This is a genomic window from Pseudomonas sp. StFLB209, from assembly GCF_000829415.1.
Lineage (GTDB): Bacteria > Pseudomonadota > Gammaproteobacteria > Pseudomonadales > Pseudomonadaceae > Aquipseudomonas.
Map to the genome: position 1 here is coordinate 1,870,456 of NZ_AP014637.1, position 57,231 is coordinate 1,927,686.

Below are 57,231 nucleotides of genomic sequence, written 5' to 3' on the forward strand. Positions count from 1 at the left end.
TATCCACAGAAATGGCGGTGCATAACATAAGCATTAAAAACAAGGTTTTATAAACTTTCTTTCTTTTTATTTTTTTAATCTCATGTCTCGTCAGCACAGCTGGTCATTTTTTGGTCACCGGGTTTCATAGAAGGGCGGGAAGTCTCTATACTTGTCAGTTCCCTATTTCTCATCACAACAGGCACGAGGTGCGTGGTGGATTTCCCTTCCCGTTTTGAAGTGATCGTCATCGGTGGCGGTCATGCCGGTACCGAAGCGGCACTGGCTGCGGCACGCATGGGCGTCAAGACCCTCCTGTTGACGCACAACGTCGACACCCTTGGTCATATGAGCTGTAACCCCGCCATTGGCGGTATAGGTAAAAGCCATCTGGTTAAGGAAATCGATGCACTCGGCGGTGCGATGGCAACGGCCACCGACCTGGCCGGTATTCAGTTTCGTGTGCTTAACAGCCGCAAAGGCCCGGCCGTACGTGCCACAAGGGCTCAGGCTGACCGCGCCTTGTACAAGGCAGTGATCCGCGAAACCCTCGAAAATCAGCCCAATCTGTGGGTATTCCAGCAATCGGCGGATGACCTGATTGTTGAACAGGATCAGGTGCGCGGCGTTGTCACTCAGATGGGGCTGCGGTTCATGGCCGACTCTGTCGTGTTGACCACCGGGACCTTCCTGAGCGGCCTGATCCACATTGGCATGCAGAATTATTCCGGCGGCCGGGCAGGTGATCCGCCGTCGATTGCCCTGGCTCACCGCCTGCGTGAATTGCCGTTGCGCGTTGGTCGCCTGAAAACCGGTACGCCGCCACGAATCGATGGCCGTTCGGTCGATTTCTCGGTAATGAGCGAGCAACCGGGCGATACGCCGATCCCGGTGATGTCGTTTCTTGGCAACAAGGAGCAGCATCCACGTCAGGTCAGTTGCTGGATTACCCACACCAACGCCCGGACCCACGAGATCATTGCCGCCAACCTGGATCGCTCGCCGATGTATTCGGGCATGATCGAAGGGATCGGTCCGCGCTACTGCCCATCGATCGAAGACAAGATTCACCGGTTCGCCGACAAGGACAGCCATCAGGTGTTCATCGAGCCCGAAGGACTGACCACCCATGAGCTGTATCCGAACGGTATTTCCACTTCGCTGCCGTTCGATGTGCAGTTGCAGGTGGTGCGCTCGATTCGTGGCATGGAAAACGCACACATCGTGCGTCCTGGCTATGCCATCGAATACGACTACTTCGATCCGCGCGACCTGAAATACAGCCTGGAAACCAAAGTCATCGGCGGGTTGTTCTTCGCCGGGCAGATCAACGGCACCACCGGTTACGAAGAGGCCGGTGCGCAAGGGCTGCTTGCCGGAACCAACGCCGCATTGCGCGCCCAGGGCAAACCAAGCTGGTGCCCGCGCCGCGATGAAGCGTACATCGGTGTACTGGTCGATGACCTGATTACCCTAGGAACCCAGGAACCGTACCGGATGTTCACCTCCCGGGCCGAGTACCGCCTGATTCTGCGCGAAGACAACGCCGATCTGCGCCTGACCGAAAAAGGCCGTGAACTGGGCCTGATCGACGACAGCCGCTGGGCCGCCTTCTGCGCCAAGCGCGAAAGCATCGAACGCGAAGAGCAACGGCTGAAAACCACCTGGGTTCGTCCGGGCACCGAGCAAGGGGATGCCATTGCTGAACGATTCGGCACACCGTTGTCTCACGAATACAATCTGCTCAGCCTGCTGACCCGTCCGGAAATCGACTACGCCAGCCTGGTAGAACTGACCGGCGCCGGTTGTAACGATCCACAGGCTGCCGAACAGGTCGAGATCCAGACCAAGTACGCCGGTTATATCGAGCGTCAGCAGGAAGAAATCGCTCGTCTGCGGGCCAGCGAAGATACCCGTCTGCCGCACGACATTGACTATTCGAACATTTCCGGGCTGTCCAAAGAGATTCAATCCAAGCTGGGGATAACTCGTCCCGAGACGCTTGGGCAGGCATCGCGTATTCCCGGCGTCACACCGGCGGCGATTTCGCTGTTGATGATTCACCTGAAAAAACGCGGTGCAGGCCGCGAGTTGGAGCAAAGCGCTTGAGTGCCATGGTGACACCGCAACATGCCGAGGAATTATCCACAGGCGCCCGGCAATTGGGCATTGAGCTCAGTGAAACCCAGCACAGCCAGCTGCTGGCGTACCTGGCCCTGTTGATCAAATGGAACAAGGCCTACAATCTCACCGCGGTGCGCAACCCGGACGAGATGGTTTCCCGGCATCTACTCGACAGCCTCAGCGTACTGCCCTTTGTTGACTCAACGTCGATCAACGCCGAACGCTGGCTGGATGTGGGCAGCGGTGGTGGCATGCCCGGCATCCCGCTGGCGATCATGTTTCCCGATACCCGCGTTGCGCTGCTGGACAGCAATGGCAAGAAAAGCCGCTTCCAGACCCAGGTAAAACTTGAATTGAAACTGGATAACCTTGAGGTTATCCACAGCCGTGCCGAAAGCTATCAGCCTGCCGAGCCGTTCACCGGTATCATTTCCCGGGCGTTCAGCAGTCTTGAAGATTTCACCGGCTGGACCCGTCACATGGGTGACACGGATACACGCTGGCTGGCAATGAAAGGGCTGCATCCGACCGATGAGCTGGTAGCATTGCCAGCAGATTTTCGCCTCGATAGCGCACAGGCCCTGGCCGTTCCAGGTTGCCAAGGCCAACGCCATCTGCTGATACTGCGCCGCACGGCATGATTGGGAACACAAGCAAGAATGGCTAAGGTATTCGCGATTGCGAACCAGAAAGGTGGTGTGGGTAAAACCACCACCTGCATCAACCTCGCAGCGTCGCTGGTCGCCACCAAGCGTCGGGTGCTGTTGATCGACCTCGATCCACAGGGCAACGCCACCATGGGTAGCGGTGTGGATAAACACAACCTGGAAAACTCGGTGTACGACCTGCTGATCGGTGAATGCGATCTGTCGGCGGCCATGCAGTTCTCCGAACACGGTGGTTATCAACTGCTGCCGGCCAACCGTGACCTGACGGCGGCCGAAGTGGTACTGCTGGAAATGCAGATGAAGGAGAGCCGTCTGCGCAATGCGCTGGCGCCGATCCGTGAAAGCTACGATTACATTCTCATCGACTGCCCGCCGTCGCTGTCGATGCTGACCCTCAATGCCCTGGTTGCAGCCGACGGGGTAATTATCCCCATGCAGTGCGAATACTTCGCGCTCGAAGGGTTGAGTGACCTTGTGGATAACATCAAGCGTATTGGTGAGCTGCTCAATCCGCAGCTGAAGATCGAGGGGTTGTTGCGCACCATGTATGACCCGCGCCTGAGCCTGAGCAACGATGTTTCCGCACAGCTCAAGGAACACTTTGGCGATCAGCTCTACGACACGGTGATTCCACGCAACATCCGCCTGGCCGAGGCACCGAGTTTCGGCATGCCGGTGCTCACCTACGACAAGTCATCGCGTGGTGCCCTGGCTTACCTGGCCCTGGCCGGTGAACTGGTCCGTCGTCAACGTCGCAGTGCAAAAGCTGCCAAACCAGCCTGAGGAAACCATGGCCGTCAAGAAAAGAGGTCTCGGACGCGGGCTGGATGCACTGTTGAGCAGCCCGAGCGTGCCCAGTGTCACTGTGCTGGAGCAACAGGCCAGCAAACTCGACCAGAACGAGCTGCAACATGTGCCGCTGGACAAGATCCAGCGTGGCAAATACCAGCCACGTCGCGACATGGACCCGCAGGCGCTCGAAGAGCTGGCGCAGTCGATCCGCAACCAAGGGGTCATGCAACCGATCGTGATTCGTCCGATCGGTAACGATCGTTTCGAGATCATTGCCGGTGAGCGCCGCTGGCGTGCCAGCCAGCAGGCCGGGGTCGAAACCATTCCGGCCATGGTCCGTGACGTCCCTGACGAAGCGGCCATTGCCATGGCGCTGATCGAGAACATCCAGCGCGAAGACCTCAACCCGGTCGAAGAAGCCATTGCCCTGCAGCGGCTGCAGCAGGAATTCCAGCTCACTCAGCAGCAAGTGGCCGATGCGGTCGGCAAGTCGCGGGTCAGTGTGGCCAATCTGTTACGCCTGATTACCTTGCCTGAGGTGATCAAGACCATGCTCTCGCATGGTGATCTGGAAATGGGGCATGCCCGTGCATTGCTCGGTTTGCCTGATGATCGTCAGGTTGAAGGGGCGCGACACGTTGTCGCACGCGGGCTCACTGTGCGCCAGACCGAAGCACTGGTCAGGCAGTGGCTGAGTGATAAACCTGAACCTGTCGAGCCCCCCAAGGCCGACCCCGACATCAGCCGGCTGGAGCAGCGCTTGGCAGAGCGGCTGGGCTCTGCGGTGCAGATTCGCCACGGGCAGAAGGGCAAGGGGCAACTGGTGATCCGCTACAACTCCCTCGATGAGCTGCAAGGCGTTCTTGCTCACATCCGCTGAAACAATTGACCTGTAACGTGTAGTCGGAAATCGACTCCTTGGAGTTGAACGGGGGCTGAACCGCCCCTATACTCTGCGCGCATTTTGTCGGCACAAATTATGCCAAGTTAACGATGATGGCGACCGCCGACCGAGGAGCTGTAGCGATGGAATCACGCAAGCCAGACCGCCTGCCGTTCCACCGCCTTGCGGTTTTCCCGGTACTGATGGCGCAATTGATCGTCGTTGTACTGGCTGCCTTGGCGCTGTGGCAGTGGAATGGAGTCGTAGCCGGGTATTCGGGGCTTTGTGGGGGCCTGATAGCTTGGCTGCCCAATATGTATTTCGCTCACAAGGCGTTCCGGTTTACCGGAGCCCGAGCCGCCAAAGCCATCGTCCGGTCGTTCTACGCCGGCGAGGCGGGCAAACTGATTTTGACCGCAGTGCTGTTTGCACTGACGTTCGCAGGTGTGAAGCCTTTGGCGCCGCTGGCTGTATTCGGCGTGTTCATGTTGATCCAGGTGGTCAACTGGTTCGCTCCCCTGTTGATGAGAACAAGACTTTCCAGACCTTAGGGCGTTTGAGGCAACCATGGCAGCAGAAACCGCTTCGGGCTATATCCAGCACCACTTGCAGAACTTGACCTTCGGTCAGCTCGCTGATGGCAGCTGGGGCTTTGCCCACACCGCAGCAGAAGCAAAGGAAATGGGCTTTTGGGCCTTCCACGTCGATACCCTCGGGTTTTCGGTGCTTCTGGGCATCCTTTTCGTACTGATCTTCCGTATGGCAGCCAAGAAGGCCACTTCCGGCCAGCCTGGTGCACTGCAGAACTTTGTTGAAGTGCTGGTCGAGTTCGTCGACGGCAGCGTAAGAGACAGCTTCCACGGTCGTAGCGCCGTGATCGCGCCTCTGGCACTGACCATCTTCGCCTGGGTGTTCCTGATGAACGCCGTCGACCTGGTACCGGTAGACTGGATCCCGGTTCTGGCCGCCAAAATTGCCGGTGACGAGCACCTGTTCTTCCGTGCCGTACCTACAACCGACCCGAACGCGACCCTGGGCATGGCCCTGTCGGTGTTCGCGCTGATCATTTTCTACAGCATCAAGATCAAGGGCTTCGGCGGCTTCATCGGCGAGTTGACCCTGCACCCGTTCAGCAGCAAGAACGTTTTCGTTCAGGCGCTGCTGATTCCGGTCAACTTCCTGCTCGAGTTCGTGACCCTGATCGCCAAGCCAATCTCGCTGGCACTGCGTCTGTTCGGCAACATGTACGCCGGCGAGCTGGTCTTCATCCTCATTGCCGTGATGTTCGGCGCCGGCCTGCTGTGGCTGAGCGGTCTGGGTGTCGTTCTGCAATGGGCATGGGCGGTGTTCCACATCCTGATCATCACCCTGCAAGCGTTCATCTTCATGATGCTGACCATCGTCTATCTGTCGATGGCTCACGAAGATAACCATTAAGATCGCCTCGCGGCGTATCTGATGACCCTCGCGTCGGCTGTAATGGCCAGGATGCGAGGGTGCCCGCAAGGGCTGATGTAAATAACGATTCTGTTTCACGCTTCAATCTAAAAACTAACCAATACGACGTAAAAGTCGGGAGGAAAGATGGAAACTGTAGTTGGTCTTACCGCTATCGCTGTTGCTCTGCTGATCGGCCTGGGCGCTCTGGGTACTGCTATCGGCTTCGGCCTGCTGGGCGGCAAATTCCTGGAAGGCGCTGCTCGCCAGCCAGAAATGGTGCCAATGCTGCAAGTTAAAATGTTCATCGTTGCCGGTCTGCTCGACGCCGTGACCATGATCGGTGTTGGTATCGCTCTGTTCTTCACCTTCGCGAACCCCTTCGTTGGTCAACTCGCTGGCTAATCACTCGACTTGTCGAGTTGATGGGTGGGATGGAAAACGTAACAGCGAGGTGTTGGCGTGAACATTAATGCAACCTTGATTGGCCAGAGCATTGCGTTCGCGATCTTTGTACTGTTTTGCATGAAGTATGTGTGGCCTCCGGTCATCACTGCCTTGCGCGAACGTCAGAAGAAGATTGCGGATGGCTTGGACGCTGCCTCTCGAGCTGCTCGCGACCTGGAGCTGGCCCAAGAAAAAGCGGGTCAACAACTGCGCGAAGCCAAGGCTCAGGCAGCTGAGATCATTGAGCAGGCCAAGAAACGCGGTAACCAGATCGTCGACGAAGCCCGTGAACAGGCTCGCGTTGAAGCTGACCGCGTGAAGGCTCAGGCTCAGGCCGAGATCGAGCAAGAACTGAACAGTGTCAAAGACGCCCTGCGTGCCCAACTGGGTAGCCTGGCTGTCAATGGCGCCGAGAAGATCCTGGGCTCCACAATCGATCAAAACGCGCACGCAGAGCTGGTCAATAAACTGGCTGCTGAAATTTAAGCGAGGGCGATCATGGCAGAACTGACCACGTTGGCCCGACCTTACGCAAAGGCGGCCTTCGAGCACGCTCAGGCCCACCAGCAACTGGCCAATTGGTCAGCCATGCTCGGCCTGGCAGCTGCGGTGTCACAAGATGACACCATGCAGCGCCTGCTCAAGGCCCCGCGACTGACGAGCGCACAAAAGGCCGCCACTTTTATTGAAGTGTGCGGCGACAAGGTTGATGAAAAGGCACAGAACTTCATTAACGTCATTGCCGAGAACGACCGTCTCCCGCTGTTGCCGGAGATTGCCGCCCTGTTCGAGCTGTACAAGGCTGAACAGGAAAAATCGGTAGACGCTGAAGTCACCAGTGCTTTTGCATTGAACCAAGAACAGCAAGACAAACTCGCCACGGTTCTCAGTGCTCGGCTTGGCCGGGAAGTGCGACTGCACGTTGCGGAGGATGCCAGCCTGATTGGTGGCGTCGTAATCCGCGCCGGTGACCTGGTAATCGATGGCTCGGTTCGCGGCAAAATCGCGAAACTGGCCGAAGCACTGAAATCTTGAGTTTGAAGGGGCAGCAGAGCAATGCAGCAACTCAATCCTTCCGAAATTAGCGAAATCATCAAGGGCCGCATCGAAAAGCTCGATGTGTCCTCCCAAGCCCGTAACGAAGGCACTGTCGTCAGTGTGTCTGACGGTATCGTGCGGATTCACGGTCTGGCCGACGTCATGTACGGCGAAATGATCGAGTTCCCGGGCGGCGTCTACGGTATGGCACTGAACCTGGAGCAAGACTCCGTAGGTGCTGTAGTTCTGGGCGCGTACACCACTCTGGCTGAAGGCATGAGTGCCAAGTGCACCGGTCGCATCCTGGAAGTTCCGGTTGGTAAGGAACTGCTGGGTCGCGTTGTCGACGCACTGGGTAACCCGATCGACGGCAAAGGTCCGCTGAACAACACCGAGACCGACGCGGTCGAGAAAGTTGCTCCAGGCGTGATCTGGCGTAAGTCGGTAGACCAGCCTGTACAGACTGGCTACAAGTCGGTTGACGCCATGATCCCGGTCGGCCGTGGCCAGCGTGAGCTGATCATCGGTGACCGTCAGATCGGTAAAACCGCGATGGCGATCGACGCCATCATCAACCAGAAAGACAGCGGCATCTTCTGCGTCTACGTAGCGGTTGGTCAGAAGCAATCGACCATCGCCAACGTGGTTCGCAAGCTGGAAGAAAACGGCGCACTGGCCAACACCATCATCGTCGCCGCTGGCGCTTCGGAATCGGCTGCACTGCAGTTCCTGGCTCCGTACGCTGGTTGCACCATGGGTGAGTTCTTCCGCGACCGCGGTGAAGACGCCCTGATCGTCTACGATGACCTGTCCAAGCAAGCCGTTGCTTACCGTCAGATCTCCCTGCTGCTGCGCCGTCCACCAGGACGTGAAGCGTACCCAGGTGACGTGTTCTATCTCCACTCCCGTCTGCTGGAGCGTGCATCGCGCGTTTCCGAAGAGTACGTAGAGAAGTTCACCAACGGTGCAGTGACTGGCAAAACCGGTTCCCTGACCGCTCTGCCGATCATCGAAACCCAGGCTGGCGACGTTTCCGCGTTCGTTCCGACCAACGTGATTTCCATCACCGACGGTCAGATCTTCCTGGAATCGGCCATGTTCAACTCGGGCATCCGCCCGGCAGTGAACGCCGGTGTTTCGGTATCCCGCGTTGGTGGTGCCGCTCAGACCAAGATCATCAAGAAGCTCTCCGGTGGTATCCGTACCGCTCTGGCTCAGTACCGTGAACTGGCAGCATTCGCCCAGTTCGCTTCTGACCTGGACGAAGCCACCCGTAAGCAGCTTGAGCATGGTCAGCGCGTTACCGAGCTGATGAAGCAGAAGCAATACGCTCCAATGTCGATCGCTGACATGGCGCTGTCGCTGTACGCCGCTGAGCGTGGCTTCCTGACCGACGTGGAAATCGCCAAGATCGGCAGCTTCGAACAAGCTCTGATCGCCTACTTCCACCGCGATCACGCCGACCTGTTGGCGAAGATCAACGTGAAGGGTGATTTCAACGACGAAATCGACGCTGGCATCAAGTCCGGTATCGAGAAGTTCAAGGCCACCCAGACCTGGTAAGCCGCGGCGGGGGCTTCACGCCCCCGCTTGCTAACCTGATAGGTGATACATGGCAGGCGCAAAAGAGATTCGCAGTAAGATTGCGAGCATTAAAAGCACGCAAAAAATTACCAGCGCCATGGAAAAAGTGGCGGTCAGCAAAATGCGCAAGGCTCAACTGCGCATGGCTGCTAGCCGTCCTTATGCGGAGCGTATCCGCCAGGTGATTGGTCATCTGGCCAACGCCAACCCGGAATATCGTCACCCGTTCATGGTCGAGCGCCCTGTCAAGCGTGCCGGCTATGTCGTTGTGAGCAGTGACCGTGGTTTGTGCGGTGGCTTGAACACCAACCTGTTCAAGGCTCTGGTCAAGGACATGAACGCCACTCGCGGGCAGGGCGTCGAAATCGACCTGTGCGTGATCGGCAGCAAGGGTGCGGCATTCTTCCGCAGCTTCGGCGGCAACGTCGTTGCAGCGGTCAGCCACCTGGGCGAAGAGCCATCGATCAATGATCTGATCGGCAGCGTCAAGGTCATGCTGGATGCCTACCTGGACGGTCGTATCGATCGCCTGTCCGTGGTGTCGAACAAGTTCATCAACACCATGACGCAACAGCCGACGGTCGAGCAACTGGTACCGTTGGTGGCAACCCCGGATCAAGGACTCAAGCACCACTGGGACTACCTCTACGAACCCGACGCCAAAGAGCTGCTGGACGGCTTGATGGTCCGTTACGTGGAGTCGCAGGTCTACCAGGCGGTGGTCGAGAACAATGCGGCTGAACAAGCTGCCCGGATGATCGCCATGAAAAACGCCACAGACAACGCCGGTGACCTGATCAGCGACCTCCAGCTGATCTACAACAAGGCACGTCAGGCTGCGATCACCCAGGAGATCTCGGAAATCGTCGGCGGCGCTGCCGCGGTTTAACGGTTCAAATATTCAGAGGATCCAGCTATGAGTAGCGGACGTATCGTTCAAATCATCGGCGCCGTCATCGACGTGGAATTCCCACGTGACGTCGTACCGAGTGTTTACAACGCGCTGCAGGTTCAAGGCGCAGAAACCACCCTGGAAGTTCAGCAGCAGCTGGGCGACGGCGTGGTTCGTACCATTGCAATGGGTTCGACCGAAGGTCTGAAGCGCGGTCTGAGCGTTACCGACACTGGCGCAGCGATTGCTGTTCCGGTCGGCAAGGCGACTCTGGGCCGTATCATGGACGTTCTGGGCAACCCGATCGACGAAGCTGGCCCGATCGGTGAAGAAGAGCGCTGGGGTATCCACCGCGCCGCTCCTTCGTTCGCTGAACAGGCAGGCGGCAACGACCTGCTGGAAACAGGCATCAAGGTTATCGACCTGGTTTGCCCGTTCGCCAAGGGTGGTAAGGTTGGTCTGTTCGGTGGTGCCGGTGTCGGCAAGACCGTAAACATGATGGAACTGATCCGTAACATCGCCATCGAGCACAGCGGTTATTCCGTGTTCGCCGGTGTGGGTGAGCGTACTCGTGAGGGTAACGACTTCTACCACGAGATGAAGGACTCCAACGTTCTCGACAAAGTAGCACTGGTCTACGGTCAGATGAACGAGCCACCAGGAAACCGTCTGCGCGTTGCGCTGACCGGCCTGACCATGGCCGAGAAGTTCCGTGACGAAGGTAACGACGTTCTGCTGTTCGTCGACAACATCTATCGTTACACCCTGGCCGGTACCGAAGTATCCGCACTGCTGGGCCGTATGCCTTCGGCAGTAGGTTACCAGCCGACTCTGGCTGAAGAGATGGGCGTGCTGCAGGAGCGTATTACCTCCACCAAGCAAGGCTCGATCACTTCGATCCAGGCGGTATACGTACCTGCGGACGACCTGACTGACCCGTCGCCAGCCACCACCTTCGCCCACTTGGACGCCACCGTCGTACTGTCGCGTGACATCGCCTCCCTGGGTATCTACCCAGCGGTCGATCCACTGGACTCGACTTCGCGCCAGCTGGACCCGAACGTGATCGGCAACGAGCACTACGAGACCGCTCGCGGCGTTCAGTACGTGCTGCAGCGCTACAAAGAGCTCAAAGACATCATTGCGATTCTGGGCATGGACGAACTGTCCGAGACCGACAAGCAACTGGTATCGCGTGCTCGTAAGATCCAGCGCTTCCTGTCCCAGCCGTTCTTCGTAGCTGAAGTCTTCACCGGTTCTCCAGGCAAATACGTTTCCCTGAAAGACACCATTGCTGGCTTCAAAGGCATCCTCAACGGTGACTACGACAGCCTGCCAGAACAAGCGTTCTACATGGTTGGCAGCATCGAAGAAGCGGTCGAGAAAGCCAAGAAACTGTAATCCCGGCGCCCCGCAAGGGGCGCTAATCAGGTTGAGGCAAGCACATGGCTATTACAGTCCATTGCGATATCGTCAGCGCGGAAGGAGAGATTTTCTCCGGTCTGGTCGAGCTGGTAGTTGCGCACGGCAACCTGGGTGATCTTGGTATCGCCCCAGGCCACGCCCCGCTGATTACCAATCTCAAGCCGGGTCCGATCACGCTGACCAAGCAGGGCGGCGACCGTGAGGTGTTCTACATCTCCGGTGGTTTCCTCGAAGTGCAGCCGAACATGGTCAAGGTGCTTGCCGATACTGTGCAACGTGCTGGTGACCTGGATGAGGCTTCTGCTCAGGACGCCGTCAAGGCGGCCGAGAAGGCGCTGAACGAGAAAGGCGCGGACTTCGACTACAGTGCCGCTTCTGCTCGTCTGGCCGAGGCCGCAGCCCAGCTGCGTACCGTCCAGCAGATCCGCAAGAAGTTCGGTGGTTGATACCGCTGTGCTTCACGTGTGATTGAAAAAAAAGGGTAGCCTCGGCTACCCTTTTTGTTTTTCTGCGGCCTGGTTCCGCTCAATGGGTAGTCTTCATGTCTCTCGATATCGTCATTCTCGCCGCAGGCCAGGGCACCCGCATGCGCTCGGCGCTGCCCAAGGTGCTGCATCCGGTAGCTGGCAACTCCATGCTTGGTCACGTTATCCACAGCGCGCGACAGTTATCCCCGCAGGGTATTCATGTAGTGATTGGCCACGGCGCCGATGCGGTACGTCAGCACCTGGCCGCCGATGATCTGAATTTCGTCCTGCAAGACAAACAACTGGGCACCGGCCACGCCGTGGCCCAGGCACTGCCGGCGCTGAGCGCCGAAACCGTGTTGATCCTCTACGGTGACGTACCGCTGATCGAAGTCGAAACCCTGCAACGTCTGCTCAAGCAGGTCACCCCGGCGCAACTGGGTCTGCTGACCGTCAACCTCGATGACCCGACCGGCTATGGCCGCATCGTGCGTAACGAACAGGGCCAGGTCAGCGCCATCGTCGAACACAAAGATGCCTCTGAAGCGCAGAAAGCGATCAAGGAAGGCAACACCGGCATTCTCGCTGTACCGGGCAAGCGCCTGGCCGACTGGCTGGGCCGACTGTCCAACAACAATGCGCAGGGCGAGTACTACCTGACCGACGTGATCGCCATGGCGGTCAACGATGGCCTGGTGGTTGCCACCGAACAACCGGTTGACCCGATGGAAGTGCAGGGCGCCAATGACCGCAAGCAGCTCTCGGAACTGGAGCGTCACTACCAGCTGCGCGCTGCCCGTCGTCTGATGGCTGCCGGCGTGACCCTGCGCGACCCGGCGCGCTTTGATGTGCGTGGTGAGGTCAGTGTCGGCCGCGATGTACTGATCGACATCAACGTGATTCTCGAAGGCAGCGTAGTCATTGAAGACGATGTGGTCATCGGCCCGAACTGCGTCATCAAGGACAGCACCCTGCGCAAGGGGGTGATCGTCAAAGCCAACAGCCACATTGAAGGTGCAGTATTGGGTGAGGGCAGCGATGCCGGTCCGTTCGCCCGCCTGCGTCCGGGCAGTGTGCTGGATGCCCGCGCCCATGTGGGTAACTTTGTCGAGCTGAAGAACGCCAAGCTGGGCGAGGGCGCCAAGGCCGGTCACCTGACCTATCTGGGCGACGCCGAGATCGGCGCGCGCACCAATATCGGTGCCGGGACCATCACCTGCAACTACGATGGCGCCAACAAGCACAAGACGGTACTGGGCGAAGACGTGTTCATCGGCTCGAACAACTCGCTGGTCGCCCCTGTGGATATCTCGTCGGGCGCCACCACCGCCGCCGGTTCGACCATCACCCAGAACGTGCCCGCCGAACAACTGGCTGTGGCGCGGGCGCGTCAGCGCAATATCGATGGCTGGAAACGCCCGGTCAAAGCCAGCAAAAAGTAAGTTATTCACAGCCCTTGGTTCGTGCAGCTTCGCGGTTATTGCCGCGAAGTTATGCACAGCGTCAGGTATGGCGGCCGTCAAAAAAGTTATTCACACCCTTGACGGCAGACTTTCGATGAGTTTTGATTGCGTCACTTAAATTTCGAATCGAAACTTAACCAAAAATGTCGAAACGTAACACGCCGCAACGCCGCCATCAGATCCTCGCTTTGCTCAATGAGCAGGGCGAGGTCACTGTGGATGATCTGGCCAAGCGCTTCGAAACCTCAGAAGTTACGATTCGAAAGGATCTGACAGCGCTGGAGAGCAATGGCCTGCTGCTGCGCCGTTACGGTGGCGCGGTGACCCTGCCGCAGGAATTGATCACCGATCAAAGCCAGCCGGTATCACGTTATAAACAAGCCATCGCCCGTGCAGCGGCTGAGTGCATTCGTGAGCATGCGCGGATCGTGGTCGACAGCGGCAGCACCACCGCTGCGTTGATCGGCGAACTGGGGGCCAAGCCTGGCCTGGTGGTGATGACCAACTCCCTTAACGTCGCCCGTGCCCTGACCGAACTGGAGCAGGAACCGGTGGTACTGATGACCGGCGGCACCTGGGACCCGCATTCGGAGTCATTCCAGGGGCAGGTCGCCGAGCAGGTCCTGCGCTCTTACGACTTTGACCAGTTGTTCATCGGCGCCGATGGCATCGATTTGCAGCGCGGCACCACAACCTTCAACGAATTGCTGGGTCTGAGCCGGGTCATGGCCGAGGTCGCCCGCGAAGTCGTGGTCATGGCCGAGGCCGACAAGGTTGGCCGCAAAATTCCCAATCTGGAACTGCCCTGGAGCGGTATCCATACCCTTATTACCGATGAACGCCTGCCCCTTGAGGCACGCGAACAGATACAGGCTCGTGGCATCACTGTCATTTGCGCCGCTGTCAGCTAGGAGATCAACCATGTGCGGAATCGTTGGCGCCGTTGCCGAACGTAATATCACGGCCATCCTCGTCGAAGGCCTCAAGCGTCTGGAGTACCGTGGCTATGACAGCGCGGGCGTGGCTGTTTTCAGCAACGACGGCCAGCTTGAGCGCCGCCGCCGGGTCGGTAAGGTCAGCGAACTGGAACAGGCCCTGTCCGCCGAACCGCTGGCTGGCCGTCTGGGCATTGCCCACACCCGCTGGGCGACCCATGGCGCGCCGACCGAACACAACGCCCACCCGCACTTTTCCGCACATGACCTCGCAGTTGTCCACAACGGCATCATCGAGAACCACGAAGCCCTGCGCGAGCAGCTTCAGGGCCTGGGCTATGTGTTCTGCTCCGACACCGACACTGAAACCATCGTCCACTTGCTGCACCACACCCTCAAAAGCATTCCGGAACTGTCCGATGCGCTCAAGGCGGTAATCAAGCAACTGCACGGTGCCTATGGCCTGGCGGTGATCAGCGCCAGCCAGCCGGACCGTATCCTGGCTGCGCGCAGCGGCAGCCCGCTGGTGATCGGTCTGGGTCTGGGCGAGAACTTCCTGGCCTCCGACCAATTGGCACTGCGCCAGGTCACCGACCGCTTCGTCTACCTGGAAGAAGGCGATATCGCTGAGATTCGCCGCGACAGCGTGCAGATCTGGTCGGTAGACGGCCAGCCGGTGACCCGTGAAGTGGTGCAGTACCACGAGGGCGCAGAAGCCGCTGACAAAGGTGAGTATCGCCACTTCATGCTCAAGGAAATCCACGAGCAGCCCAAGGTCGTACAGCGCACCCTGGAAGGCCGTCTGGGTCAGCAACAGGTGCTGGTCCACGCGTTCGGCCCACAGGCTGCCGAGTTGTTCGCCAAGGTGCGTAACGTGCAAATCGTTGCGTGTGGCACCAGCTACCACGCCGGCATGGTCGCCCGTTACTGGCTTGAAGGTCTGGCGGGTATTCCATGCCAGGTCGAAGTCGCCAGCGAATTCCGCTACCGCAAGGTGGTGGTGCAGCCTGACACCTTGTTCGTGACCATCTCCCAGTCCGGCGAAACCGCCGACACCCTGGCGGCCCTGCGCAACGCCAAGGAATTGGGCTTTCTGGCCAGCCTGGCGATCTGTAACGTCGGCACCAGCTCGCTGGTACGCGAATCAGACCTGACCCTGCTGACCCAGGCCGGCCCGGAAATCGGCGTGGCCTCCACCAAAGCCTTCACCACCCAACTGGTTGCGCTGCTGCTGCTGACCCTGTCGCTGGGTCAAGTCAAAGGCAGCCTGCAAGCCGGTGTCGAAGCCGAACTGGTCGAAGAACTGCGCCGCCTGCCGGTGCGCCTGGGCGAAGCCCTGGCCATGGACAGCATTGTGGATAAAGTCGCCGAACTGTTCGCCGAGAAGCACCACACCCTGTTCCTCGGCCGGGGCGCGCAATTCCCGGTGGCGATGGAAGGTGCGCTCAAACTCAAGGAAATCTCCTACATCCACGCTGAGGCCTACCCGGCCGGTGAACTCAAACACGGCCCGCTGGCACTGGTCGACGCCGACATGCCGGTGGTCACCGTGGCGCCGAACAACGAACTGCTGGAAAAGCTCAAATCCAACCTGCAGGAAGTCCGCGCCCGTGGTGGTGAGCTGATTGTGTTTGCCGACGAGAAGGCTGGCTTGAAGAGCGGCGAAGGCATCCACGTGATCGGCATGCCGCACATCAGCGACACCCTGGCGCCGATCCTCTACACCTTGCCGCTGCAACTGCTGTCGTATTACGTGGCGGTGTTGAAGGGCACCGATGTGGATCAGCCGCGTAACTTGGCGAAGTCGGTGACTGTGGAATAGGTTATCCACAGGTTGCGGGCTATTTGTTTTTGATTAATAAAGGTTGTCACAAAACAATAAAGGTTGTCACAACGTAATAAAGGGGTCGTTTGCGGGAGGGGGCGGAATCCTACGCTAAGGCTTTGGCCAGCGATATTCTCCGGTGAGATTGATGTGTTCCCATCCGAGCGGCGAAACATGGGCCAAGAGATCGGGCGATAGCAGCTTTCCATCGCGTTTCTGGTTTGCAACGACCTCGCCGAGCTTCATGGTGTTCCAGAAGATGATGATGGCGGCGAGCAGATTCATGCCGGCGATGCGGTAATGCTGGCCTTCGGCGGAACGGTCGCGGATTTCACCGCGGCGGTGGAAGCTGATTGCCCGCTTCAGCGCATGATGAGCTTCGCCTTTGTTGAGCCCGATCTGGGCACGCCGTTGGAGTTCGGCATCCAGAATCCAGTCGATCATGAACAGGGTGCGCTCGACGCGACCGACTTCCCGCAGGGCTGTCGCGAGCTCGTTCTGCCGCGGATAGGAGGCGAGTTTCCGCAGAATCTGGCTTGGCGCGACGGTCCCGGCAGCAATGGTGGTGGCGATGCGCAGGATGTCGGGCCAATTGCGCTCGATCATGGCTTGGTTGACCTTTCCGCCGATCAACGCTCGCAGGTGCGCCGGGGCGGCCGACGGATTGAACGCGTAGAGCCGTTTGGATGGCAGGTCGCGGATGCGCGGAGCGAACCGGTAGCCGAGAATGGCACATGCGGCAAAGACGTGATCGGTGAAGCCGCCCGTGTCGGTGAACTGCTCGCGGATATGGCGTCCAGCATCGTTCATCAGCAGGCCATCGAGGATGTAAGGCGCTTCGCTTGCCGTTGCAGGAATTACCTGGGTTGCGAACGGCGCATATTGGTCGGAGACGTGGCTATAAGCTTTCAGGCCCGGGGTATTGCCATATTTCGCGTTGACCAGGTTCATGGCCTCACCTTGCTCTGTAGCGACGAAGAACTGTCCGTCGCTCGAAGCCGACGTGCCCATGCCCCAGAACCGGGCCATGGGTAACGCTGCCTGTGCCTCGACCACCATGGCCAGCGCCCGGTCATAGGCTTCGCCCTCGACATGCCACCGTCCAATGCGGATCAATTCCCAGAAGGTGTGGGTGTTTGTCGCATCCGCCATTTTGCGCAAGCCGAGGTTGATCCCTTCCGCCAAGATAACGTTCATTAGCCCGATCCGGTCAGCGCAGGGTGCTCCTGTGCGCAGATGGGTGAACGCTTCGGTGAAGCCGGTCGCCGCATCCACCTCCAGCAGGAGATCGGTGATGCGCGTGGGCGGGATCTGCTTGTAGAGATCGAGCACCAGATCTTCGGCGCCTGTCGGCGCGGCGGCTTCGAGTTTCTCGATATGCAGAACGCCGTTCTCAATCGACCCGCCCGGGATCGTGCCTGCGCGAGCGGCACGGCCAAGCTCGCGCAACCGCATGTCGAGGCGAGCTTGCCGGTCTGCCAGCCATTCCTCCGGCCGCAATGGCACAGCGAGACGACCGCCTTCCGCGATGGCTTGTGCCGGAACGAGTGCGTGTTTCAGATCGCCATAGCGCCGGGACCTAGTAAGCCAGACATCTCCGGAGCGGAACGCATCGCGCAGATGGAACAGCACCGCGATCTCCCATAGGCGAGCGTCGCCAGCCCTCTGGGCCCGAAGGTGGCGATGCCATTTCGAGCTGGGCCGCAAGAAGCTGGTCATCGCGGCATCGTTCAAACCGGTACGAAGGGCCGTCACAGCTTCCAGAAGCGGCAGTGCAACGGGCGCAGCTCGCAGATCGAGCAGGCGCAACATGCGTGGAGCGTATCGGCGGAAGCGGTGATAACCGTCGAGCACATGATTGAGCGGATCGTCGGCCATGGTGGCGGTCAGCCTGGTTGCCATTGCAACAAGGGTTTTTAAGCCGTCCCACCCTGACCCACTCGCGATGACATCGCCCAGCGGCTGGCCATCATCCTGTGCATCGACCAGGGCGCCCCCGATCTCGGCGAAGGATTTCAGGGTGTCACGCACCACCCCCGCTTCGTCTGCGACCTTTGCATGGCAAATACGCTCCGAAGCACGGTAGAGACGGCCGACGATCCGGTCGTGGGTTTCGACCACTGCGTCGGCCAACATCGCCTGCCATTCCGAGACGCAAACAGCCAAGATCGCAAGCCGCCTGTCCTCCGGGAGATCGCGCATGCCGTCGGCATAATACCGTTCACCCTGCCTGCGCAGACGAGTCACCCGATGGGCAGGAACGCCGGCAAGCAGATCCTCGGGGAGATCGACGCGTTGCAGATATTCGAGCCGGTCGAGCAGCCGGTTGGCCGACGAAGAGTTCGAGCCAGGCTCGAACTGGCGCAGCCACACAAAACGGGTCACCCGATCATCAGCCGTCTCCTCGAGCAATGCCAGCAACTGTTCTCGGATCGGCATAGGCAGCCGACTGGCGATCCTCGTCTCGATGCGTCGCTCGGCATCGACGAGAGCCGCGGCACAAAGCCGCTCGATCGTGGATGTCGCGGGAAGGACAGTGCGGGTGCGTCGGCACTCGGCTACGAAGCGACGGGCGATATCCTCGTTCGACACCGCCATCTCCGCTTCTCGGAACAACCATTCCTTCAGCTCGCTCGCACCACGCCCGGAGAAGGTGCGGAAGCCGTAGAGCCCCCGTAACTCGGCAAGATGCTCGTGCCGTGTTTCCTCGCGGGCAGCATAGTCTACGAGATCGTCGGCACCCAGGCCAAGCTGCGCTCCGATAAATTCGATGACCTCTGCAGGGATCAGTTCGCCTGGAGCCAGCACCCGGCCGGGATAGTGCAGGACACACAATTGCAGGGCGAAGCCGAACCTGTTGTGAACGCGCCGACGCAGCCTGATATGCCCAAGGTCTTCATCACTCAGCGTATAGTGCTTGAGCAAATCCGTCTGTGAAGTCGGCAAGCGCAACAGCGCGTCTTTCTGCCGATCGGTTAGAGTGACGCGACGCGGCATACATGTTCCTTTTTCAAAATCTGATAGCGTTCAAGACGCTTTATTTATGAAGCTGGTTGAGATACATTTCCAGAGGTCAATGCAATCGTGGCCGAAGCGCCGCCTCAAACCAACGTTTGTGATACATGCTGATCGGATATGCCCGCGTCTCCAAAGCCGATGGCTCGCAGTCTCTCGACCTGCAGCACGACGCCTTGCGCGCCGCAGGTGTCGAACGGGACAATATCTATGATGATCTTGCTTCCGGCGGTCGTGATGATCGCCCTGGCTTGACTGCCTGCCTCAAGTCATTGCGTGACGGCGATGTGCTGGTGGTCTGGAAGCTCGATCGCCTCGGACGATCGCTTGCCCATCTGGTCAACACGGTGAAGGAGCTGTCAGACCGCAAGATCGGCCTGCGGGTTCTGACTGGAAAGGGCGCTCAGATCGACACCACGACTGCGTCCGGTCGCATGGTGTTCGGAATCTTCGCCACCTTGGCCGAGTTCGAGCGGGATCTGATCCGAGAGCGCACCATGGCGGGTCTCGCCTCCGCGAGAGCGCGCGGTCGCAAGGGCGGACGAAAATTCGCGCTCACCAAAGCTCAGGTGCGTCTCGCGCAAGCCGCCATGGCCCAGCGCGATACTTCAGTTTCCGATCTCTGCAAGGAACTCGGCATCGAGCGCGTCACTCTCTACCGATATGTCGGTCCCAAAGGCGAGCTCAGAGACCATGGAAAGCATGTTCTCGGACTTACGTAGCAACTCGTTTCTTTTCGCAGGTTGAGCCACCTCCGCGCTTCATCAGAAAACTGAAGGAACCTCCATTGAATCGAACTAATATTTTTTTTGGTGAATCGCATTCTGACTGGTTGCCTGTCAGAGGCGGAGAATCTGGTGATTTTGTTTTTCGACGTGGTGACGGGCATGCCTTCGCGAAAATCGCACCTGCTTCCCGCCGCGGTGAGCTCGCTGGAGAGCGTGACCGCCTCATTTGGCTCAAAGGTCGAGGTGTGGCTTGCCCCGAGGTGATCAACTGGCAGGAGGAACAGGAGGGTGCATGCTTGGTGATAACGGCAATTCCGGGAGTACCGGCGGCTGATCTGTCTGGAGCGGATTTGCTCAAAGCGTGGCCGTCAATGGGGCAGCAACTTGGCGCTGTTCACAGCCTATCGGTTGATCAATGTCCGTTTGAGCGCAGGCTGTCGCGAATGTTCGGACGCGCCGTTGATGTGGTGTCCCGCAATGCCGTCAATCCCGACTTCTTACCGGACGAGGACAAGAGTACGCCGCAGCTCGATCTTTTGGCTCGTGTCGAACGAGAGCTACCGGTGCGGCTCGACCAAGAGCGCACCGATATGGTTGTTTGCCATGGTGATCCCTGCATGCCGAACTTCATGGTGGACCCTAAAACTCTTCGATGCACGGGTCTGATCGACCTTGGGCGGCTCGGAACAGCAGATCGCTATGCCGATTTGGCACTCATGATTGCTAACGCCGAAGAGAACTGGGCAGCGCCAGATGAAGCAGAGCGCGCCTTCGCTGTCCTATTCAATGTATTGGGGATCGAAGCCCCCGACCGCGAACGCCTTGCCTTCTATCTGCGATTGGACCCTCTGACTTGGGGTTGATGTTCATGCCGCCTGTTTTTCCTGCTCATTGGCACGTTTCGCAACCTGTTCTCATTGCGGACACCTTTTCCAGCCTCGTTTGGAAAGTTTCATTGCCAGACGGGACTCCTGCAATCGTCAAGGGATTGAAACCTATAGAAGACATTGCTGATGAACTGCGCGGGGCCGACTATCTGGTATGGCGCAATGGGAGGGGAGCAGTCCGGTTGCTCGGTCGTGAGAACAATCTGATGTTGCTCGAATATGCCGGGGAGCGAATGCTCTCTCACATCGTTGCCGAGCACGGCGACTACCAGGCGACCGAAATTGCAGCGGAACTAATGGCGAAGCTGTATGCCGCATCTGAGGAACCCCTGCCTTCTGCCCTTCTCCCGATCCGGGATCGCTTTGCAGCTTTGTTTCAGCGGGCGCGCGATGATCAAAACGCAGGTTGTCAAACTGACTACGTCCACGCGGCGATTATAGCCGATCAAATGATGAGCAATGCCTCGGAACTGCGTGGGCTACATGGCGATCTGCATCATGAAAACATCATGTTCTCCAGTCGCGGCTGGCTGGTGATAGATCCCGTCGGTCTGGTCGGTGAAGTGGGCTTTGGCGCCGCCAATATGTTCTACGATCCGGCTGACAGAGACGACCTTTGTCTCGATCCCAGACGCATTGCACAGATGGCGGACGCATTCTCTCGTGCGCTGGACGTCGATCCGCGTCGCCTGCTCGACCAGGCGTACGCTTATGGGTGCCTTTCCGCAGCTTGGAACGCGGATGGAGAAGAGGAGCAACGCGATCTAGCTATCGCGGCCGCGATCAAGCAGGTGCGACAGACGTCATACTAGATATCAAGCGACTTCTCCTATCCCCTCGGAACACATCAATCTTACCGGAGAATATCGTTGGCCAAAGCCTTAGCGTAGGATTTCGCCCTCTCCCGCAAACGACCCCATAAAGGTTGTCACAAGGCTGGCCCCGACCGCACATCAGGCCGGAGCCAGTCCTTGGAGATTTGGGTGACAATCCTCTATGCACCGCTGTGACTGTTGTCCTGGCTGAGCCCGCTCGCTGGCGTGTCCTCTTTACACGACACACCAGCCTCGTTCCGTTCGAGTGGGTCGCCCAATCATGAGCGACTTGAACATGGCATCTGCGCCCGTAGCTCCGGTCAAGGCTGCCCACCGCCAGCTGATGACCCAATCAAAAATAGATAAAAAAATTAAATCAGGCCGTGGAAGTGGAGTGAGAGATTCCTATAAACCATGGATCAAGGTGTGGGAAATCAAATCAAAGGGTGTCTCCCATATGATTGCGGGAGTTAAGATTTTCCGCACTCATCACCTGCTGTCCAATGCGGAGCGAGATTACCTCACTGTACTTGAGCACGACGCCTCGATCATTGATATCCGAGAGCAGTACCCCCTGCTTACACAGGCTGAGACTCAAGCAATTGCCTCAAGCATAAATTGTCGTCACCCTGTATATCCTGGTACGCAGATTCCTGTCGTTATGACGACGGACTTTCTCATCACCTTCTTGGATCCCTCTGGTGAAACGAGGTTAGCTGCTCGCTCAGTAAAATATAGAAAGGAATTTGAGCAGGCTGATCTTCATGTGCGGAATCGAATAGCTGAAAAGCTCGCTATTGAGGAAAAATACTGGTCAATGAGGGGCGTGGACTGGAAGCTGGTCCTGCACGAAAACCTCTCGAAGATTAGATTAGCGAACCTCAGAGTTCTCAGGACTTATGCCAATATCCATCCCTCGTTGCCGACTGAGAAAAATATAGGGAACTTACTTGAATACATCGCGGGGTCAAAGACGGATCAAATACCCTTAAAAGCTCTTTTGGAAAAGGCGTCACGTGATATCTATATTGACTATATGAGCGTGAAGCGGCTCTTCCATCACCTGCTATGGATCGGCCGTTTAGAGTCTGATCTTACCTCGAAAATAATAAGCTTGTCGCAGCCGTTGCACGTATGGCCGAGCCATCGGTCAGCGGCTTTGTCTCCGCCAACCGAGGTTTCTCATCATGCTTGATTTTCAAATTAACAGCATTTTTTCTCCCGGCGAAGAACCGAGCTTACTAAAAAAGGCGGTTAGGGTCTTAGGCATAAATAATGATACTGTTATCGTAATTGAGCTGAATATGAATCCAGGCAAGCCGTGGCAGATTGATAAGTCAATTTTAATTGACGAAATTGATTCAGGGCGCGCGGTCTTAAGTCCAGAAATGGTTCCTTTACATCTGCTCAGAAGCGACGATGAAATTAGTGAAAATGAAAAGGCGAGCCGAAATCGAAATTGGAGTCTTATAAGAAGTTTAGTAGAAGATCGCTCTGCCTTAGATATTCTTGGTCCTGGTTTTGGGAAGCTTGTTGCGACGCATGCCATAGAGACAGGGGTAGAGCGTAAGCAGATATACCGGCTTCTATACCGCTATTGGAGTATGGGTCAGACACCTAACGCGTTTCTTTGGAACACAAGCGCTTGCGGCGGACGTGGGAAGAAAAAGGATCGGTCCTCAGGTATTATCCCCGGTCGGCCGCGTAAGTATCTTGGTGTCGTTGTCAATGATGGTGGTGCCATCCCGCTCGAACAGCGCCATCTCTCTCATATCCGTTTGGCTTACGGGCGAGTCGCTAGCGGCAAGTGTGGCACCCTGAAAGATGCACATAAGTGGATGTTAAACAAATTTTATAGAGCGACTCTCCCTGACGGATCGAAAGGAAATATTGTACGCGGCAGTTACCCGACTACTGCACAGCTTAGATATCACGGTAAATTATTTTTCGATGACCTGTATAAGCTCAAGGTGCGTGGCGGTTCTATCAGGTACAACAAAGACCATCGGGCTATCGTTGGCTCAGCATCCCAAGGCCTGATAGGCGCAACGCAGCGATATGAGATAGATTCCACCATCGCTGATGTCTATTTAGTGCATCGCGTTAATAGGCTGTGGCTCATTGGGCGTCCGATACTTTATGTAGTCGTCGATACCTACACCAGAATGATTGTAGGAATTCACGTGGGCCTTGAGGGGCCCAGCTGGAATGGGGCTAGACACGCGATATACAACGCTTGCACCTCAAAGGTTGAGTTTTGCAAACGATACAACGTAGACATTGAGGAAGCTGACTGGCCATGCTCGCATTTGCCAGTCGAAATTGTGGCTGACCGGGCTGAACTTCTAAGCGAGGCGGGGGCAACGCTCTCCCAAAGCTTGGGGCTTGGGGTGCAAATTTTGCCTCCTTTCAGGCCTGATTGGAAAGGGATCATCGAAAGCCGTTTCCGTCTGATCAATGAACACCTCGACTTGAAGTTCGTTCCAGGCGGAGTGGATGCTCGTAAAATGGAGCGCGGCGATAGGGACTACCAACTCGATGCCATTTTGGATATCGACGAGTTCACCGAAATGGTTATTGTAGGAGTCTTGGCTCACAATAAGAGCCTGCGGATACCACACCTTTTAAATCGCGAGATGATTGCCGGCGGAGTGGAAGCAACGCCTATAGCGATTTGGAGTTGGTCGAAGGATAATAGCCCTATAAATTCAAAAGTAGTATCGCCGGCTGAGTTGAAAATCGCTCTATTGCCCTCTCAGGAGTGTCGTATAAGTCGAGGCGGTATTGTTTTCCAAGGCGTACAGTATACATGTCAAACAGCGTTACGCGAGGAGTGGTTGGAGCGCTCGCACAACCTGCGGACGAAATATGTTCGAGTATTCTATGATCCTAACTCTATTGAAAATTGTTGGATCAAGTCAGAAGCAGGTTTTGAGGCTTTAACTATTGTACCGCAGCAACGGCAGAAATATGGTGGACTCCGTATGGAGGAGGTTCTTGATATGATCCATATCCTGAACCAAGTTTCGCCGGATGCCCGTTATGACAGTGATAATACTGCGGCGCTGGTAAGGGGGCGGCAAGAGGAAATCTTTGACCGGGCCAAATCCAAACGTGTCGCTCAGGGTGACCCGAAATCGAATGCAGATTTCAAGCGGGACAAACGTGCCAAGCGTGCTACCGAAGCTCAGACCGAGCGCGATTCCCATACCGCTGATCTGAATCAGCTACGCGTTGTGGATAACATTCCTCCTGTGGCAGAAAATTCTAAGCTAGTCACCGGCAGGCCCAGTTCCGCGAGAAGCGCGGCGTTTCTGAAACTAGTCGTCAGCGAGGGAAGCGAGGCTGAGACATGAACGATTTGACGTTCTCCCCCGCAGAATACATTCCTACAGGCATGCCTCAGTACGATGGCAACCCGCTGATCGAATGCTTGCCTAGAATTCTGTCGGATGTAGATGTGGTCAGGCGCGTTGGGAACCTTCCGCCGAAGCCCGACGAGGCTGAACGAGCGTTGCCACCGAAGCTTCGCGGTCATGGGATCAACCGGCTGAAAGATGTTGTTGTTCCATTCGAAATTCACCTGCGCCTTGAAGACCTTTTCAGCCAGCTGATTCGCTACGGATATATGGGACGCAATCCGCTGTTGGCCTCATCTGTTAGGCATCGGCTGCCTTCCTCAGCGGAGGCCAAGGGCCACGGATTCATGTCCACCGCTGAGACGATGACGCTCATCGGCTTGAGTGGTATGGGTAAGACCACAGCGCTCAATTCCATCGCAAGGCTTTATCCGCAGGTGATCAGCCACAGCAGATATAAAGACGCCATTCTCATCGAAACCCAGGTCGTGTGGCTAAAGATTGAGTGCCCTCATGACGGCTCGTTGCGCGGTTTCTGTGCAGCATTCTTCTCAGCGTTGGATGCTGCGTTAGGAGTCGACAAATACTCGCGCAGGGGCGGTTCTGGCAACAGCATCAGCGTAATGCTCCAGCACATCAGTCAGCTGTGCAAAACCTTTTTCATTGGTGCTTTGATCATTGATGAAATGCAGCATCTTTGCTCCTCGCGGGGGGGACAGGATCGGGAAAAGTTGCTGAATTTCTTCGTAACTTTATCCAACGATGCAGGCGTTCCGCTGGTGTATGTAGGGACCAACGCAATGCTCCCGCTGTTTTCTGGTGTGCTGCGCAACGCCCGAAGAGCGGCGGGGATGGGACCCATCGCTTTTGACCGATTCAGCGAAGACGATCCGTTTTGGGAGCACTTGGTGTCCCAACTCTGGGCCTATGACTGGACGGCATCATGCGCCCCCCTGACGAAGGAGCTCTTGTCCAAGATCTATGATCTCGCCCAAGGCAATACTGATTTCCTAGCGAAACTGCTTATGCTTGCGCAGCGTCATGTAATTTGGGAGGGCCTCGACGCTATTACGCCAGCGGTGCTTCAGCAGGTGTATGACAATCAAATGAGGCTTCTACACAAGCCTATCGAGGCTCTACGAAGCGGTGATCCTCTTCAGATTGCTGACTTCGAGGACATGATGCCTACAAAAGACCAGATCGCCCAGATGATGAACTACGACTTGGCTCGCCGGGCCGACAGAGCTCATCTTTCGCTACTTACCCAGGCCGCGATCACTCCTCCACCTCAAGCCAAGGATAAATCGGCATCGAAGGCTAAGGGTCGTACCGTGGTCCCGGTTGCTGACGGAGCATTAGCTAACGTGCATTTTTCGAAGGACGAAGACCTTCAGGCTCAGCTCGAACAGCGCGGCTGGGTGGATAGGGATTCCTCCTGGTGACATGAGGATCGGGAGCTCAAGGCAGTGGCTAACCTTCTGTTCTTCCCCCAGCCGTTCCCGGATGAGTCGCTCTACAGCCTGGCCGTGCGCTATCACAAGCTAGCGGCCAATCCAGGATACCGCGTGTCAAGCCACGAGCTCTTCGGTAGCTACTCGCGTACCTGTGGTTCCATTTTGCCATGCTGCTTAGGGGCTCTGTCTGAGCGTCTGGGAGGCGCCCTTCCCGTAGGAGAGTTGATCAATCGCTTCACACTTTTACCGCTTTATTTGCCGTTTTTGAATGAACAGAAGGGCCGCGATGCCGTTGTTCTAATGGGAGGTAATCGGGGTACAGGACTCAAGATGGCCTTGGGCATAACAGCGTCGCGTTTCCTCCAACACGCCTCGTTTAGATATTGCGAGAGCTGCGTCGGACAGGACATTCTGGAGTGCGGCTCAGCCTACTGGCATCGTATTCATCAAGCTTCGGGCACTTGCGTCTGTCCGCGCCACAGCGAAGTGCTACAGGCGATGAGATTTCCCAAAGGGGCAGATTGGCGTTGCATGTTGCTACCGGGCGAATCAGGTGGAACGCCGGTTATGGACTGTGGAGAACACAGCGCGGCCATTGCGATTGCCCGTATGCAGCTATGGGGGCTCGACCACCCCGATGAGATCAAAGCGATCCAGGCTGGAAATTTTTTCAGGACCCGTTTGGACGAGATGAGTTTTATTAGGTCTGGTCGAATTAGAGAGGGAATGCTGAGAGAGTTCTTAACCAGGCGACTTCGGTGCAGTCCTAGCGCTGCCGAGTTTGAAGAAATGGTTCGGTCCTGTGACTGGGTTTTGCAGATCATACGGCGACGAGAGCGAATCGTGCAGCCCTTCAAGTTCTATTTCCTCTGCTGGCTCCTCGATCTGGAGCTGGAACACCTCAAGACCTACTGTCCAGAGGCCGATATATCCGCTGGTGTTATGGTCTGTCGTGATAGGCCGAATAACCTTACTGATGACAATGACCTCCAAGCCCGCCGGTTAGCCTTTGCAAACAGTACAAACCCCAAATGTCATGACAAGCCGGGCTATCAGTGGTTGTACCGCCACGACAGGGAATGGTTGGTCAACTATGTTGCTGCAAACCCCTACCTCAGAGATCGAAAGATTCGAATCGACTGGCAATCCAGGGACTTCACCCTTGCGTCAGAGCTCGCTAAAGCTAGGGCGATCTTACTTTCTGTACACGGAAAGCCTCAGCAGGTCACCCGCGCTGCTCTATGCAGGCTTGTGGTAAACGCCCACGCTTTCCTTAAAATGCCGGAACATTTTCCGAGGAGCATAAGGTTGATGGCGGATTTGCTTGAGTCTACTCATGACCACCAGCTGCGTAAAATCCGGTGGGCAATCCGAGAATACTCTCTGACTGAACACTGTGCCATGAGTGTTCTCTACCGTTATGCAGGAATACGGATATCTCGCGTATCCGAAGATGAAATCCTCATGCAGATACGTGACGATATGGACTAGTTCTATTGGCTTCGTGCAAGAGTTTATTGAATATGGATTTTTTCTTCTCTCGCAGGAGGTCTTGCTCATCTTGGTTCGCTAGCAAATTTAAATAGTTCTCAGCGGTGTGACATCCTAAAAATACATACATAGGAAATTTGTCACTGGTGGAGATACTGCTCGTGGTAAGTCTCGACGTAATCCCCATTTCTTTGTAAATCAGTTTGGAAATATCCAGCTCGGTGCGTTCGAATTCTCTAGTGCGATTAATCATGAGGCTTGCATATGCGATAAAGTCTGCCGTTCCATCATGTATCATCGGGCCGCGGTAGCCCAGAAGATCTGCGACAAATTTGGCATACATATGACGGGTTGATCCGAATTCTCGCTTTTGACGTCTTGACCATTTGCCCTGCTTGCTGCACTTGGCTAGGTGACCAATCTCGTGCTTTTTCAGTGGCATTGAGCAGGCCGGACATGTTTCGATTAGAGTGCAAGCATGAGTACTGCAAACCTGTACGGAACCCAACACGTGCCTGCAATGAATATAGGGGCTTCCGCAGTTATTCAAGTCTTCGAGAACGCAATCTGGACAAACTTTCTGCCAAGTCTTTGGTGTGACGATTGCGGTCGCTCGATGACGACCAAGCGCAGCTATCATAGGATACAACGTGTGGTCGTTTAGGACTAGTTCGGAAACTTTGTGGTCGTCTAGCAGTTTTGGGTAATAAAATTCCTGATGCGGCCGCCACTCTGCTTGCACGGTGCTTAAGTTTTTACTAATCCCGAAGCCAACACGAGGTATCGGTTTTATATAGAAATCTTCAGTTTTTAGAGATTTAATACCTAGAAGCTCATTGCCTCGCTTAAGCGCTGATGCGACATATTCTCCAGGTAATGGTGCGAAAATTCTCATTAATTGAAGTGCTTGTACACGTTGCTAGACGGGCGGTATGCCATTTTAGTTAGAAGTCACCGGTATCGCATCCACATTGGTGACCGTATTGGGCTACTGTGAAGGTGAAAGGGCGCCGGACGTGCTTGGGAATCAAAATGGCTAGTCTGGCAGCCAACGCACAAGAGGAGGTCGATGCAGTGAATCCTACAAGCACTCGCCCACCTGTTGAATCGCAGGCCTTTCCACCAACGTTCCACCTGGTTCATACCCACCCCGACGGGTTGAGCCAGCTGGAGCTCCTGAGTCTAGTCCAAACAGGATTCTTTTTCAGCGACGTGAAGTGCATGGTCGAGTCATCGAGCCTGTTCAAGGCTCGTAACCTCGTCGGGCGAATCACAGGAAGATCGACCAGAAGCATTCACCGTCTGAGCCATCCCGCTCAGGCCCATCGTCTGGATGCCCAGCAGAGCGCGGTGGCGTTCCAGTATGCGAAAGGACTGGAGCTTGCATCGAAGGTATTTGGCTCTCAGATGCTCGCGGAGCAGTGGCTTTGTCGGCCGTGCGGCCGTTTGTTGGGGTTTGTACCCTTCGAGATGCTCGACACGTCGCTCGGGTTCAGCGTCGTAGCGGACTATCTTGAGCGTATACGCTTGGGTGTCTACCAGTAGCTTGCCTGAGGGCGAGGTTGGTATGCGGCGAGGAGGCAACGCTACCTCTTTTTACATGCGGGACTTACAACCTTGTAATTCCCGTATCACTCAATTGACAGCGATCAACCCCTAATCTTCAGTCACGTTTATTGGAGTGATTGAAATGAAAGTCATCAAAAGTATCACCGCTATCCTGGCCCTAGTGGCTTCGTCAGCCGTACTCGCCGAAGGAGGATCCGACCGTCTGCATGGAAAGATGATTCAGGCCAATGAGCAAGCTATGCGAGCTTATGCCGCTGCCAAGGGAAAGAACCCACCGGAGGTGATCCACTATCGCTACGGGATGCGGCTCGACGTGGCGAAGGTGATCAGCATGACGTCGACCAAGGCGAGCTGTGACGTGATGCCGGCACAGATGAATTACGAGGATTCCAACGGAGACGTGAAAATCCTTGAATACCGGACCGCTGGAGTCGGTTGCCGGGGCCAGAACTGAGCACTGAGCGAGTGGACAGGACTTACTCTGATAAAACGCCGGGTTGAAGCGTCAATTCCGGCAATAGATCGCCTGGTTACCGGCTTTCATGACTGGTGGAGTACTATGAGGACTGGTAGCTCAGGCAGGAGAGTCCAATGACTCAATCAGCGCGCACCACGGTAAAGTGCCTAGATCCCGGCGACGGCTCCGGCGATGTGATTGTGGAAATACCCGATGACATTTTGCGCGAGCTCGGGGTCACGACGGGCGACAGACTCTCCATCGAGCTCATCAACGGCGATATCGTACTCAAGCCAGTCCGCGAGCGCCGTGAATCTGACTAGCTACCCTTTGTAGCCCCTCTCTGTCGTCCTGTTGAGCTGATGAAGCTTTCTAGCGGGGGGAATAAGGGACGGCAGTCAGCCTACCGCCGTCCTCCTGGTAGGTGCGTTATTTGGCTGGATAGTTGGCGACTACTTGGTCCTCGCCGCTTTTGATTAAACCAATGACTTGGTAGGCATGGCTTACGCCATCAACCTTCATGCCTGGGGACCCAGCTGGCATTCCTGGTACGGCGATCCCGACTAGATCGTTCCGCCCCCTGAGTTCTCGAATCTGCTCAGCTGGCACGTGACCTTCAACAAACTTTCCGTCGATCACAGCTGTGTGGCAGGACGCTAACCGTGGCGCTACGCCCAGCTTCTGTTTCACTGCGCTCATGTCCGTCTCAACATGGTCGGTCACTTTGAAACCATTGGCTTCCAGGTGCGCGATCCAGTTCTTGCAGCAACCGCAGTTCGCGTCTCGGTGAACGTCGATGGACAATGGCTCGGCAGCGTAGGCCGCCGAGGTCACCAGAAGCCCAGCGATAGCGGCTAGCCGAACGAATATGCGGTTAGTTGGCATGAGTGTGCTCCTTACCGTCTTTGTGAACATGCGTCTTTGGCGACGATGTCGGGTGGGCATCCGAATGGGCCTCGGCCGCATTGTGGTCACCGTGATGATCTGCCGCTTGAGCGGAGCCTGCGGGTGCAGCTCCATGGTCGTGAGCTGCCTGGGCATGATCGTCGTCTGCCGCTTCATCGTGATCACCATGCTCGGCATGACCGCTCCCGCCGTGCTGGCCCTCATGGTTGTGCATATCGCTTTCACCGCCGCCGTGCTGGTGGCCGCCGCTCGTGGCCACCAAGGCCTTGTACTGCTCGGCATTCATCTGGGGCAGTTGATCCAGGAACGCGACGATTCCCCAGATGTACTCATCGCCCATGCTCTTGCCCCAGGCGGGCATGCCCGTGGCTTTGATACCGTGCTTGATTGTCCAGAATGCGGCGGCTGGATCGCCTCCGACACCCACCTTGGTGAGGTCGGGTGGCGACGGGTATAGCGCTTGGCTTAGCTCAGTCTTCCCAACGCCAGGGGCAAGGTGACAGCCTATACACATGGCGTTGTAGTTGCCCGCCCCCGCTTTGATCAACGCGGCTTCCTTCAGATCAGGGACTTCGATGTCTCGCGCTCGAACCTCAATAGACCGATCACGAGCCATGGCGAGAAAGGAATGGACTGCCGGGAAGTGAGGATCATCGGCGCCGACATTCACCAAGCCGAAATAGGCTGTGCCCAGTACCGCAGCACTTCCGACAGCACTAGCCCCGAGCAGCGTTGTAATTGTTCTTTTCATGTTGGGATTCTCAGAACCACATCCTGATACCGGCAACGAAGCGTGCCTCATTAACATCTCCACCCTCGTTTCGGATGAAGTCAGCGGTGTTGCCGTAGGAGCGGCTCCAGGTTACGCCTATGTATGGAGCAAACTGGCGGACAATTTCATACCGTAGACGCAACCCGACTTCGGTATTGGCCAGACCCGAGCCTACGCCGCGCTCTGGATCGTTCTTGCCATAGAAGTTCGCCTCTGCCGTGGGTTGCAAGATCAAGCGATTGGTCAGCAGGATGTCGTATTCGCCCTCAAGACGCGCAGCAGTCTGGCCGTTCTCACCTATGAACGCCGTGGCTTCGGCCTCGAAGTCATAGAGGGCCATGCCCTGAATACCAAAGGCTGCCCAGGTCTGCGGGGATTCTGGTTTGAAATCCTGACGGACTCCGGCGACCACATCCCACCATGGACTGACCGAGCGCCCGTACAGCAATTGCAGCTCAGCGTCTTCGGTTACCCCATTGGTGCGCTCGCCTTCAGAACGAACCCAGAGTCGATTAATGTCGCCGCCTACCCAGCCTGATGCGTCCCAGGCCAGGGTGCTGCCCTCATTGGCGTCCTGGTATTCGAGCTGGTCCAAAAGGAAGAAGCTGTTGACTCCGCTGTCATGCACCTGGTGGCCACCCAAAGGCGGAAAGGCTGCCTCGCGGTCGGCATCAGTGAGCACTGGAATCGGAGTGCGGCTCGTTGTGGTCGGAGAAGTCACTGAACCGTGGTTCATCTGGGTATGGTCCATGCCCTTCATCGAACCGTGATCCATGCCCTTCATATTTCCATGGCCCATTTTGCTGTGGTCCATCTTGCTATGGTCCACCGAGCTGGATTTACTCTGGCTTTGAGCATGCCCCATCTCGCTGTGATCAGCGGAGGCAGGCTTTTTTTGCTGTTTGCTGACCCCCATCTTGCTGTGATCCATCGGCGGCATCGATTCGGAAGGAGCAGCACCCATTTGCATGGAACCGTGCCCCATTTTCGAATGATCCATGCCCGAGTGATCCACTTCTTCAGCGGCGAAGCTGGGCGTTACACCCAGCATGCCGATTGAAACAGTCAAGGCCAGCAGCGAAGGCCGCTCAAGGCTATTGGCCATCTTTCCCTGCCTCAGCTTTGTCGCTGCCATGCGATTCCATCATTTTGTCGTGGTCCATGCCTTCCATCGAGCCATGGTCCATCCCCTTCATCGAGCCGTGGTCCATACCTTCCATGGAACCATGGTCCATGCCTTCATGGTTCATCCCCTGACCCTGCTTATCCTGCGAGCCTTTGGCTTTGCCTGCCTCGGTGGATTTCTGTGAGTGCTGATCATGGTTGTCGCTGGACCACGACGACGGGGCATAAACAGCCAGCATGCCTACCATCGCAGCAGAAAGTAAAAAGGCGCTTCGTTTCATTGGTTTGCTCATCTCAGATCTCCAGTTCATTCGTCCACACGGACTTCTCGGAACATGCCCATTTCCATGTGGAACAGTAGGTGACAGTGATAGGCCCAACGTCCCAAGGCATCTGCGGTGACGCGATAGCTTCGTTTTGAGCCAGGTGGCATGTCGATGGTGTGCTTGCGAACCATGAAGTTGCCGTTCTCGTCCTCCAGATCACTCCACATACCGTGGAGATGGATGGGGTGAGTCATCATGGTGTCGTTGACTAAAGTGATGCGAAGACGCTCGCCATATTTCAACCGCAGCGGTTCAGCGTCGGAGAATTTGATACCGTCGAACGACCACGCGAACTTCTCCATGTGGCCGGTAAGGTGCAGTTCGATTGTCCGTCCAGGCTCTCGACCATCGGGATCGATGAAGGTGCTCCGCAAATCGGCGTAGGTCAGCACTCGGCGTCCGTTGTTGCGCAGGCCAATTCCCGGATCGTTCAGCTTCGGGGTCGGCGACATGGTCTGCATATCGACCAACGGGTTGTTGGTCTCGGAAGCTGGATGGCTCTGCATTGCACTGCTCATGCCGGCCATGCTGCCATGGTCCATGCCAGCCATCTTGCTGTGGTCCATGCCGGCCATGCTGCCATGGTCCATGCCGGCCATCTTACTGTGGTCCATGCCGGCCATGCTGCCATGATCCATTCCGCCCATGCTGCCGTGGTCCATGCCCATGTCGCTCATGGCGATGATCGGGCGCGGATCTACCTCCGGCACGGGCGCTTGCAAGCCTTCACGAACTGCCAGGGTGCCTCGGGAGTACCCGGTACGGTCCATGGACTGCGCGAAGATCGTATAGGCCTGCTCGTTTTCAGGTTCGACGATGACATCGTAGGTTTCCGCAACGGCGATCCGGAACTCATCGACCGATACGGGTTTGACGTACTGGCCGTCGGCAGCCACAACCGTCATCTTCAGCCCAGGAATCCGGACATCGAAATAGGTCATGGCCGAGCCGTTGATAAAGCGCAGGCGGATTTTCTCGCCGGGCTTGAAGATTCCCGTCCAGTTGCCGTTCGGAGCCTGGCCGTTCATGAGGTAGGTGTAGGTATACCCGCTCACATCAGCGAGGTCGGTGGGGCTCATCTTCATTTCAGCCCACATCTTCCGATCCGCTACAGCGGCCGACCAGCCTTTCTCGCTCACATCGTCAACGAAGTCGCCAACTGTGCGCTTGTGGAAGTTGTAGTAGTCAGATTGCTTCTTGAGTTTGGAGAGCACCCGCGCCGGGTCCTCATCCGTCCAATCGCTGAGCATGACGACGTAATCGCGGTCATACACAAACGGCTCGGGATCTTTGGCATCGATCACCAGAGCACCATAAACGCCGGACTGTTCCTGGAAGCCAGAGTGGCTGTGATACCAGTAAGTACCGTTTTGGTGGACCTTGAACTTGTATTCGTACATGCCATCGGGAGCGATGCCGTGGAAGCTCAAGCCCGGCACACCGTCCATGTTGGCGGGCAGGATGATGCCGTGCCAGTGAATGGAGGTGTCCTGTTTCAGCCGGTTGCGTACGCGCAGCGTCACGGTGTCGCCTTCGCGCCAGCGCAGGATTGGCCCTGGCACGGAGCCGTTGATGGCCATGGCCGTACGAGCTGCACCCGTGATGTTGACGGGCAGTTCACCGATATACAGATCGAAGTCCGTGCCGCTGAGCACGTTCGGTTGGCCGGGGCTGGTCACGGCCCAGACCGGCGCGCGCCACATGCCGAGCCCACCCAGAAGTCCGGTAGCGGCCAGGCCTTTGACGAAAGATCGTCTCGTGGTTTTGCTTTGCATGCCGTTGCGTCCAGTCAGGTAGATCGCTGATATCCAGGCTGCTCGATGGCGCAGCCCTTGGGTTCATTGGAGCTCTCATTAGTCTCGTAGACTTTCGCCACTGCGCGAGGCTGATGAGAGGCCGTAGGCTGAAACTGCCATAGTTCAGATTCCGGAGTGATTACATTTCTGTAAGCTCGGATCAGCAACTTTCGTGGCCCGCGTGCTTGCTGGACTGGGCGGCGACTGGCGCCTGTTCTTTCTTCTCCTGCGCAACCTGGTAGGCCTGCATGGAGCTTTGGCGAGCCGCTTCCATCCGCGCAAAGGTCCGGTCAGCGCCTCCCTCTGCCAGGGCGATGCCTGCCATGCCGAAGGTAACGACCATCACAATTGCTTTGACCATGTTCATCTGGAGATCCTCAATGGTTCTGCGCCTCATGGCGTCAGGTACAGGGTCAAATTAGCCTCGCAGTGCTGTCAGAAAACTGATCTCGACATTACTTTTCCGTCAGCTTCTGGTTGGGCGTCTTTTTTCCTGCAAACTGGAGATGCACACCGCGTGGATGAGAGCAGATGAAATTACTCGTAGCCGAAGATGAGCCGAAAACCGGTGTCTACCTCCAGCAAGGCCTGACAGAAGCTGGCTTCACCGTAGACCGGGTGATGACAGGCACTGACGCCCTGCAACAAGCGCAGAGCGAAGCGTATGACTTGCTGATCTTGGACGTAATGATGCCGGGGCTCGATGGCTGGGAGGTCCTGCGCAAGATCCGGGCAGCGGGGAAAGACGTGCCGGTCCTCTTTCTCACGGCCCGTGATGGCGTAGATGATCGCGTGAAAGGCTTGGAGCTGGGTGCTGATGACTACCTGGTGAAGCCCTTTGCGTTCTCTGAGCTGTTGGCGCGGGTCCGCACACTGCTGCGCAGAGGCAACGGTGGTTCTGTTCAAACCACCATGAAGATGGCGGACCTAGAGGTTGACCTGCTCAAGCGCCGGGCTACGCGAAACGGCAAGCGGATCGACCTTACTGCCAAGGAGTTTGCCCTTTTGGAGCTGCTCATGCGCCGACGCGGGGAGGTGCTCCCCAAGTCGCTGATCGCTTCTCAGGTCTGGGACATGAACTTCGACAGTGACACCAACGTGATCGAGGTCGCGATTCGCCGACTGCGGGCCAAGATTGATGACGACTTCGCGCCAAAGCTCATCCATACCGCCCGAGGCATGGGCTACATGATGGATGTGGCCGAGTGATGCGCCCGCAATCATCGCTCGTCAAGCGACTGACCCTGATGTTCATGTTCGCGGTGACTGCTGTCTTGGTCGTTGCCGGCGTGGCTTTCTACGGGCTCAGCCAGCACCATTTCCGGATGCTGGATGAGCAGGCGCTCTCCGAAAAGCTGGAGTCAACGCGTCATATTCTGTCCATTTCAGCAGCGCGAGGCGGGCTCGACGATCAGAAGCAGCAGCTGCGGGCATTGCTCGGCGCACATCAGGATCTGTCGGCGAAAATCACCAAGGCTGACGGAACGGTCCTTTTTTCAGATCCCAAGGCTTCGCAAATTCCTAAGCAGTTCGAGCAGGCGCACCGGGGCGCAGTTTGGGAATGGCAGGATGAAGCGCAGAACTTCCGGGGTATCACCGCCCAGTTAACCATCGCGGGCGAGCCGGAACCGGTGACGGCCGTGCTGATGCTCAATGTCACCACTCACGCGCATTTCTTTATCACCCTGCAATGGTGGTTCGGCATCGGCTTGGTGATCAGCGCGATTGTGAGTGCAGGCTTGGGCTGGGTCGTTGCCAAGAGTGGGCTTCGGCCTGTTGGGCAAATCACCAAAGTGGCCACCGGGATGTCGGCAAGATCGCTCCGCGAGCGCATTCCGCTGGAGCCCGTACCGCTAGAGCTTCAGGAGCTCATCCTGTCTTTCAACGGGATGCTGGGACGGTTGGAGGATGCATTCGTTCGGTTGTCCAACTTTTCTGCCGATATCGCTCACGAGTTGAGAACGCCGGTCAGCAACCTACTGACCCATACCGAAGTGGTGCTCACCAAGAAGCGTGACCTAGATGCCTATGAGGAAAACCTCTATTCGAATCTGGAGGACCTTAAGCGCATGTCGCGCATGATCGATGACATGCTTTTCCTTGCCAAGGCGGATAACGGTCTCATCGTGCCCGAGCAGATCGATGTGGACCTCTCCGAACTCGTATCCAAGCTGTTCGAGTACTACCAGTTTCTGGCTGAGGACCGGGGCATTCAGCTGACCCTCCAAGGTCGTGGCAAGGTTCGTGGTGATCGCCTGATGATTGACCGAGCCCTTTCCAACCTCTTATCTAACGCGTTGCGCTACACCCCGGAAGGCAATGAGATAGCAGTGCAGATCGAGCAAACACGTGAAACCGTGACGTTATCCGTACATAACAGCGGAGTAACCATCGATCCTCAGCATATTGGCAAGATCTTTGACCGGTTCTATCGGGCCGATCCAGCCAGACGCGAAGGTGGGCCAAGTAATGCGGGCCTGGGGCTGTCGATCACACGCTCCATTATTGAGACTCACAGCGGACGAATTTGGTGTACCTCAGCGGAGGGTGTCACAACCTTCTTCATCAGCCTTCCCGCCTCCAAGCGGTTGGTTGGTGCAGCCCCAACCCCTTAATGCTGAACTCATCCCAGTAACCTATACTCGCCCATCATGAATCGGTTCATTCGACTGCTCACCATCCTGATGCTTGTCGTGGCGCTTCCGCTTAACGGGATGGCGGGCATCGATTCGGCGACTGAACCTTGTCCAATGCAGACCATGGGCATGGAAATGATGGCGGGCATGGACCATGACTGCTGCCAGGACCAGAAGCCGGGCAAGACTGGTGACCATGCCAAATCCTGCAAGGTAGGCCAGGAGTGCAGAACTGCCAGCACAGTGCAGCTCAGCTTCCTGACGCCTGGACTGACCTATGCCAAGCCACGACCTGCCGATACCTACGCTGTAGGCATAGCAACAGGTTCTCCCCCCGATCCATGGCGTCCTCCCCGCGTCTGACTCCCTCTTAATTTCACACCATCGTTCTGCCTAGCAGCGGGCCGATGGCACGCGCCTGGGCGCTGATCTTTCGAGGAATCATTCTCATGACTCCCCAACGTTTTCAGGGACGAACTTCCACTGCTGTCCTTTTCATACTGCTGCCGGCTGTCTCAGCACAGGCTGCATCGCTGTCGCTGGATGAAGCGCTGCAACTGGCTGAACGCAACGCTCCCTCTCTACAAGCCCTCCAGGAGCAGGCATCAGCTGCGCGCAACTTAGTCATTCCAGCGGGCGAACTACCCGATCCGCGCTTGAATCTTGGGGTACAAAACCTGCCGATTGAAGGCGCTGATCGCTGGAGCATGAACAGAGACTTCATGACCATGCAGGTGGTTGGCCTGTCCCAGGACGTACCGAACCGGGACAAGCGTAAAGCTCGCGTAGAGACAGCTCAGGCCACGGTCGAGCGAGCCGATGCTGAGGCGGTCTTCGAGCGCCTGAAGATTCGAGCGGCAACCGCGCAGGCTTGGGTTAATGCGTACACCGTGCAGCGAAAACTTGAACAGTTCGACGCTTTCTACAAAGAAAACCAGCTGCTGGCTTCTACGGTGCGGGCGCGCCTGGCCGGAGGCGCAGGCTCGACGGCCGATACGCTGGCTCCGAAACAGGAATTGGCGCAGTTGGACGAGCAGAAGGATGTTTTATTGAGTCAGGCAGCTCAAGCGCGATCCGCGCTGAAGCGCTGGATTGGGCAGGACGCCGAAGTAGGGGCGCCGACGTTCCCACTCTGGCCTGTAGACGCAGCTGAATACCTGCACTCCGTACATGCCCATCCGGAGCTCAATACCTACAACGCCATGACACGCGAGGCGCAAGCCCAGGTACACCAGGCCCAGGCAGAAAAGAAGTCGGATTGGTCTTGGGGGGTGGATTATCAGCGTCGTGGCCCGGACTTCAGCAACATGGTCAGCCTGCAAGTCAGCTTCCAGTTGCCGTTGTTCACCGGCTCCCGGCAAGACCCGATGATTGCGGCGCGACGCGCACAAGTTCGCCAGTTGGAGGATGAGCAGGATGCAGCCCTGCGCGAGCATCAAGCCCAGCTTGAAACAGACCTTGCCGAGTACCAACGTTTGCAGCGGGCGGTGCGGCGCAGTCGCGAGACGCTTCTACCTCTGGCCGAGGACAGGGTACGCCTCGCTCTGGCGGACTACCGCGCCGGTAAGTCGCCGTTGAGTGAAGTGCTGTCGGCACGTCGGCAACGCGTGGAAGCGCTGTTACAGGATGTGGATCTGCAAGGACAGTTGGCTGCAACAGCAGCGCGTCTGCATTTCGTATATGGAGAGGTGCGGGCATGAGGAATAGGTCGATTGGTTTGGTTGTGGCTGCTGCCCTTGCTATTGGAGCAGGCGCGGGCTTCTGGCTAGGAGGACGGGGCACGGTTACCCCATCGCAGCCAGTAGGTGAGCAAAAAGCGCTGTACTGGTACGACCCGATGTATCCCCAGCAGCATTTCCCGGCACCCGGAAAGTCGCCGTTCATGGACATGCCGCTCGTGCCCAAGTATTCAGACGAGACGGATGACAAGGGGCAGCCTGCGGTTCAGGTCTCGGCTGGGCTCCAGCAAAATCTCGGGATGCGATTGGCAACGGTGATGGCTGGCAGGCTTGAACGATCCCTGAGCGTGAGCGGCGTTCTGGCGTTCGACGAACGCGACTTCAGCGTGTTGCAGGCCCGTACTGGCGGTTACGTCGAACGCGTATATGGCCGGGCGGCGGGGGATATAGTTGCTAAAGGGGCTCCCCTAGCCGATGTGCTGACCCCGGAGTGGGCTGGTTTGCAGGAGGAATATCTGGCGTTGCGGCATTCCGGCGACGCTCAGCTGACGGCGGCGGCACGACAGCGGCTCCTGCTCTCCGGCATGCCGGTCTACCTGATCAACCGGGTCGCGAGCACTGGAAAGGTACAGCTCTCGGTCACACTTTCCGCGCCCACTGCCGGTGTCATCCAGGTTCTCGATCTGCGACCCGGCATGACGCTGACGCCGGGGACTACCTTGGCAAGGATCAACGGAGTGGCCAACGTCTGGCTGGAAGCCGCTGTGCCAGAAGCCCAGGCTCAAGGCCTGCGCGAAGGCCAGCCTGTGCAAGCGCAATTGCCAGCTTTCCCAGGCGATCCGGTACCGGGCAAGTTGACCGCGCTGTTGGCTGATGCCGATTTGCAAAGCCGCACGTTGCGCCTGCGTATCGAGTTGCCCAACCCGGATGGACGGCTTCGTCCTGGGATGACCGCTCAAGTGGCTCTCAATCCCGGCGTGTCTTCCGAGCAGAGCCTCTTGGTGCCTGCCGAGGCGGTCATACGCACCGGCAAGCGGGATCTGGTGATGCTGGCTGAAGAAGGTGGTCGCTTCCGACCGGTGGAAGTTGTGTTGGGTCAGGAGAGCAAGGGGCAAGTTGCGGTGTTGCAGGGCCTTCAGGCAGGTCAGCGCATCGTCGCGTCGGGGCAATTCCTACTGGACTCCGAAGCTAATTTGAAAGGCATCGAAGCGGCGACGGCGCAAGACGTTCAGCCAAAAGCGGGGCCCGCCTTACATGAAGCGAACGGCCGTATCGTGCAGATAGATGGAGCCCAGCTCACCGTTGACCATGGTCCCTTCCTCACCCTGGGTATGCCTGGGATGACCATGACCTTCCCGGTGGCTGATCAGTCGCTCCTTGATGGCCTCAAGGTCGGTGCACAGATTCGCTTTGGCATCCGCGAACGCGACGAGGGCATGGTGGTTGAGCAGATCAAAGTGTTGGAGGGCCAACCATGATTGCCAAACTGATCCGCTGGTCGGTAGGCAACCGGGTACTGGTGCTGCTCGCTACGCTGTTTCTGGTGGCATGGGGCTTCGTCTCGGTGCGCAGTCTGCCAATCGACGCCTTGCCCGACCTGTCGGATGTACAGGTGATCATCCGCACGTCCTACCCAGGTCAGGCTCCTCAGATCGTTGAGAATCAGGTGACCTATCCGCTGACCACCACAATGCTCTCGGTTCCGGAGGCCAAAACGGTACGCGGCTTCTCCGCCTTCGGTGACAGCTTCGTCTACGTGCTGTTCGAGGACGGCACCGATCTGTATTGGGCGCGCTCTCGGGTTCTTGAGTACCTGAGCCAGGCACAATCGCGATTACCTGCGGCAGCCAAGCCGGTACTCGGACCGGACGCCACCGGAGTCGGGTGGATTTATCAGTATGCGCTGGTCGATCGCAACGGTGGCCATGACCTGTCGCAACTGCGCAGCCTGCAGGACTGGTTCCTGCGCTATGAGCTCAAGACCCTGCCGGATGTCGCTGAGGTGGCCACCATCGGCGGTATGGTCAAGCAATACCAAGTCCTCCTCGATCCGCTTCGCATGGCCAGCCTCGGTATCACCCAAGCTGAGGTGATAGAGGCTATAGGTAAGGCCAACCAGGAGACCGGCGGTGGTGTGCTGGAGCAAGGCGAAGCAGAATTCATGGTTCGTGCGGCCGGCTACCTAGGATCGCTGGACGATTTCAGAGCGATCCCTCTGCGACTGGCTACCAAGGGCGTGCCGGTGAACTTAGGCGATGTCGCTACGGTGCAGATAGGTCCGGAAGCCCGCAGAGGCATAGGTGAACTGGACGGCCTCGGTGAAGCCGTAGGTGGAGTGGTTATCCTGCGCAGCGGCAAGAATGCTCGTGAGGCCATCGCGCACGTCAAGGCCAAGCTCGAAACCCTGAAGAAAGGCCTGCCTGCCGGGGTGGAGCTTGTCACCGTCTACGACCGCAGCCAGCTGATCGACCGTGCTGTGGAGAACCTCAGTCACAAACTGGTCGAGGAGTTTGTGGTAGTGGCGTTGGTATGCGCAGCGTTTCTCTGGCACCTGCGCTCGTCGCTCGTGGCCATCGTGTCGCTGCCCGTGGGAATCCTGATTGCGCTGATCGTTATGCGTCATCAGGGTATCAACGCCAACATCATGTCGCTTGGCGGAATCGCTATTGCCATCGGTGCAATGGTGGACGCTGCCGTGGTCATGATCGAGAACGCCCACAAACGTGTAGAGGCCTGGCATGCCCAGCATCCTGGTCAACCTTTGCGGGGCGAAGCGCATTGGAACGTAATGACGGAGGCGGCCGTCGAGGTTGGACCAGCGCTGTTCTTCAGCCTCATGATCATCACGCTCTCGTTCATCCCGGTGTTCACGCTGCAAGCCCAGGAGGGCCGCCTCTTTGCCCCCCTGGCCTTTACCAAGACCTACGCGATGGCAGCGGCGGCTGCGCTATCGGTGACCCTGATACCGGTGCTGATGGGGTACTGGATCAGAGGGCCACTGCCTGCGGAACAGCGCAACCCGCTCAACCGGGGCCTCATCCGGCTGTATCGTCCGGCATTGGAGGTCGTCCTGCGCCGGCCCTTGCTTACCCTCGCTGGAGCATTGCTCATCCTGCTCAGCAGTCTGTGGCCCTTGAACCATCTGGGTGGCGAGTTTCTTCCCCCACTTGATGAAGGTGATCTGCTCTACATGCCTTCAGCCTTGCCTGGACTCTCCGCGCAGAAAGCTTCAGAGCTGTTGCAGCGAACGGATCGCTTGATTCGTACAGTCCCCGAGGTAGCCAGCGTCTTTGGTAAGGCCGGCCGCGCCGAATCGGCCACTGACCCTGCACCGCTTGAGATGTTCGAGACCACCGTGCGGCTCAAGCCCAAGAGTGAATGGCGTCCAGGTATGACCACTGAGAAGCTAATCGAAGAGCTTGACCGTATCGTGCGTGTGCCTGGGCTCACCAATATCTGGATTCCGCCTATCCGCAATCGGATTGACATGCTGGCCACCGGCATCAAGAGTCCGATCGGCGTCAAGGTTGCCGGCAGCGATCTGAACCAGATAGACCGGGCTACCCTTGCTGTGGAGCGGGCAGCGAAAAAGGTGCCTGGAGTGACTTCGGCCCTGGCAGAGCGTTTGACTGGCGGTCGCTACATTGATTTGGACATCGACCGCCATGCCGCTGCGCGTTATGGCCTGAACATTACCGACGTACAGGCTATTGTCGCCGGTGCCATAGGTGGCGAAACCATTGGGGAAACGGTTGAAGGGTTAGCTCGCTATCCCATTAGCGTGCGCTATCCACGTGAATGGCGTGATTCCGTGGAGGCGTTGCGTCAGCTGCCAATCTACACGTCGCAGGGGGGCCAGCTGACGCTTGGCACCGTGGCCCGCATACGTATTGCCGATGGCCCGCCCATGCTCAAGAGCGAAAATGCTCGCCCCTCGGGCTGGGTGTACGTCGATGTGCGCGGCAGAGACCTATCGTCTGTTGTGGCAGACCTGCGGCAGGTGATCGACACCGAGGTAAAGCTAGATCCGGGCATGAGCTTGAGTTACTCCGGGCAGTTCGAATATTTGGAGCGCGCTAACGCACGCCTGGCCTGGGTGGTGCCGGCGACGCTGGCCATCATCTTCGTGCTGCTCTACCTGACTTTTGGGCGCCTCGGTGAGGCGCTACTCATCATGGGCACGCTACCGTTCGCGCTAACCGGAGGCGTTTGGCTGCTGTACCTGCTGGGCTACAACCTGTCGGTGGCCACAGGCGTTGGTTTCATTGCCTTGGCCGGCGTAGCTGCGGAGTTTGGGGTGATCATGCTCATTTACCTGAATAACGCTTGGGCTGAGCGTCAGGCCAGTGGCGAAACCACACGAGCAGCGCTGCTCGGCGCAATCCGTGAGGGTGCGGTGCAGCGCATCAGACCCAAGGCAATGACCGTGGCGGTCATCGTTGCAGGCCTGCTGCCCATCCTCTGGAGCAGCGGTACCGGCAGCGAGGTCATGAGTCGCATCGCGGTGCCCGTGGTCGGCGGCATGCTAACCGCTCCGTTGCTCTCCCTGTTTGTAATACCTGCGGCGTACTGGCTGATCCGTCGCCGCGAACTTACTGTCACTACCCCCACCCCCTCAGGAGAAAACCAATGAAAAAGCTAATCGTCATCGCAGCCCTGGTCACAGCTTTCGCCGCCAGTGTGCATGCCCAGGACATGGATGGTATGGACATGAAGAACATGCCAGCTTCCGCCGAAGGAGGCCAAGGCACCCAGGCGGCACCCACCGCGCATGCTGAAGGGGCAATAAAGGCGCTGGATCCTCAAAGCGGAAAAATCACATTGGCCCACGGCCCGGTAGCAGAGCTCAAATGGCCGGCGATGACCATGGGTTTCCATGCTGAGCCTGCACAGCTGAAGGGCTTGAACGTAGGAGACAAGGTGAAATTTGGGTTCCGTATGGAAGGAAGCGTCGCGAAGATCGTGAGCATTCATAAGCAGTGATGTTCAAGCCTTAAATGATCGGGCACGCCTTCACACCGAGAGGATTCGGACAAGCTTACAGAAATGTCATCAATCTTCAGGACCCCGTCAGGTCGAACGCTACGTACCGTCATGAGACGGTGCACTGGCATCAAATCGACCCGATACCGGAGATATGACCATGAACAGTCGCTTTGAAGAATGCATCTCGGAATGCCTGCGCTGTGCGCTGGCCTGTGAAGGCTGTGCGTCAGCCTGCCTACAAGAACAAGATGTAAAAATGATGGCTGACTGCATCAAGCTGGACAGAGATTGCGCAGATATGTGCAACCTTGCGGCTACCTTGATGGCACGAGAAAGCATGCTAGCCAAAGAGCTTTGTGCCCTATGCGCCAAAATTTGCCGGGCCTGCGGGGAGGAGTGCGGTAAGCATAAGGCAGACCACTGTCAGCAATGCGCCCAGGCCTGCATGACCTGCGCAGAATCCTGCGAAGCAATGGCTGCGTAAGCGAATTTCGCCAAACCTCCGTCTGCTTTCCATGCGCCTGATTAAGGATTTGGGTACGTCGATAATCGTCGTGCTTAGGGAGGCGGGTAGACCGCTGATGGACATGCGCTCTGGCAGAGCCTAGCTTGGGCAGCTAGCAAACCAGAGGCGCTGCGATCTGATAGCAAAGAAGCCCGCCTCAGCGGCGGGCTATCAGATGTCTCCAAGGGGAGGCTGTAGGCCAACAAGTCTCGGAGCAAGCACTTGTAGGATACGCCTGTTGGCTCACGCCCACCAGCCAGCTTCGGCGGAAGCGAATGGTCCTACGTTCTGACGGCCGGCATTGGAAGCGGCTTGGTGATGGCCACGTCGATTTGCAGGGCGATCCGCCAAGACAAAGCCGGCTGATTATCCCCAAGCGGTATACCCTCAGGAAGAGTCAAAGGCAAAGCTAGGGATGAATCTAGCGGGTACCCACATTTGAGGGCAGAATCACCAGCTTCGCCTACAGTGCATTGGGTTGAGGGGAAAGGTGTGGGAGCAGAGCTAGATCGGGTAAAGGATCGCAAAAGGAGCAGAGCGTTAATCGAAGACCTCTACCTCGACGCGAACCGAGTTTACGTAATTCACTACTCCTGCGAATCGTTTTATGAAAATGATACGGGGGAGTCGAAACGTGTGACATCCATCGCCACACGGAACCTAAAAACCGGCCAAACCAAATCGTGGTCCATCCATAAAGAAGCAGAGCTCAGCAAACAGCTCTCCAGCATGCAAGCAGAGCTCAATAAATTCGAAAAGTCGATGCTGAAAGGCTTTTTCCAATGGCTTGATAAGCACAAGGATTGTCGGTTCCTGCATTGGAACATGCGAGACGAAAATTTCGGGTTCTTTGCGCTTGAGCATCGCTTTCGGGTGCTTGGGGGCAAACCCGTAGAGCTGCCGGATGACAAGAAGGTTGACCTTGCGCGTGAGCTGGTTGCGTTATATGGAAGAAACTATGCCCCGCATGCCGATAGCAGGGGAAGGAAAGGCAGGATCATGGCATTGGCTGAACTCAATAATGCCAGCGACCAAGACGCACTGCCCGGCGCTGATGAGGCTGCCGCCTTTGTGAACGCTGAGTACATAAAAATGCATCAATCGACCCTAAGGAAGCTCGATATGTTTGCGAACTTCTTCGAGCGTACACATGAAAAGTCCTTGAAGACAAAATCCAAATGGTACGAGCGGAACGGGGTACATCCTGTTGTGTTAATTGAAATCGTCAAAGACCACCCGATCTACACGACAGTTATCGTACTGAGCGGCCTTGCCATTGCCGCTGTCAATTTCAGCCGTTTCTTGGCGCTTTTCAACTAGCCCCCTGTAGTGCAAGCACCATTTCACCAATCTTTGGGCATCATTATTAGGTTTGGAGGTGTCTACAAAACTGGGACGATTCAGGTTTACTCACATGCGTTGGAGGATTAGTGCTGTCGCAGTCAGCAACGGCGCGGGCTGGGACGCTCTAGCGTGGCATTCGGGTTTAGGATACGAAGCTCATTGGAGCCTCGGGTCGAAGGCCGTCGTCACCGAACTCAAACCGCCAATACCCCACATCATGCCAAGCATCGAGCTTGAATCCGACCTGCGGAAACGTACCGATGTGCTGAAAACCGAGTCGTTCGTGCAGCCCGACACTGCCTTCATTCGGCAAGGCGATACCGGCATACGCCGAGCGATATCCCAGACGCTTCAGAACCGGCAGCAGCACGTCATAGAGCTGCCGAGCAGTTCCGCTGCGGCGCTGCCCCTCGGCGACATACACCGTCACATCCACCGCCCACCGGTACGCCGCACGCGCCCGGTGCTGACTGGCGTAGGCATAGCCGACTACCCGTCCTTCTCGCACAGCCACCAGATACGGATAGGTTTGCAGCGTCGTGGAGATACGCTCACACATTTGCTCCACGCTCGGCACTGCCTCTTCGAATGAGATGGCCGTGTTGAGTACGATGGGCGCGTAGATGAGCTGGATCTCTTCTGCATCCTCTGGTCTGGCGACACGAATTTCGATTCCGCTATGCATCCGACTGCTCCAAGCTGTTCAGGTGTTCGACTACTTCGTTGACCGTGCTACGCGCGGTACGGGTGACGCCAATCAACGTCGCCGAGGCCAAGCCGGTCCAGCCGCCATATCCGACCAGCCAGAGGCGCGGCTCGCGAATAGAACGCCCCCCATCAACCTCGACCTTTCCGTAGTCATCCAGCACGTCCAGTGCCTTAAGGTGATCCAGTGCCGGCCGGAATCCAGTACACCAGACCACCGCATCGACCTGGGTTTTCTCACCGTTGGGCCAGACGACCCCATCCGACGTGAATGAGGTGAAAGGCCTTACAGCACGAAGGGCCCCGCGCTCGCGAGCTCGGACTACTGAGGGCACCATGACGATATCACCAAGCCCACCGACCTGTGCGTCGATAGCACGGCCCTCCTTTTGAGCCTTGAGGCGCTCGGTAGCCCGTTCGAACAGCACCCGGCCATCCACGTCATCAGGCAGAAACGCCGGCTCCTCCGTGGTTACCCACATTGCGTCGGTGACCTCGGACAGCTCCGCATAAATTTGCGCCCCCGAGTTGCCACCACCAACGACCAGCACGCGCTTTCCTTGGAAAGCCTCTGGTGACTGGTAATGGGCGGAGTGAATCTGCTGTCCCTGGAACAGCTCTATCCCCGGATAGGCCGGAACATTGGGCTTGCTCCAGGTCCCCGTTGCGCTGATGACGGCACGGGCTTCCCAGTTGCGGTCCTTCGAGCGCACACGAAGACCACGTGCGGTCCGCTCCACCGCCGTGATGCTGACGGGGCGAACGATAGGAAACCCGTAGCGCGCCTCGTACTGCTCCAGGTAGCTGACCACGTGATCCCTATCAGGATTACCTTCGGTGACTGGCGGCATCGGCCAGCCCGCGATGGAGCTCCAAGCGGAGGGCGAGAACAGCGTCAGCGAGTCCCAGCCATGGCGCCACGCCCCGCCCGCAGCCTCTTCAGCGTCAAGCAGCAGGAACGAGAGCTTGGCCCGCTTGAGAAAATAGGCCACCGTCAGCGCGGACTGCCCGCCGCCAATCACGATGACATCGAGTAGCTCGCCTTCGGTGGCCATGGTTTCTCCTGTCTGGCTGGAGCGCTCAGCCTTCGCCGAACTGGTTGATGTAGTTGATGTGCGCAGGCTTCTGAATCGCCCGTGGGCGAAGATCCTGCACCCAGGCGATCGCCTCGCGGCGCGGCATTCCGGACTCGATCAGCAGACGGGCAGCGAACAGCCCGGTGCGGCCGGAGCCGCCCTTGCAGTGGATGGCCAGGGCCTTGTTGGATGCGAGCAAAGCGTTCAACTGGTGGCGGATCTCTCCCAGCCCGACCTCGAAGTTTTTATCCGGAGCATGATCATCCTTGATCGGCAGTTGGTACCACTCCAACCCATGCTGCTTGACCGCGACGCCAAGCTGGGCAACTCCGTTTTCCTGAAGCTCTGCGTCCGACATCAGCGTAACCAGCGCCACGGCACCGGCCTGCTTGAGCGTATCCAGGCTTTCAGCGAGACCGCTGGTCTGGGTGCCCGGACAAGGCGTAAAAATCAGCACACCCGGAGCATGGGGCAACGATTTCAATGAGTAAGGATGCGACATGCTCATGACCTCAGATAGACCGAATATTGACTCGTTTGGATAGTTCCTCCGCCGACTCTTTGCGCTCGGAGTAGCGGTCTACCAAATAATCCTGGCGATCACGCAGCAGCAGCGTGAACTTGGTCAGTTCCTCCATCACGTCGACCAGCCGATCGTAGAAAGAAGACGGCTTCATGCGCCCGGCTTCATCGAACTCCAGGAAGGCTTTCGGCACCGACGACTGGTTCGGGATGGTAAACATACGCATCCAGCGGCCAAGCACGCGCAGTTGGTTCACCACGTTAAAGGACTGGGAGCCGCCACATACCTGCATCACCGCGAGGGTCTTGCCCTGGGTCGGGCGAACGGCGCCCATGGCCAGCGGTACCCAATCGATCTGCGCCTTGAAGACAGCACTCATTGAGCCGTGACGCTCGGGCGAGCACCACACCTGGCCCTCGGACCATTGCATCAGCTCGCGGAGTTCCAGCACCTTCTCGTGAGAGTCCGGAGCGTCATCCGGCAGCGGTAGGCCGGAAGGATCAAAGATTCGGGTTTCGGCGCCGAACTCTTCCAGCAGGCGCGCAGCCTCCTGGACCATCAAGCGGCTGAATGAGCGTTCGCGGGTCGATCCGTACAGCAGCAAGATGCGCGGTTTGTGTGTGGAAGGATCCTTCGGCGCCAGCCGCTCCAGCGACGGCAGATCAATCAGTTCTGGTTGGACATTTGGCAGGTGGTCGTTCATTTCGGTCTCCATTGATCCAGGGCCTACAGCGCGCCGATGCGGGCAAGTTCGGCTTTCAGTTGGTCCTGGCTCAGTTGCGAGAGAGGCAGCGCAATGAAGGCACGCACGCGCTCATTGATCTTCGCAAGTGTGGTTTGGAAGGCATCTTCGACTTCTGCCTCACTCCCGGTGACCGCCGAAGGGTCGGCCAGGCCCCAGTGGGCTTTGAGCGATGGACCGAAGAAGATCGGGCAGGCTTCGCCGGCAGCGCGGTCGCACACGGTGACAACGATGTCGGGAGGAGAGCTCTCGAAGGCATCCGAGGCCTTGCTTGAAAGACCAGCGGTGGGGATGCAGGCGGCCTCCAAGGTTTTCAGTGCCCGCTCATTGACCTTGCCGCTTGGGAAGCTGCCCGAGCTCACAGCTTCCATACCTTCGGGGGCCAGGTGATTGAACAGCGCCTCGGACAGGATGCTGCGGCAGCTGTTGTGGGTGCACATGAACAAGACTTTCATCAAGTATCTCCGGTTCAAAAGCTCAGGCGGATGGCCAATGCGGCCAAGGTGGCAAGCAGGATCGGCAGCGTCAGGACGATGCCGGTGCGGAAGTAATAACCCCAGGTGATGACGATGTTCTTGCGGGCCAGCACGTGCAGCCACAGCAAGGTGGCTAGGCTGCCGATGGGGGTGATTTTCGGACCGAGGTCACAGCCGATGACGTTGGCGTAGATCATGGCCTCGCGCACGACACCGGTAGCCTCGGCGGAATGGATCGACAAGGCCCCGACCAGCACAGTGGGCATGTTGTTCATGACCGACGACAAGCCAGCAGCGAGCAGCCCCGTCCCGAGGGATGCGCCCCAGATCCCGTAGCCGGCGAAAACATTGAGGATCTGCGTCAGGTATTCGGTGAGGCCCGCGTTACGCAGGCCATAGACCACGAGGTACATGCCAAGCGAGAACACCACGACCTGCCAAGGCGCGTCCTTGAGTACCTTGCGGGTAGATATCACGTGCCCACGGGCGGCGATTAGGTAGAGGATCAGCGCACAGGCAGCAGCGATGGCGCTGATCGGAACGCCCAGCGGCTCGATGGCGAAGAAGCCAACCAGCAACAGCGCAAGCACCCACCAGCCGGCAACGAACGTCGCCTTGTCGCGGATAGCGGCTTCGGGAGCCTTCAGTTGGTCGAGTTCATAGGTACGCGGCAGGTCCTTGCGGAAGAACCACAGCAGCATTCCCAGGGTGGCGGCGATGCTTACCAGGTTCACCGGCACCATGACCGAGGCGTACTCGCTGAAGCCAATGCCAAAGTAATCGGCGGAAACGATGTTCACCAGGTTGGACACCACCAGCGGCAAGCTTGCGGTATCGGCGATGAAACCCGCCGCCATGACGAATGCCAGCGTCGCTGCCGGGGAAAAGCGCAAGGCCAGCAGCATGGCGATGACGATCGGAGTCAGGATCAGTGCCGCACCGTCGTTGGCGAACAACGCCGAGACGGCGGCGCCCAGCAGGATGATGAAGGCAAACAGCTTGCGGCTGCTGCCCTTGCCCCAGCGCGCCACGTGCAATGCCGCCCACTCGAAGAAGCCCGCCTCATCCAGCAGCAGGCTGATGATGATGACGGCGATGAAGGTGGCGGTAGCGTTCCAGACGATCTGCCAGACCACGGGGATATCGGACAAGCTCACGACGCCCGCCAGCAGCGCCACGACGGCCCCCAGTGCGGCACTCCAGCCCACACCCAGGCCTTTGGGCTGCCAGATGACGAGAACGATCGTCACCAGGAAAATCATAAATGCGATCAGCATGACTACAACTCAATCAGCGAAGGGAAGTCTCAAGCACAAGCAACAGGGTTCTGCGGCCGCTCGCCCATTTCGGCAAGGCGCAATGCATCGGGGCTCAACCATTCCTGGTTGGCATCGACCACTCCCTTCAGCATCGCGTCCACCCACTGAGGCAGTTCGGGGTGCAGTCGGTAATACACCCATTGACCCTTGCGGCGATCCATCAGGATTCCAGCCTCGCGCAACTGGGCAAGATGACGGGAAATCTTCGGCTGGCTCAGCTCCAGCGCGTGGGTAAGTTCGCAGACACAGAGTTCGCCTTCACGGGCGATCAGCAGGGTCATCCGGGCCCGGGTGTCATCAGCCAGGCATTTGAAAACGATGGGGGGAGTCAGTGGTTCCCGCATGTGACCTCCTGGGGAATGCGTTTGCGGCCAATATCTGAAAATTCGAATATATGCCGATTCAAATATACGGTAAAGCAGATATTTACAATCGCCGCGCCATACGGGATGTCATAAAACTGGAAATAGCCCGCGTTCTGGGCCCTATACTGGCCGTCGATACCATCCCCAGAGTCCCCAATGAACCAGTCTGATATCTCTGTTCGTTTGCTCGGTACCGATCAAATCCAACGACTGGCTGCGCATCTGATTGCAGCGGGCTTGCCGACCCATGACCTGTTGCAGCCCGACCGAATGTTCTATTCCTTTCACCGTGGAGAAACGGAGCTGGGATACGGGGGCATTGAAGGAAGTGGTCGGACTCGTCTGATCCGCTCAATGGTTGTCGTACCGGCCCAGCGTAAGTCAGGGATCGGTACCCAGCTGCTCAAAGCACTTGAGCGAATAGCGGAAGCTGACGGAGCCCGGAGCCTTCACCTGCTGACCACTACAGCACCCGACTTCTTCGAGGCTCGGGGATATGAGCACAGAGACCGATCTCAAGCCCCAAAGGCAATTTCCAGTTCGGAGGAGTTCAAGAGCCTTTGTCCGACCTCTGCGGTCTATATGGTGAAGGAGCTTGGCGACATGAACTCGGTGTCACCTCAGGGAACTCGCCTCCACGAACTTCACTGAGTCCTGCGGCGCCCGGAAGATGGCGAGCCCTGGGTTGACCCGTCATGATTGAGCGACTTCATGAGTGAGGATACAGGCGTATCCTTGGACGGTTTTAAACCTGCCTGGTAGCGGAAAACAGTCAGTCTGGTTGGCGCGTCTGCGCTCGGAAAAGTAGCAACCCCCCCCAAGATGTATCTCAGAGAAATCCATGCCCAACCCAACGATTTGTAGGGGGCTCCCAGCCAGGAGCGCTCGCACCGGTTACCACGCCCCTAAAAGATACCATCATAATTTTTTTGGGGTTTTAGCACGGGGTCCTTCCTGTGATTTTTCTCTGGCTGAACCTTTGCTGTGACAACCCTTATTGTTGTGACAACCTTTATTAAACGAAAAAGCCCGAGAAATTTTGAAAAATTTTGCTTTGTGACAACCTTTATTTTTGCTTTCCTAGAAGCAGCCTCCTCGCTAGGCCGCGAAATGCAAGAGACTTTGTGACAAAGTTTATTAATCGGCAACACTATTGTGATCTCAAATAATTAAGTCTGTCTCGAAATAAATAAGTCAGTCTCGCTTGGAGGCTTAATGGGCTCCAAGCGATGTGACATACCTCGCCTCTCTCGTGCTTTGACACCCCTGGTGCGCCACCTTGCTGCTGACCATCCAACCGCAAGAGTCCCTACGTTCCTTTGTGGAAAGGCATTTCTTTGTCGATCCACGCTCACCCGAGTCGGTTGAGTTCAAGAAAATCTCTAGATACTACATGCGGGGAGAATCTATTGGATTTATCGCTGATATGATTGGAAGGTCTGATACTTACGGATTTAACCGCCTGCTTCACGACCACACAAGTTATTCCCAAGTGGCAGTTTTCCCGGATTCCAGCCAAATCAGCTACGCCCGATATAAATATCAAAGAAGTTCGACAAGATTCGAAACCGAGAGTCAGCTGGCTGGGGTTTGCCTCGACTGTCTAAAAGAAGATATTGATACACTTGGTTTCCCTTACTGGAGGCGTGACCATAGATATGTCGACGTATGCGCGAAGCACAACACCGTAATTTGTAGAAAATGTCCCGTTTGCGGTCGTAATATCGCTGGTCACGGTTCGGGATATGGTCACGAACTATTATGGGAAGGATGTAGAGGCCGATATTTCCATGAATATGAATCAGAGAAAAATCTTGACGAAAGACAATTAGCATTCGCAAAGATCTTTGCTGAGATCGGTGAGTCAGAAATCGCCAGTGACCTTGAATCTGTACTCATACATCTTACAAATGACGTCACATCATCGTGTATTGCCGGGAAAATATCCAAAGACCGTCTGAGCGCAATCCATTGGTACTTAGCAGCCTCTAGAAGAATATCAGATACAAGAAATAACTATCGCCCCGACATCATGTACAGCCGAGGTATTATAGACGCTATAGCAATCGTACATGGGAGCTTCAAAGCACTTCTCGATAATTTGCGTAGTAAAGGTATAAGCTTGCGAAGCATTGATGAGCTCATGCGTTTAGAGCACCCGGATCGTTCCAGGTATTAGTCGTCTTGATTATTATCAAAAAAATTAGTGAAGGCGTTCCCCAAGTCATCACTCGTTGGTTTTCCTAGAGGCTTTCGTTTAGGGCGCTTCGGGGCTTGAGCCTTCATGTCGGTATCCAGCTTCAGGCTTTTGTGCGTTTCACGTTCTTCAGCCGTAAGCGCACATTTGAAAGCGGCTTGTGCGACACGGTTATCACGTTCCGTCCTTATGAATTGCACTACATTTGACCGAGTGGGAGTGCCGAATGGGCATAGAAGGTCGTACCTCTTGGTTTTCTGTTTAATTGCGATGCGCTCCAGTTCTTCTACATCTATTCTGTATGAATAATAAGCACTAGATATATAGGCAGCATGAATGTCTCCTAATTCAATATAGTTGCGATTTTGCGAGCGAGCCTGAACATACGCTTGCACAATCAGGTGGATGGCTGCGCGTTTTAGCCCATAAGTTCCACGATAGATTTCATGTGAAAAAACCTTTCGCTCGGAACGTACACGACCAGCGCTAGCAGCAATACATGCATCTATAAAATCAGCCCAGACTGTAGACTCTGGAGCATCCGGCCACATCACTCTTGGTTGTGCTACCAAGCGTTGAGTATCTTCCTGATTACGCTGGAGCAGCTTATGTCCCAGACTGAAATTCGATACATATACCATAGGCAAGCCGATACCGGACATGGTCAGAAGGAAGTCGGTTGTTAAAGCTACACCTTTCCCTGGCGTTAAATGCTGCATTTCCTCAAGTATCGCCAGTGAGATACCACGCATGTTTGCCTGCTGCTGTGCTCTAGATTGGAGACTTGCTGCATTTTCACGGGTCGTCGGCTCGATGCCGAGGAAATCTGCCAGGAGTTGCTTGCCGGATGACTTGCCCTTTGCGCTGGCGTACCAGTGGGACTCCGCTGTTAGAGACGTCATACAATGATCTATCTTGAACTCTGCGGGGCCGGGCAGTGCACGAAGAAGCGCTTCGATGGTCGCCGATTTACCTACGCCGGCTAAGCCAGTTAGGCAGATTGGAAACGTTTCGACTGGAGTTGGATAGTACATTTCTTTGACAAATACTTGTTCTGATGTTGATCGTAGAGCCGAGTGTGCCGCTGCTTTTCCGACCAGCTCTGCGATCAGCTCAAGACTGAATTGATTTGGTAGAAAAATTCGCCGTAGCGTCATTTCTAAGAAATGCGCAGCTAACATAGGGGGCAGATGATCGATGTCGCCGACGGGTTCTGGACGAATCGTTACCTTTTTTCGAATATGCTCGATGTCTAACAAACCGTCGAATCTTGTTCGCATTATTTCGATCATGCTTTGTCACCCACCAGTCGTCTTTGATCATCCAAGTCCCGCTGCGTTTCTGCACTCTTTTTTGGACGTCCCAATTTCCTTACGCCGGCGTGCCAAGACTTACCAGTGTCCTTTTCAAATTCCTGATAATGGTGCTGATCAATGGCTACCTTTTCGTTCCGGCGTTTTGCTTGAGCTAGGAGCCGTGATTGGTTGATGAACTGAAGATCTTCCAGGGAAATATCCTCGCTGCCAACTCTTGTGCTTGCGGAAAGAACGAAATTTAGCTCGTAGAGCTTACCTTCAACCTCAATCCATATGTGACGTACGCACATCGTCATGCTGTATGCTTCAACTTTAATAGATCGGCCGGATCCAACACGGTCAAATATTCCGGTATTAGTTAATTCTTTAGAGTTATATTTTCGACCCAAAAAATATACTCCTCGTTGCTTTATTACCGTAGTCATGGGTGTTAAAAATGCCCTGACAGCTTGGTCGAAGGGCATTCTGATACCATGGTTGCGGCCTAAAGCATCGTGATATTTCCACACATTCAGCGGGGTTGGAGAGAAACCTGCCAGCCACATATCCTCATCCATCCGGTCGCTTGCATCGGAGTTTTCGTTGTCCTTTATAGCTCGCCGAATTTCTCTACGAGCCATCTCAACGAGATTTAGACCGCTATGAACGTACGCTGCCTCATCGTTCAGCTGTTTGTCCCTCGGGTGTGAAGACTCAACCGTCGCTTTTGATTGACCAGAGTGCGTAGGCGTAATTTCCAAACGGGCTAGCCAGTCCTTGGCATCAGACACATTCATGTGTACTGCGGGTCCTCTGTCAAAGATCATTTGACTTGAAAGACCTTCACATGGCCACTCTTCCAACTCTATGGAAATGCCAAAAAGTTCGCAGAATTTGACTTTCCCAATTGCTAAACAAAATAACGCCATTCGATACGCCTCCAGGCTCTCCCTGCCTCTCGCGAATCCTAATGCTGCAATTGCTCCTGATAGCTTACAAGCGACTCGAACCACGCAAAATGAATCCAGTGGCGCTCCTTCTATGATTCCTGAAATTTTTTCGCTCGGATAATAGCCATCAAATTCCAGCTGCTGGTTTAGATTGCCAATCATCTGCGCAAAAGTTCCGATGTCGCCAGATTTTGCCCGTGCAGCGCTTGGTCCTTTCATTTCAATTGCAAGGGCTGCCGGCTGTGTTTGCTTTTTCACCCAATTCCAGAATTGAGTGAAACTTGGAAAAGGATCACCTGTAGGGTGATAGAACTCTTTTCCCGTTGATCCTTCGCGAATACGGCAACCAAACGTCTTTCTCAGTGAGTCTCCGTAGATATCGTCCTTGGTTTTATCCACCCGTTTATGTTTTAAGAATCCATCCAGAATCTTTACTTTCATGTCAGATGTTACGGGATACCCGTGATTTTTCCCCTTGCCTGAAGGGCGGCCCATTTTTTTACAATTTTCTTCCTTCCTGGGCGACTTTCCGCAGGGCTCATAGCGGGGCATTAACGCCCATTTCGTCTGCCCGAACACCAGATATGTGAAGAACCACAGCCTTATTCGCACAGTATTCTGCGTCTTCTTTGTAGCTCTAGCGTGAGCATTGATGATTAGTTCAGGATCCTCTGAGGCCAATATTTCAGCTCTTTTAGGAATCAGCTCAGCGATGTACATGAGGCGCTGATCAACCATTTCCTCATACGATCGTTTCGCGCTAACTCGTCTGCTTTCGCGCCATTTGGTTTCTACCCCTGCGCTATCCTCCAGCCACGGCGGATAATCGTGGCTGCCTATCTCTACGATCTCACCGTCTTCTAGTGCCGCCTCGAAGCGTATGCGGGTCATCGTGAGCAGCTTGGCGGAGGACCCTTTTTCGTCGAACTCAACCATCCGGACACGGTTACAGCTCTCGTCGCTGATGAGAAAGTAGTAATCGTGTCCTTTGACAAGCTCACCGCACCCCTCCGGCGCGGTGAGCCGAGATCCCGCCATCATAGATCGGCTTCCGAAAAGAAACCGCGATAGTGATCGATGACTTCGCACTGAGCCCGTTCAAGTGGTTGGTCAATTTGTATGTATTGAAACAGATCTACTGGCAGCGCTCGACTCCAGATATCCTGATATATCCGTGCAATGAATTGATCTCGATGCCCCCACTTTTTACCATACGCGATAGCAGCGGGCGCCAAAGCACGACCGCTATCAAAATCCTTTATCAGTTCAGCGCTAAAGTCCTCTAGCAATTGAGTATCGAGCGTCATAGGACGATCATGTAAACCGAACATCTGATCCAAGTTGGCCATGACAATAGGGTCTATATCGTCGAGTGAAAGATTTACTGTTCTTATACCAGCACTTGAATAATATGTTTCTTCGAGTTTGAGGCGTAAATTAGCACGCTCTTTATCTTTCCTTCGGGCCTCTAAGGACTTCAATTTTGAACGCCGTTTTTCCATGAAATCATACTTAGACAGCTTAATATTCCAGTTTAGAGCGTACGGTGTGATTCCCGGATAATTTAGATAGACGAGTAAATCCCCTATGTAGGGGTAGGCAGACCACTGGCGTTCGCCACTTGATGTCGTGATCACAACCCGTGCATGCTCCATTCCTATCTTCTTTGCTGCGGCGAGCGTGCCCTCCACTGGATTTAGGCTCGTGCCCATAGTCAATGGATGGCCGTGCAGCGGGTGAACATGTGGCATCGGATGAAGGATTTTCTGCTCAT

Annotated in this window: 55 protein-coding genes (1 of these 55 only partly in view); 37 read left to right on the forward strand and 18 right to left on the reverse strand. The window is 56.5% G+C overall.

Features of this window, described 5'->3' with window-relative positions; all coding sequences use genetic code 11:
• Positions 1-195 precede the first annotated feature (195 nt).
• The 16 genes from mnmG to glmS all read left to right on the forward strand — a co-directional run bounded on the left by mnmG (position 196) and on the right by glmS (position 15,956).
• The gene (gene mnmG, locus PSCI_RS08695; protein WP_045494052.1) at positions 196-2,088 is read left to right on the forward strand and encodes a tRNA uridine-5-carboxymethylaminomethyl(34) synthesis enzyme MnmG; all 1,893 of its coding nucleotides are present in this window, start codon (positions 196-198) and stop codon (positions 2,086-2,088) included.
• Complete coding sequence (gene rsmG, locus PSCI_RS08700; protein WP_045485332.1) at positions 2,085-2,744, forward strand: 16S rRNA (guanine(527)-N(7))-methyltransferase RsmG; 660 nt, start codon at positions 2,085-2,087, stop codon at positions 2,742-2,744. The genes mnmG and rsmG overlap by 4 nt, the downstream gene beginning before the upstream one ends.
• A gap of 18 nt (positions 2,745-2,762) precedes the next feature.
• Positions 2,763-3,554, forward strand: coding sequence for a ParA family protein (locus PSCI_RS08705; protein WP_045485333.1), 792 nt, complete (start codon positions 2,763-2,765; stop codon positions 3,552-3,554).
• A gap of 7 nt (positions 3,555-3,561) precedes the next feature.
• Entirely contained in the window at positions 3,562-4,443 is an 882-nt protein-coding gene (locus PSCI_RS08710) for a ParB/RepB/Spo0J family partition protein (RefSeq protein ID WP_045485334.1), read from the forward strand.
• A 146-nt stretch (positions 4,444-4,589) separates the two neighbouring features.
• The gene (locus PSCI_RS08715; RefSeq protein ID WP_045485335.1) at positions 4,590-4,997 is read left to right on the forward strand and encodes a F0F1 ATP synthase subunit I; all 408 of its coding nucleotides are present in this window, start codon (positions 4,590-4,592) and stop codon (positions 4,995-4,997) included.
• A gap of 16 nt (positions 4,998-5,013) precedes the next feature.
• Positions 5,014-5,883, forward strand: a complete 870-nt coding sequence (gene atpB, locus PSCI_RS08720; protein ID WP_045485336.1) for a F0F1 ATP synthase subunit A — start codon at positions 5,014-5,016, stop codon at positions 5,881-5,883.
• 147 nt (positions 5,884-6,030) lie between these two features.
• On the forward strand, positions 6,031-6,288 hold the full coding sequence (atpE, locus tag PSCI_RS08725; protein WP_002555987.1) for a F0F1 ATP synthase subunit C: 258 nt from the start codon (positions 6,031-6,033) through the stop codon (positions 6,286-6,288).
• A gap of 57 nt (positions 6,289-6,345) precedes the next feature.
• The gene (locus PSCI_RS08730) at positions 6,346-6,816 is read left to right on the forward strand and encodes a F0F1 ATP synthase subunit B (RefSeq protein WP_045485338.1); all 471 of its coding nucleotides are present in this window, start codon (positions 6,346-6,348) and stop codon (positions 6,814-6,816) included.
• Positions 6,817-6,828: 12 nt separating this feature from the next.
• The gene (locus PSCI_RS08735; protein WP_045485340.1) at positions 6,829-7,365 is read left to right on the forward strand and encodes a F0F1 ATP synthase subunit delta; all 537 of its coding nucleotides are present in this window, start codon (positions 6,829-6,831) and stop codon (positions 7,363-7,365) included.
• 21 nt (positions 7,366-7,386) lie between these two features.
• Entirely contained in the window at positions 7,387-8,931 is a 1,545-nt protein-coding gene (gene atpA, locus PSCI_RS08740; RefSeq protein ID WP_045485342.1) for a F0F1 ATP synthase subunit alpha, read from the forward strand.
• A 49-nt stretch (positions 8,932-8,980) separates the two neighbouring features.
• On the forward strand, positions 8,981-9,841 hold the full coding sequence (gene atpG / locus PSCI_RS08745) for a F0F1 ATP synthase subunit gamma (protein ID WP_045485344.1): 861 nt from the start codon (positions 8,981-8,983) through the stop codon (positions 9,839-9,841).
• 27 nt (positions 9,842-9,868) lie between these two features.
• A complete protein-coding gene (gene atpD, locus PSCI_RS08750; protein ID WP_045485346.1) occupies positions 9,869-11,245 on the forward strand; it encodes a F0F1 ATP synthase subunit beta in 1,377 nt (458 codons plus the stop codon).
• A 44-nt stretch (positions 11,246-11,289) separates the two neighbouring features.
• Positions 11,290-11,715 carry a F0F1 ATP synthase subunit epsilon gene (locus PSCI_RS08755; RefSeq protein ID WP_045485348.1) on the forward strand — a complete coding sequence of 142 codons (426 nt, stop codon included), beginning with the start codon at positions 11,290-11,292 and terminating at the stop codon, positions 11,713-11,715.
• A gap of 95 nt (positions 11,716-11,810) precedes the next feature.
• Positions 11,811-13,178, forward strand: coding sequence for a bifunctional UDP-N-acetylglucosamine diphosphorylase/glucosamine-1-phosphate N-acetyltransferase GlmU (gene glmU, locus PSCI_RS08760; protein WP_045485350.1), 1,368 nt, complete (start codon positions 11,811-11,813; stop codon positions 13,176-13,178).
• 164 nt (positions 13,179-13,342) lie between these two features.
• Positions 13,343-14,110, forward strand: a complete 768-nt coding sequence (locus tag PSCI_RS08765; protein ID WP_045485352.1) for a DeoR/GlpR family DNA-binding transcription regulator — start codon at positions 13,343-13,345, stop codon at positions 14,108-14,110.
• Between the two features lie 10 nt (positions 14,111-14,120).
• A complete protein-coding gene (glmS, locus tag PSCI_RS08770; RefSeq protein ID WP_045485354.1) occupies positions 14,121-15,956 on the forward strand; it encodes a glutamine--fructose-6-phosphate transaminase (isomerizing) in 1,836 nt (611 codons plus the stop codon).
• 114 nt (positions 15,957-16,070) lie between these two features.
• Here the strand turns inward: glmS and PSCI_RS08775 are convergent, their stop codons facing one another.
• Positions 16,071-18,956, reverse strand: coding sequence for a Tn3 family transposase (locus tag PSCI_RS08775; protein WP_031943935.1), 2,886 nt, complete (start codon positions 18,954-18,956; stop codon positions 16,071-16,073).
• 125 nt (positions 18,957-19,081) lie between these two features.
• Between PSCI_RS08775 and PSCI_RS08780 the strand changes: the two genes are divergently transcribed.
• The 7 genes from PSCI_RS08780 to PSCI_RS08810 all read left to right on the forward strand — a co-directional run bounded on the left by PSCI_RS08780 (position 19,082) and on the right by PSCI_RS08810 (position 27,708).
• Positions 19,082-19,696, forward strand: coding sequence for a recombinase family protein (locus PSCI_RS08780; protein WP_000904906.1), 615 nt, complete (start codon positions 19,082-19,084; stop codon positions 19,694-19,696).
• A 65-nt stretch (positions 19,697-19,761) separates the two neighbouring features.
• The gene (aph(3'')-Ib, locus tag PSCI_RS08785) at positions 19,762-20,565 is read left to right on the forward strand and encodes an aminoglycoside O-phosphotransferase APH(3'')-Ib (RefSeq protein WP_031943936.1); all 804 of its coding nucleotides are present in this window, start codon (positions 19,762-19,764) and stop codon (positions 20,563-20,565) included.
• Complete coding sequence (locus PSCI_RS08790) at positions 20,565-21,401, forward strand: aminoglycoside O-phosphotransferase APH(6)-Id (RefSeq protein ID WP_000480968.1); 837 nt, start codon at positions 20,565-20,567, stop codon at positions 21,399-21,401. Before aph(3'')-Ib ends, PSCI_RS08790 begins: the two co-directional genes overlap by 1 nt.
• A 298-nt stretch (positions 21,402-21,699) precedes the next feature.
• Positions 21,700-22,599, forward strand: a complete 900-nt coding sequence (locus tag PSCI_RS08795; RefSeq protein ID WP_045485366.1) for a TnsA endonuclease N-terminal domain-containing protein — start codon at positions 21,700-21,702, stop codon at positions 22,597-22,599.
• The gene (locus PSCI_RS08800) at positions 22,592-24,760 is read left to right on the forward strand and encodes a Mu transposase C-terminal domain-containing protein (RefSeq protein ID WP_045485368.1); all 2,169 of its coding nucleotides are present in this window, start codon (positions 22,592-22,594) and stop codon (positions 24,758-24,760) included. Before PSCI_RS08795 ends, PSCI_RS08800 begins: the two co-directional genes overlap by 8 nt.
• Positions 24,757-26,205 carry an ATP-binding protein gene (locus PSCI_RS08805; protein WP_045485370.1) on the forward strand — a complete coding sequence of 483 codons (1,449 nt, stop codon included), beginning with the start codon at positions 24,757-24,759 and terminating at the stop codon, positions 26,203-26,205. Before PSCI_RS08800 ends, PSCI_RS08805 begins: the two co-directional genes overlap by 4 nt.
• A gap of 24 nt (positions 26,206-26,229) precedes the next feature.
• Entirely contained in the window at positions 26,230-27,708 is a 1,479-nt protein-coding gene (locus PSCI_RS08810; RefSeq protein WP_045485372.1) for a TnsD family Tn7-like transposition protein, read from the forward strand.
• Here PSCI_RS08810 and PSCI_RS29025 read toward each other — a convergent pair.
• On the reverse strand, positions 27,680-28,603 hold the full coding sequence (locus PSCI_RS29025) for a TniQ family protein (RefSeq protein ID WP_144403220.1): 924 nt from the start codon (positions 28,601-28,603) through the stop codon (positions 27,680-27,682). The genes PSCI_RS08810 and PSCI_RS29025 overlap by 29 nt on opposite strands.
• 137 nt (positions 28,604-28,740) lie before the next feature.
• On the opposite strand from PSCI_RS29025, the gene PSCI_RS29030 reads away from it, so the two are divergent.
• From PSCI_RS29030 to PSCI_RS08825, 3 genes are all read left to right on the forward strand, one after another.
• Positions 28,741-29,253 carry an antitoxin Xre/MbcA/ParS toxin-binding domain-containing protein gene (locus tag PSCI_RS29030; protein ID WP_023048572.1) on the forward strand — a complete coding sequence of 171 codons (513 nt, stop codon included), beginning with the start codon at positions 28,741-28,743 and terminating at the stop codon, positions 29,251-29,253.
• A gap of 145 nt (positions 29,254-29,398) precedes the next feature.
• On the forward strand, positions 29,399-29,731 hold the full coding sequence (locus tag PSCI_RS08820; RefSeq protein ID WP_012316932.1) for a DUF2790 domain-containing protein: 333 nt from the start codon (positions 29,399-29,401) through the stop codon (positions 29,729-29,731).
• 137 nt (positions 29,732-29,868) lie between these two features.
• Complete coding sequence (locus PSCI_RS08825) at positions 29,869-30,057, forward strand: AbrB/MazE/SpoVT family DNA-binding domain-containing protein (RefSeq protein ID WP_045485374.1); 189 nt, start codon at positions 29,869-29,871, stop codon at positions 30,055-30,057.
• A 106-nt stretch (positions 30,058-30,163) separates the two neighbouring features.
• Here PSCI_RS08825 and PSCI_RS08830 read toward each other — a convergent pair whose 3' ends face one another.
• From PSCI_RS08830 to PSCI_RS08855, 6 genes are all read right to left on the reverse strand, one after another.
• Complete coding sequence (locus PSCI_RS08830; RefSeq protein ID WP_045485376.1) at positions 30,164-30,619, reverse strand: DUF411 domain-containing protein; 456 nt, start codon at positions 30,617-30,619, stop codon at positions 30,164-30,166.
• Entirely contained in the window at positions 30,609-31,391 is a 783-nt protein-coding gene (locus PSCI_RS08835) for a c-type cytochrome (protein WP_045485378.1), read from the reverse strand. The genes PSCI_RS08830 and PSCI_RS08835 overlap by 11 nt, the downstream gene beginning before the upstream one ends.
• Positions 31,392-31,401: 10 nt before the next feature.
• Positions 31,402-32,517: a copper resistance protein B gene (locus PSCI_RS08840; protein WP_045485380.1), complete on the reverse strand. Its 1,116-nt coding sequence runs from the start codon at positions 32,515-32,517 to the stop codon at positions 31,402-31,404.
• A complete protein-coding gene (locus tag PSCI_RS08845) occupies positions 32,507-32,830 on the reverse strand; it encodes a hypothetical protein (protein ID WP_084709902.1) in 324 nt (107 codons plus the stop codon). Before PSCI_RS08845 ends, PSCI_RS08840 begins: the two co-directional genes overlap by 11 nt.
• 14 nt (positions 32,831-32,844) lie before the next feature.
• Positions 32,845-34,638 carry a copper resistance system multicopper oxidase gene (locus PSCI_RS08850; RefSeq protein ID WP_045485384.1) on the reverse strand — a complete coding sequence of 598 codons (1,794 nt, stop codon included), beginning with the start codon at positions 34,636-34,638 and terminating at the stop codon, positions 32,845-32,847.
• A 181-nt stretch (positions 34,639-34,819) separates the two neighbouring features.
• Entirely contained in the window at positions 34,820-35,026 is a 207-nt protein-coding gene (locus PSCI_RS08855) for a co-regulatory protein PtrA N-terminal domain-containing protein (protein WP_019470284.1), read from the reverse strand.
• Between the two features lie 164 nt (positions 35,027-35,190).
• On the opposite strand from PSCI_RS08855, the gene PSCI_RS08860 reads away from it, so the two are divergent.
• The 9 genes from PSCI_RS08860 (at position 35,191) to PSCI_RS08900 (ending at position 45,785) form a co-directional block, all read left to right on the forward strand.
• Positions 35,191-35,868 (forward strand): heavy metal response regulator transcription factor, encoded by a 678-nt coding sequence (locus PSCI_RS08860; RefSeq protein WP_045485387.1) that lies wholly within the window; start codon positions 35,191-35,193, stop codon positions 35,866-35,868.
• Positions 35,868-37,274 carry a heavy metal sensor histidine kinase gene (locus tag PSCI_RS08865; protein WP_045485388.1) on the forward strand — a complete coding sequence of 469 codons (1,407 nt, stop codon included), beginning with the start codon at positions 35,868-35,870 and terminating at the stop codon, positions 37,272-37,274. The genes PSCI_RS08860 and PSCI_RS08865 overlap by 1 nt, the downstream gene beginning before the upstream one ends.
• Before the next feature lie 36 nt (positions 37,275-37,310).
• Positions 37,311-37,658: a hypothetical protein gene (locus tag PSCI_RS08870; protein WP_045485390.1), complete on the forward strand. Its 348-nt coding sequence runs from the start codon at positions 37,311-37,313 to the stop codon at positions 37,656-37,658.
• An 86-nt stretch (positions 37,659-37,744) separates the two neighbouring features.
• Complete coding sequence (locus PSCI_RS08875; protein ID WP_045494054.1) at positions 37,745-38,995, forward strand: TolC family protein; 1,251 nt, start codon at positions 37,745-37,747, stop codon at positions 38,993-38,995.
• Positions 38,992-40,452: an efflux RND transporter periplasmic adaptor subunit gene (locus tag PSCI_RS08880; protein WP_045485391.1), complete on the forward strand. Its 1,461-nt coding sequence runs from the start codon at positions 38,992-38,994 to the stop codon at positions 40,450-40,452. The genes PSCI_RS08875 and PSCI_RS08880 overlap by 4 nt, the downstream gene beginning before the upstream one ends.
• Complete coding sequence (locus tag PSCI_RS08885; protein ID WP_045485392.1) at positions 40,449-43,607, forward strand: efflux RND transporter permease subunit; 3,159 nt, start codon at positions 40,449-40,451, stop codon at positions 43,605-43,607. The genes PSCI_RS08880 and PSCI_RS08885 overlap by 4 nt, the downstream gene beginning before the upstream one ends.
• Complete coding sequence (locus PSCI_RS08890) at positions 43,604-43,957, forward strand: copper-binding protein (RefSeq protein ID WP_023048565.1); 354 nt, start codon at positions 43,604-43,606, stop codon at positions 43,955-43,957. The genes PSCI_RS08885 and PSCI_RS08890 overlap by 4 nt, the downstream gene beginning before the upstream one ends.
• 160 nt (positions 43,958-44,117) lie before the next feature.
• Positions 44,118-44,444 carry a four-helix bundle copper-binding protein gene (locus PSCI_RS08895; RefSeq protein ID WP_371263243.1) on the forward strand — a complete coding sequence of 109 codons (327 nt, stop codon included), beginning with the start codon at positions 44,118-44,120 and terminating at the stop codon, positions 44,442-44,444.
• Between the two features lie 657 nt (positions 44,445-45,101).
• Positions 45,102-45,785 carry a hypothetical protein gene (locus tag PSCI_RS08900; RefSeq protein ID WP_172439589.1) on the forward strand — a complete coding sequence of 228 codons (684 nt, stop codon included), beginning with the start codon at positions 45,102-45,104 and terminating at the stop codon, positions 45,783-45,785.
• A gap of 166 nt (positions 45,786-45,951) precedes the next feature.
• Here PSCI_RS08900 and PSCI_RS08905 read toward each other — a convergent pair whose 3' ends face one another.
• Genes PSCI_RS08905 through PSCI_RS08935 form a run of 7 tightly spaced genes read right to left on the reverse strand, consistent with a single transcriptional unit; the run spans position 45,952 to position 50,994 of the window.
• Positions 45,952-46,494, reverse strand: coding sequence for an arsinothricin resistance N-acetyltransferase ArsN1 family B (locus PSCI_RS08905; protein WP_045485395.1), 543 nt, complete (start codon positions 46,492-46,494; stop codon positions 45,952-45,954).
• Positions 46,487-47,569, reverse strand: coding sequence for an ArsO family NAD(P)H-dependent flavin-containing monooxygenase (locus tag PSCI_RS08910; RefSeq protein WP_045485397.1), 1,083 nt, complete (start codon positions 47,567-47,569; stop codon positions 46,487-46,489). The genes PSCI_RS08905 and PSCI_RS08910 overlap by 8 nt, the downstream gene beginning before the upstream one ends.
• A gap of 25 nt (positions 47,570-47,594) precedes the next feature.
• Positions 47,595-48,098 carry a phosphatase domain-containing putative toxin gene (locus PSCI_RS08915; RefSeq protein WP_084709904.1) on the reverse strand — a complete coding sequence of 168 codons (504 nt, stop codon included), beginning with the start codon at positions 48,096-48,098 and terminating at the stop codon, positions 47,595-47,597.
• Between the two features lie 4 nt (positions 48,099-48,102).
• Entirely contained in the window at positions 48,103-48,816 is a 714-nt protein-coding gene (arsH, locus tag PSCI_RS08920) for an arsenical resistance protein ArsH (RefSeq protein ID WP_023048559.1), read from the reverse strand.
• A gap of 23 nt (positions 48,817-48,839) precedes the next feature.
• The gene (locus PSCI_RS08925; RefSeq protein WP_045485401.1) at positions 48,840-49,310 is read right to left on the reverse strand and encodes an arsenate reductase ArsC; all 471 of its coding nucleotides are present in this window, start codon (positions 49,308-49,310) and stop codon (positions 48,840-48,842) included.
• Positions 49,311-49,324: 14 nt separating this feature from the next.
• The gene (locus PSCI_RS08930; protein WP_045485403.1) at positions 49,325-50,608 is read right to left on the reverse strand and encodes an arsenic transporter; all 1,284 of its coding nucleotides are present in this window, start codon (positions 50,606-50,608) and stop codon (positions 49,325-49,327) included.
• Between the two features lie 29 nt (positions 50,609-50,637).
• The gene (locus PSCI_RS08935) at positions 50,638-50,994 is read right to left on the reverse strand and encodes a metalloregulator ArsR/SmtB family transcription factor (RefSeq protein ID WP_045485405.1); all 357 of its coding nucleotides are present in this window, start codon (positions 50,992-50,994) and stop codon (positions 50,638-50,640) included.
• Positions 50,995-51,171: 177 nt separating this feature from the next.
• Here PSCI_RS08935 and arsN2 point away from each other — a divergent pair, with 177 nt between their 5' ends.
• Both arsN2 and PSCI_RS29035 read left to right on the forward strand, forming a co-directional pair.
• Positions 51,172-51,666: an arsenic resistance N-acetyltransferase ArsN2 gene (gene arsN2 / locus PSCI_RS08940; protein ID WP_045485407.1), complete on the forward strand. Its 495-nt coding sequence runs from the start codon at positions 51,172-51,174 to the stop codon at positions 51,664-51,666.
• Positions 51,667-52,294: 628 nt separating this feature from the next.
• Positions 52,295-53,194 (forward strand): hypothetical protein, encoded by a 900-nt coding sequence (locus tag PSCI_RS29035; protein ID WP_144403221.1) that lies wholly within the window; start codon positions 52,295-52,297, stop codon positions 53,192-53,194.
• On the opposite strand, the gene PSCI_RS08945 is transcribed toward PSCI_RS29035, so the two are convergent.
• From PSCI_RS08945 to PSCI_RS08955, 3 genes are all read right to left on the reverse strand, one after another.
• On the reverse strand, positions 53,191-54,504 hold the full coding sequence (locus PSCI_RS08945; protein WP_045485408.1) for an ATP-binding protein: 1,314 nt from the start codon (positions 54,502-54,504) through the stop codon (positions 53,191-53,193). The two genes, PSCI_RS29035 and PSCI_RS08945, sit on opposite strands and share 4 nt — an antisense overlap.
• On the reverse strand, positions 54,501-56,348 hold the full coding sequence (locus PSCI_RS29750) for a transposase (protein ID WP_231906393.1): 1,848 nt from the start codon (positions 56,346-56,348) through the stop codon (positions 54,501-54,503). Before PSCI_RS29750 ends, PSCI_RS08945 begins: the two co-directional genes overlap by 4 nt.
• A 146-nt stretch (positions 56,349-56,494) precedes the next feature.
• On the reverse strand, positions 56,495-57,231 hold the 3' portion of the coding sequence (locus PSCI_RS08955) for a hypothetical protein (protein ID WP_052483370.1). It continues 226 nt past the right edge of the window; 737 of the gene's 963 nt are visible here — the last part of the coding sequence; its start codon lies beyond the right edge, outside the window; its stop codon occupies positions 56,495-56,497.

Coding starts and splice junctions, on each gene's coding strand:
- PSCI_RS08705 (WP_045485333.1), top strand. CDS start 2,763: ATGGCTAAGGTATTCGCGATTGCGAACCAGAAAGGTGGTGTGGGTAAA.
- PSCI_RS08710 (WP_045485334.1), top strand. CDS start 3,562: ATGGCCGTCAAGAAAAGAGGTCTCGGACGCGGGCTGGATGCACTGTTG.
- PSCI_RS08715 (WP_045485335.1), top strand. CDS start 4,590: ATGGAATCACGCAAGCCAGACCGCCTGCCGTTCCACCGCCTTGCGGTT.
- atpB (WP_045485336.1), top strand. CDS start 5,014: ATGGCAGCAGAAACCGCTTCGGGCTATATCCAGCACCACTTGCAGAAC.
- atpE (WP_002555987.1), top strand. CDS start 6,031: ATGGAAACTGTAGTTGGTCTTACCGCTATCGCTGTTGCTCTGCTGATC.
- PSCI_RS08735 (WP_045485340.1), top strand. CDS start 6,829: ATGGCAGAACTGACCACGTTGGCCCGACCTTACGCAAAGGCGGCCTTC.
- atpA (WP_045485342.1), top strand. CDS start 7,387: ATGCAGCAACTCAATCCTTCCGAAATTAGCGAAATCATCAAGGGCCGC.
- atpG (WP_045485344.1), top strand. CDS start 8,981: ATGGCAGGCGCAAAAGAGATTCGCAGTAAGATTGCGAGCATTAAAAGC.
- atpD (WP_045485346.1), top strand. CDS start 9,869: ATGAGTAGCGGACGTATCGTTCAAATCATCGGCGCCGTCATCGACGTG.
- PSCI_RS08755 (WP_045485348.1), top strand. CDS start 11,290: ATGGCTATTACAGTCCATTGCGATATCGTCAGCGCGGAAGGAGAGATT.
- glmU (WP_045485350.1), top strand. CDS start 11,811: ATGTCTCTCGATATCGTCATTCTCGCCGCAGGCCAGGGCACCCGCATG.
- PSCI_RS08765 (WP_045485352.1), top strand. CDS start 13,343: ATGTCGAAACGTAACACGCCGCAACGCCGCCATCAGATCCTCGCTTTG.
- glmS (WP_045485354.1), top strand. CDS start 14,121: ATGTGCGGAATCGTTGGCGCCGTTGCCGAACGTAATATCACGGCCATC.
- PSCI_RS08775 (WP_031943935.1), bottom strand. CDS start 18,956: ATGCCGCGTCGCGTCACTCTAACCGATCGGCAGAAAGACGCGCTGTTG.
- PSCI_RS08780 (WP_000904906.1), top strand. CDS start 19,082: ATGCTGATCGGATATGCCCGCGTCTCCAAAGCCGATGGCTCGCAGTCT.
- PSCI_RS08790 (WP_000480968.1), top strand. CDS start 20,565: ATGTTCATGCCGCCTGTTTTTCCTGCTCATTGGCACGTTTCGCAACCT.
- PSCI_RS08795 (WP_045485366.1), top strand. CDS start 21,700: ATGGCATCTGCGCCCGTAGCTCCGGTCAAGGCTGCCCACCGCCAGCTG.
- PSCI_RS08800 (WP_045485368.1), top strand. CDS start 22,592: ATGCTTGATTTTCAAATTAACAGCATTTTTTCTCCCGGCGAAGAACCG.
- PSCI_RS08805 (WP_045485370.1), top strand. CDS start 24,757: ATGAACGATTTGACGTTCTCCCCCGCAGAATACATTCCTACAGGCATG.
- PSCI_RS29025 (WP_144403220.1), bottom strand. CDS start 28,603: ATGAGAATTTTCGCACCATTACCTGGAGAATATGTCGCATCAGCGCTT.
- PSCI_RS29030 (WP_023048572.1), top strand. CDS start 28,741: ATGGCTAGTCTGGCAGCCAACGCACAAGAGGAGGTCGATGCAGTGAAT.
- PSCI_RS08820 (WP_012316932.1), top strand. CDS start 29,399: ATGAAAGTCATCAAAAGTATCACCGCTATCCTGGCCCTAGTGGCTTCG.
- PSCI_RS08825 (WP_045485374.1), top strand. CDS start 29,869: ATGACTCAATCAGCGCGCACCACGGTAAAGTGCCTAGATCCCGGCGAC.
- PSCI_RS08830 (WP_045485376.1), bottom strand. CDS start 30,619: ATGCCAACTAACCGCATATTCGTTCGGCTAGCCGCTATCGCTGGGCTT.
- PSCI_RS08835 (WP_045485378.1), bottom strand. CDS start 31,391: ATGAAAAGAACAATTACAACGCTGCTCGGGGCTAGTGCTGTCGGAAGT.
- PSCI_RS08840 (WP_045485380.1), bottom strand. CDS start 32,517: ATGGCCAATAGCCTTGAGCGGCCTTCGCTGCTGGCCTTGACTGTTTCA.
- PSCI_RS08845 (WP_084709902.1), bottom strand. CDS start 32,830: ATGAGCAAACCAATGAAACGAAGCGCCTTTTTACTTTCTGCTGCGATG.
- PSCI_RS08850 (WP_045485384.1), bottom strand. CDS start 34,638: ATGCAAAGCAAAACCACGAGACGATCTTTCGTCAAAGGCCTGGCCGCT.
- PSCI_RS08855 (WP_019470284.1), bottom strand. CDS start 35,026: ATGAACATGGTCAAAGCAATTGTGATGGTCGTTACCTTCGGCATGGCA.
- PSCI_RS08860 (WP_045485387.1), top strand. CDS start 35,191: ATGAAATTACTCGTAGCCGAAGATGAGCCGAAAACCGGTGTCTACCTC.
- PSCI_RS08865 (WP_045485388.1), top strand. CDS start 35,868: ATGCGCCCGCAATCATCGCTCGTCAAGCGACTGACCCTGATGTTCATG.
- PSCI_RS08870 (WP_045485390.1), top strand. CDS start 37,311: ATGAATCGGTTCATTCGACTGCTCACCATCCTGATGCTTGTCGTGGCG.
- PSCI_RS08875 (WP_045494054.1), top strand. CDS start 37,745: ATGACTCCCCAACGTTTTCAGGGACGAACTTCCACTGCTGTCCTTTTC.
- PSCI_RS08880 (WP_045485391.1), top strand. CDS start 38,992: ATGAGGAATAGGTCGATTGGTTTGGTTGTGGCTGCTGCCCTTGCTATT.
- PSCI_RS08885 (WP_045485392.1), top strand. CDS start 40,449: ATGATTGCCAAACTGATCCGCTGGTCGGTAGGCAACCGGGTACTGGTG.
- PSCI_RS08890 (WP_023048565.1), top strand. CDS start 43,604: ATGAAAAAGCTAATCGTCATCGCAGCCCTGGTCACAGCTTTCGCCGCC.
- PSCI_RS08895 (WP_371263243.1), top strand. CDS start 44,118: ATGAACAGTCGCTTTGAAGAATGCATCTCGGAATGCCTGCGCTGTGCG.
- PSCI_RS08905 (WP_045485395.1), bottom strand. CDS start 46,494: ATGCATAGCGGAATCGAAATTCGTGTCGCCAGACCAGAGGATGCAGAA.
- PSCI_RS08910 (WP_045485397.1), bottom strand. CDS start 47,569: ATGGCCACCGAAGGCGAGCTACTCGATGTCATCGTGATTGGCGGCGGG.
- PSCI_RS08915 (WP_084709904.1), bottom strand. CDS start 48,098: ATGAGCATGTCGCATCCTTACTCATTGAAATCGTTGCCCCATGCTCCG.
- arsH (WP_023048559.1), bottom strand. CDS start 48,816: ATGAACGACCACCTGCCAAATGTCCAACCAGAACTGATTGATCTGCCG.
- PSCI_RS08925 (WP_045485401.1), bottom strand. CDS start 49,310: ATGAAAGTCTTGTTCATGTGCACCCACAACAGCTGCCGCAGCATCCTG.
- PSCI_RS08930 (WP_045485403.1), bottom strand. CDS start 50,608: ATGCTGATCGCATTTATGATTTTCCTGGTGACGATCGTTCTCGTCATC.
- PSCI_RS08935 (WP_045485405.1), bottom strand. CDS start 50,994: ATGCGGGAACCACTGACTCCCCCCATCGTTTTCAAATGCCTGGCTGAT.
- arsN2 (WP_045485407.1), top strand. CDS start 51,172: ATGAACCAGTCTGATATCTCTGTTCGTTTGCTCGGTACCGATCAAATC.
- PSCI_RS08945 (WP_045485408.1), bottom strand. CDS start 54,504: ATGATCGAAATAATGCGAACAAGATTCGACGGTTTGTTAGACATCGAG.
- PSCI_RS29750 (WP_231906393.1), bottom strand. CDS start 56,348: ATGACCCGCATACGCTTCGAGGCGGCACTAGAAGACGGTGAGATCGTA.